The 55,286-nt window shown below is 67.4% G+C and carries 52 protein-coding genes and 1 tRNA gene (1 of these 53 running past the window's edge); 21 read left to right on the plus strand and 32 right to left on the minus strand.

The window, feature by feature from the left end; translation table 11 throughout:
- Position 1: 1 nt before the first annotated feature.
- Positions 2-733 carry an SDR family oxidoreductase gene (locus EJP67_RS26045; RefSeq protein WP_126024649.1) on the minus strand — a complete coding sequence of 244 codons (732 nt, stop codon included), beginning with the start codon at positions 731-733 and terminating at the stop codon, positions 2-4.
- A gap of 36 nt (positions 734-769) precedes the next feature.
- Positions 770-1,255 (minus strand): VOC family protein, encoded by a 486-nt coding sequence (locus EJP67_RS26050; RefSeq protein WP_126024650.1) that lies wholly within the window; start codon positions 1,253-1,255, stop codon positions 770-772.
- A gap of 115 nt (positions 1,256-1,370) precedes the next feature.
- Here EJP67_RS26050 and gcvA point away from each other — a divergent pair, with 115 nt between their 5' ends.
- Positions 1,371-2,270: a transcriptional regulator GcvA gene (gene gcvA / locus EJP67_RS26055; protein ID WP_126024651.1), complete on the plus strand. Its 900-nt coding sequence runs from the start codon at positions 1,371-1,373 to the stop codon at positions 2,268-2,270.
- A 187-nt stretch (positions 2,271-2,457) separates the two neighbouring features.
- Positions 2,458-2,988 (plus strand): hypothetical protein, encoded by a 531-nt coding sequence (locus tag EJP67_RS26060; protein WP_126024652.1) that lies wholly within the window; start codon positions 2,458-2,460, stop codon positions 2,986-2,988.
- A 39-nt stretch (positions 2,989-3,027) separates the two neighbouring features.
- Here the strand turns inward: EJP67_RS26060 and EJP67_RS26065 are convergent, their stop codons facing one another.
- Positions 3,028-4,590 carry a hybrid sensor histidine kinase/response regulator gene (locus tag EJP67_RS26065; RefSeq protein WP_240650788.1) on the minus strand — a complete coding sequence of 521 codons (1,563 nt, stop codon included), beginning with the start codon at positions 4,588-4,590 and terminating at the stop codon, positions 3,028-3,030.
- A complete protein-coding gene (locus EJP67_RS26070) occupies positions 4,587-6,068 on the minus strand; it encodes an ATPase domain-containing protein (RefSeq protein WP_126024653.1) in 1,482 nt (493 codons plus the stop codon). The genes EJP67_RS26065 and EJP67_RS26070 overlap by 4 nt, the downstream gene beginning before the upstream one ends.
- Before the next feature lie 270 nt (positions 6,069-6,338).
- Here EJP67_RS26070 and EJP67_RS26075 point away from each other — a divergent pair, with 270 nt between their 5' ends.
- A complete protein-coding gene (locus EJP67_RS26075) occupies positions 6,339-6,518 on the plus strand; it encodes a DUF3606 domain-containing protein (protein ID WP_126024654.1) in 180 nt (59 codons plus the stop codon).
- Positions 6,519-6,561: 43 nt separating this feature from the next.
- On the opposite strand, the gene ureG is transcribed toward EJP67_RS26075, so the two are convergent.
- From ureG to EJP67_RS26110, 7 genes are all read right to left on the minus strand, one after another.
- Positions 6,562-7,215: an urease accessory protein UreG gene (gene ureG, locus EJP67_RS26080; RefSeq protein ID WP_126024655.1), complete on the minus strand. Its 654-nt coding sequence runs from the start codon at positions 7,213-7,215 to the stop codon at positions 6,562-6,564.
- A gap of 16 nt (positions 7,216-7,231) precedes the next feature.
- Entirely contained in the window at positions 7,232-7,954 is a 723-nt protein-coding gene (locus tag EJP67_RS26085; protein WP_206169562.1) for an urease accessory protein UreF, read from the minus strand.
- Positions 7,905-8,522: an urease accessory protein UreE gene (gene ureE / locus EJP67_RS26090; protein ID WP_126024656.1), complete on the minus strand. Its 618-nt coding sequence runs from the start codon at positions 8,520-8,522 to the stop codon at positions 7,905-7,907. Before ureE ends, EJP67_RS26085 begins: the two co-directional genes overlap by 50 nt.
- 100 nt (positions 8,523-8,622) lie before the next feature.
- Positions 8,623-10,341, minus strand: a complete 1,719-nt coding sequence (ureC, locus tag EJP67_RS26095; protein WP_126024657.1) for an urease subunit alpha — start codon at positions 10,339-10,341, stop codon at positions 8,623-8,625.
- On the minus strand, positions 10,341-10,646 hold the full coding sequence (locus tag EJP67_RS26100; RefSeq protein WP_126024658.1) for an urease subunit beta: 306 nt from the start codon (positions 10,644-10,646) through the stop codon (positions 10,341-10,343). Before EJP67_RS26100 ends, ureC begins: the two co-directional genes overlap by 1 nt.
- A 10-nt stretch (positions 10,647-10,656) precedes the next feature.
- Entirely contained in the window at positions 10,657-11,256 is a 600-nt protein-coding gene (locus EJP67_RS26105; RefSeq protein WP_126024659.1) for a HupE/UreJ family protein, read from the minus strand.
- A 38-nt stretch (positions 11,257-11,294) separates the two neighbouring features.
- Positions 11,295-11,597: an urease subunit gamma gene (locus tag EJP67_RS26110; protein ID WP_042578881.1), complete on the minus strand. Its 303-nt coding sequence runs from the start codon at positions 11,595-11,597 to the stop codon at positions 11,295-11,297.
- Between the two features lie 104 nt (positions 11,598-11,701).
- Here EJP67_RS26110 and EJP67_RS26115 point away from each other — a divergent pair, with 104 nt between their 5' ends.
- The 3 genes from EJP67_RS26115 (at position 11,702) to EJP67_RS26125 (ending at position 17,101) form a co-directional block, all read left to right on the plus strand.
- Positions 11,702-15,268 carry a hybrid sensor histidine kinase/response regulator gene (locus tag EJP67_RS26115; RefSeq protein ID WP_126024660.1) on the plus strand — a complete coding sequence of 1,189 codons (3,567 nt, stop codon included), beginning with the start codon at positions 11,702-11,704 and terminating at the stop codon, positions 15,266-15,268.
- Between the two features lie 20 nt (positions 15,269-15,288).
- Positions 15,289-16,296 (plus strand): response regulator transcription factor, encoded by a 1,008-nt coding sequence (locus tag EJP67_RS26120; RefSeq protein WP_126024792.1) that lies wholly within the window; start codon positions 15,289-15,291, stop codon positions 16,294-16,296.
- An 82-nt stretch (positions 16,297-16,378) separates the two neighbouring features.
- Positions 16,379-17,101 carry a hypothetical protein gene (locus tag EJP67_RS26125; protein WP_240650789.1) on the plus strand — a complete coding sequence of 241 codons (723 nt, stop codon included), beginning with the start codon at positions 16,379-16,381 and terminating at the stop codon, positions 17,099-17,101.
- Positions 17,102-17,108: 7 nt separating this feature from the next.
- On the opposite strand, the gene EJP67_RS26130 is transcribed toward EJP67_RS26125, so the two are convergent.
- Positions 17,109-18,029 (minus strand): LysR substrate-binding domain-containing protein, encoded by a 921-nt coding sequence (locus EJP67_RS26130; protein ID WP_126024661.1) that lies wholly within the window; start codon positions 18,027-18,029, stop codon positions 17,109-17,111.
- Positions 18,030-18,169: 140 nt separating this feature from the next.
- On the opposite strand from EJP67_RS26130, the gene EJP67_RS26135 reads away from it, so the two are divergent.
- Both EJP67_RS26135 and EJP67_RS26140 read left to right on the plus strand, forming a co-directional pair.
- Positions 18,170-19,360 carry a threonine synthase gene (locus EJP67_RS26135; RefSeq protein ID WP_126024794.1) on the plus strand — a complete coding sequence of 397 codons (1,191 nt, stop codon included), beginning with the start codon at positions 18,170-18,172 and terminating at the stop codon, positions 19,358-19,360.
- A 17-nt stretch (positions 19,361-19,377) separates the two neighbouring features.
- Positions 19,378-20,370, plus strand: coding sequence for a tripartite tricarboxylate transporter substrate-binding protein (locus tag EJP67_RS26140; RefSeq protein ID WP_126024662.1), 993 nt, complete (start codon positions 19,378-19,380; stop codon positions 20,368-20,370).
- Between the two features lie 12 nt (positions 20,371-20,382).
- On the opposite strand, the gene EJP67_RS26145 is transcribed toward EJP67_RS26140, so the two are convergent.
- Positions 20,383-21,012, minus strand: coding sequence for a helix-turn-helix transcriptional regulator (locus EJP67_RS26145; protein ID WP_126024663.1), 630 nt, complete (start codon positions 21,010-21,012; stop codon positions 20,383-20,385).
- Positions 21,013-21,118: 106 nt separating this feature from the next.
- Here EJP67_RS26145 and EJP67_RS26150 point away from each other — a divergent pair, with 106 nt between their 5' ends.
- Entirely contained in the window at positions 21,119-22,264 is a 1,146-nt protein-coding gene (locus tag EJP67_RS26150) for a threonine synthase (protein ID WP_126024664.1), read from the plus strand.
- 121 nt (positions 22,265-22,385) lie between these two features.
- On the opposite strand, the gene EJP67_RS26155 is transcribed toward EJP67_RS26150, so the two are convergent.
- From EJP67_RS26155 to EJP67_RS26165, 3 genes are all read right to left on the minus strand, one after another.
- Positions 22,386-24,380 (minus strand): YadA family autotransporter adhesin, encoded by a 1,995-nt coding sequence (locus tag EJP67_RS26155; protein ID WP_126024665.1) that lies wholly within the window; start codon positions 24,378-24,380, stop codon positions 22,386-22,388.
- A 607-nt stretch (positions 24,381-24,987) separates the two neighbouring features.
- The gene (locus EJP67_RS26160) at positions 24,988-25,974 is read right to left on the minus strand and encodes an ornithine cyclodeaminase family protein (RefSeq protein WP_126024666.1); all 987 of its coding nucleotides are present in this window, start codon (positions 25,972-25,974) and stop codon (positions 24,988-24,990) included.
- A 57-nt stretch (positions 25,975-26,031) separates the two neighbouring features.
- Positions 26,032-26,340, minus strand: a complete 309-nt coding sequence (locus tag EJP67_RS26165) for a hypothetical protein (RefSeq protein WP_126024667.1) — start codon at positions 26,338-26,340, stop codon at positions 26,032-26,034.
- Between the two features lie 173 nt (positions 26,341-26,513).
- Between EJP67_RS26165 and secA the strand changes: the two genes are divergently transcribed.
- The 6 genes from secA to EJP67_RS26195 all read left to right on the plus strand — a co-directional run bounded on the left by secA (position 26,514) and on the right by EJP67_RS26195 (position 36,022).
- Positions 26,514-29,300 (plus strand): preprotein translocase subunit SecA, encoded by a 2,787-nt coding sequence (gene secA / locus EJP67_RS26170; protein ID WP_126024668.1) that lies wholly within the window; start codon positions 26,514-26,516, stop codon positions 29,298-29,300.
- A 165-nt stretch (positions 29,301-29,465) separates the two neighbouring features.
- Positions 29,466-30,695 carry a bifunctional glutamate N-acetyltransferase/amino-acid acetyltransferase ArgJ gene (argJ, locus tag EJP67_RS26175; RefSeq protein WP_126024669.1) on the plus strand — a complete coding sequence of 410 codons (1,230 nt, stop codon included), beginning with the start codon at positions 29,466-29,468 and terminating at the stop codon, positions 30,693-30,695.
- A complete protein-coding gene (locus tag EJP67_RS26180) occupies positions 30,692-31,567 on the plus strand; it encodes an ATP-binding protein (RefSeq protein WP_126024670.1) in 876 nt (291 codons plus the stop codon). The genes argJ and EJP67_RS26180 overlap by 4 nt, the downstream gene beginning before the upstream one ends.
- Positions 31,564-32,025 (plus strand): NUDIX domain-containing protein, encoded by a 462-nt coding sequence (locus EJP67_RS26185; RefSeq protein ID WP_126024671.1) that lies wholly within the window; start codon positions 31,564-31,566, stop codon positions 32,023-32,025. Before EJP67_RS26180 ends, EJP67_RS26185 begins: the two co-directional genes overlap by 4 nt.
- 7 nt (positions 32,026-32,032) lie before the next feature.
- Positions 32,033-34,000 carry an acyltransferase family protein gene (locus EJP67_RS26190; protein ID WP_126024795.1) on the plus strand — a complete coding sequence of 656 codons (1,968 nt, stop codon included), beginning with the start codon at positions 32,033-32,035 and terminating at the stop codon, positions 33,998-34,000.
- A 51-nt stretch (positions 34,001-34,051) separates the two neighbouring features.
- A complete protein-coding gene (locus EJP67_RS26195; RefSeq protein WP_126024672.1) occupies positions 34,052-36,022 on the plus strand; it encodes an acyltransferase family protein in 1,971 nt (656 codons plus the stop codon).
- Between the two features lie 18 nt (positions 36,023-36,040).
- Here the strand turns inward: EJP67_RS26195 and EJP67_RS26200 are convergent, their stop codons facing one another.
- The 10 genes from EJP67_RS26200 to EJP67_RS26245 all read right to left on the minus strand — a co-directional run bounded on the left by EJP67_RS26200 (position 36,041) and on the right by EJP67_RS26245 (position 45,448).
- A complete protein-coding gene (locus EJP67_RS26200) occupies positions 36,041-36,253 on the minus strand; it encodes a DNA gyrase inhibitor YacG (RefSeq protein WP_126024673.1) in 213 nt (70 codons plus the stop codon).
- Positions 36,250-37,005 (minus strand): cell division protein ZapD, encoded by a 756-nt coding sequence (gene zapD, locus EJP67_RS26205; RefSeq protein ID WP_126024674.1) that lies wholly within the window; start codon positions 37,003-37,005, stop codon positions 36,250-36,252. Before zapD ends, EJP67_RS26200 begins: the two co-directional genes overlap by 4 nt.
- A 30-nt stretch (positions 37,006-37,035) precedes the next feature.
- Positions 37,036-38,070, minus strand: a complete 1,035-nt coding sequence (locus tag EJP67_RS26210) for a hypothetical protein (RefSeq protein ID WP_126024675.1) — start codon at positions 38,068-38,070, stop codon at positions 37,036-37,038.
- A gap of 4 nt (positions 38,071-38,074) precedes the next feature.
- Positions 38,075-39,568 carry an MBOAT family O-acyltransferase gene (locus EJP67_RS26215; protein ID WP_126024676.1) on the minus strand — a complete coding sequence of 498 codons (1,494 nt, stop codon included), beginning with the start codon at positions 39,566-39,568 and terminating at the stop codon, positions 38,075-38,077.
- Between the two features lie 69 nt (positions 39,569-39,637).
- The gene (gene coaE / locus EJP67_RS26220) at positions 39,638-40,249 is read right to left on the minus strand and encodes a dephospho-CoA kinase (RefSeq protein ID WP_165909708.1); all 612 of its coding nucleotides are present in this window, start codon (positions 40,247-40,249) and stop codon (positions 39,638-39,640) included.
- A 7-nt stretch (positions 40,250-40,256) separates the two neighbouring features.
- Positions 40,257-41,222 carry a prepilin peptidase gene (locus tag EJP67_RS26225; RefSeq protein WP_126024677.1) on the minus strand — a complete coding sequence of 322 codons (966 nt, stop codon included), beginning with the start codon at positions 41,220-41,222 and terminating at the stop codon, positions 40,257-40,259.
- Positions 41,222-42,451, minus strand: a complete 1,230-nt coding sequence (locus EJP67_RS26230; RefSeq protein ID WP_126024678.1) for a type II secretion system F family protein — start codon at positions 42,449-42,451, stop codon at positions 41,222-41,224. The genes EJP67_RS26225 and EJP67_RS26230 overlap by 1 nt, the downstream gene beginning before the upstream one ends.
- 26 nt (positions 42,452-42,477) lie before the next feature.
- Positions 42,478-44,211, minus strand: a complete 1,734-nt coding sequence (pilB, locus tag EJP67_RS26235; RefSeq protein ID WP_126024679.1) for a type IV-A pilus assembly ATPase PilB — start codon at positions 44,209-44,211, stop codon at positions 42,478-42,480.
- 116 nt (positions 44,212-44,327) lie between these two features.
- Positions 44,328-44,404 (minus strand) — tRNA-Pro (locus EJP67_RS26240).
- 51 nt (positions 44,405-44,455) lie between these two features.
- Positions 44,456-45,448 (minus strand): polyprenyl synthetase family protein, encoded by a 993-nt coding sequence (locus tag EJP67_RS26245; protein WP_126024680.1) that lies wholly within the window; start codon positions 45,446-45,448, stop codon positions 44,456-44,458.
- 196 nt (positions 45,449-45,644) lie between these two features.
- Here EJP67_RS26245 and rplU point away from each other — a divergent pair, with 196 nt between their 5' ends.
- The 4 genes from rplU to proB all read left to right on the plus strand — a co-directional run bounded on the left by rplU (position 45,645) and on the right by proB (position 48,619).
- Positions 45,645-45,956: a 50S ribosomal protein L21 gene (gene rplU / locus EJP67_RS26250; RefSeq protein ID WP_019656543.1), complete on the plus strand. Its 312-nt coding sequence runs from the start codon at positions 45,645-45,647 to the stop codon at positions 45,954-45,956.
- Between the two features lie 21 nt (positions 45,957-45,977).
- The gene (rpmA, locus tag EJP67_RS26255; protein WP_093057448.1) at positions 45,978-46,238 is read left to right on the plus strand and encodes a 50S ribosomal protein L27; all 261 of its coding nucleotides are present in this window, start codon (positions 45,978-45,980) and stop codon (positions 46,236-46,238) included.
- 72 nt (positions 46,239-46,310) lie between these two features.
- Positions 46,311-47,387: an Obg family GTPase CgtA gene (cgtA, locus tag EJP67_RS26260; RefSeq protein WP_126024681.1), complete on the plus strand. Its 1,077-nt coding sequence runs from the start codon at positions 46,311-46,313 to the stop codon at positions 47,385-47,387.
- A gap of 89 nt (positions 47,388-47,476) precedes the next feature.
- Positions 47,477-48,619, plus strand: coding sequence for a glutamate 5-kinase (gene proB / locus EJP67_RS26265; RefSeq protein WP_126024682.1), 1,143 nt, complete (start codon positions 47,477-47,479; stop codon positions 48,617-48,619).
- A 65-nt stretch (positions 48,620-48,684) separates the two neighbouring features.
- On the opposite strand, the gene EJP67_RS26270 is transcribed toward proB, so the two are convergent.
- Positions 48,685-49,281 (minus strand): CNP1-like family protein, encoded by a 597-nt coding sequence (locus EJP67_RS26270; protein WP_206169563.1) that lies wholly within the window; start codon positions 49,279-49,281, stop codon positions 48,685-48,687.
- Positions 49,226-49,897: an RNA pyrophosphohydrolase gene (locus EJP67_RS26275; RefSeq protein ID WP_126024797.1), complete on the minus strand. Its 672-nt coding sequence runs from the start codon at positions 49,895-49,897 to the stop codon at positions 49,226-49,228. The genes EJP67_RS26270 and EJP67_RS26275 overlap by 56 nt, the downstream gene beginning before the upstream one ends.
- Positions 49,898-50,035: 138 nt before the next feature.
- Between EJP67_RS26275 and EJP67_RS26280 the strand changes: the two genes are divergently transcribed.
- Together EJP67_RS26280 and EJP67_RS26285 are read left to right on the plus strand one after the other, a co-directional pair.
- A complete protein-coding gene (locus EJP67_RS26280; RefSeq protein WP_126024683.1) occupies positions 50,036-51,781 on the plus strand; it encodes a proline--tRNA ligase in 1,746 nt (581 codons plus the stop codon).
- Complete coding sequence (locus tag EJP67_RS26285) at positions 51,778-52,458, plus strand: lytic transglycosylase domain-containing protein (protein WP_126024684.1); 681 nt, start codon at positions 51,778-51,780, stop codon at positions 52,456-52,458. The genes EJP67_RS26280 and EJP67_RS26285 overlap by 4 nt, the downstream gene beginning before the upstream one ends.
- Positions 52,459-52,492: 34 nt before the next feature.
- Here EJP67_RS26285 and paeA read toward each other — a convergent pair whose 3' ends face one another.
- The 4 genes in view from paeA to prmC are tightly spaced (at most 54 nt apart) and all read right to left on the minus strand, a layout consistent with a single transcriptional unit that may run on beyond the window.
- Positions 52,493-53,803, minus strand: a complete 1,311-nt coding sequence (gene paeA, locus EJP67_RS26290; protein ID WP_126024685.1) for a polyamine export protein PaeA — start codon at positions 53,801-53,803, stop codon at positions 52,493-52,495.
- Between the two features lie 54 nt (positions 53,804-53,857).
- A complete protein-coding gene (locus EJP67_RS26295; RefSeq protein ID WP_126024686.1) occupies positions 53,858-54,376 on the minus strand; it encodes a cupin domain-containing protein in 519 nt (172 codons plus the stop codon).
- A gap of 17 nt (positions 54,377-54,393) precedes the next feature.
- Complete coding sequence (grxD, locus tag EJP67_RS26300) at positions 54,394-54,723, minus strand: Grx4 family monothiol glutaredoxin (RefSeq protein WP_126024687.1); 330 nt, start codon at positions 54,721-54,723, stop codon at positions 54,394-54,396.
- Between the two features lie 29 nt (positions 54,724-54,752).
- Positions 54,753-55,286, minus strand: partial view of a peptide chain release factor N(5)-glutamine methyltransferase gene (gene prmC / locus EJP67_RS26305; protein ID WP_126024688.1) — the 3' portion only. It continues 321 nt past the right edge of the window; only the last 534 of its 855 coding nucleotides appear in the window; its start codon lies off the right edge, out of view; it ends in the stop codon at positions 54,753-54,755.

The raw sequence follows: 55,286 nt of genomic DNA on the forward strand, positions 1-55,286 counted from the left end.
GCTAGATCAGCCGCTGCCCGCCGTCGCTGTGGATCGTCTCGCCCGTGGCGAAATCGTTCTCCATGAGGTAGAGGTAGGCGCGCGCGAGGTCCGCCGGTGTCGCAAGCCTTCCGGCCGGCAGGCGTGCGGCCATCTCGGCATGGAAGCCCGTCTTGGCTGCTCCCACCATCTCGTCCCACATCGGCGTATCGATCCATCCCGGCGAGACGATGTTCACCCGCGTCGGGGCCAGTTCGAGCGCGAGGGCGCGTGCGAAGTAGCTGAAAGATCCCGCGATCGCCGAGACCACGGCGCCGCCGGGGACCGGCGGACGGTCCTTGTTGATGCCCGAGGTGAAGATCATGGAACCTCCGGGCCTCAGGGTCCGGCCTGCATGCTTCGCGAGCACGACCGCCCCGCCGAGCTTGCTCGCCAAGAAACCGTGGACCGCCTCGATGTCGATGCGGCCGATGGGATCGGCCGGCGGCGGCGTCCCGGCGGTCGAGACGAGATGATCGAACGGGCCTATCTCATCGAACATGCGGGCGACCCCGGCCTCGTCCGCCATGTCGACGGCGAGGCTTCTCACGCACGGGCCGCCACCGAGGCGCTGCCCGGCCGCCCGCAGCTTGTCGATGGACCGGCCAACCACCACCGCGTGGGCGCCCTTGTCGAGGACCGCCGCCGCAACCCCCAGGCCGATGCCGGAACTGCCCCCGACAACGACCACCGTCTGACCCTTGAGTGCCGACATGAAGTGCTCCTGTTCTTCGAGAATCGAATGGATGGCTCAGGCGTTGCCCGCGTAGGCCGCTTCCAGATCCGCGATGACGATGCGGCCCATGCCGTACATCGCCTGCCGCACTCGGTCCGCCTTGTCGCGGTCCGGATCGGCCATCAGGCGCAGCGTGATCTCGGGGATGACCTGCCAGTGGACGCCGTACCTGTCCTGCAGCCAGCCGCAGGCTTTCTGCGCGCCGCCGCCCGCGCTCAGCGCGTTCCAGTAGTAATCCGTCTCGTCCTGGTCCTTGGTCTCGATGTACAGCGAAAGCCGCTCGTTGAAGGGAGCGCGCGGCCCGGCATTGAGGGCCGTGAACCGCAGTCCTTCCAGTTCGAAGTCGAAGGTGGCGATAGGGACCGTCCTGTGCGTGCCGGAAACCCAGTCTGTCAGCGCCACGGTGTCGAGCGCCTTCGCGTTCCTGAACACCGAGACATAGAAATCCCGGGCTTCCCTTGCCTGCGTATCGAACCAGAGGAATGGATGAATGGTGGCCATGGCGCTCCTTTGAGGTTTGTTCACAAAATGTGAAGCAATTCTGGTCACGCGGCTCTGGACAGACAAACCATGATTTGGCAATGATCTGTGATCAGAACTCACGAATGATCGACCCATGTCACGTCGCCTGCCTCCACTGAGCCCTCTGCCGTGCTTCGATGCGGCGGCCAGGCACCTGAGCTTTTCCAAGGCGGCCGAAGAGCTCAGCATCACGCCGGGTGCGGTGAGCCGGGCGATCAAGAACCTCGAGGATCAGCTCGACCTGCGGCTGTTCGAGCGCGAAACGCGCTCGGTGCGCCTGACGGCCGTCGGTGAGTCCTATGCGCAGGCGGTCCGGGCGGCGCTCGACCAGCTGGCGGCGGCCACCGCCGTCGCCACGGCCAGGCGTTCGGACCTGACGCTCAATGTGAGTACCTCGGATGGCTTCGCTGGCAAGTGGCTCGTGCCGCGCCTGTACCGGTTTCGCAAGGCGCAGGGCGACATCGACGTGCGGGTCTCCACCACGGGAACGCTGACCAGCTTCCTGGGCGATGGCATCGACATCGCCATCCGCTATGGCGGCGGAAAGTACCCGGGGCTGAGTTCGGAGTTCCTGGCCGACGAGGAGGTGTTTCCGGTGTGCAGTCCCCGGCTGCTCAAAGGCGCGCAGCCGCTGCGCACGCCCGAGGACCTTGGCAGGCACACACTGATCCGCGACAGCTACCCGATCGACTGGAAGGCCTGGCTGTCCAGCGCCGGCGTCGAGGGTGTCGACGCGCAGCGCGGGCTGGCTTTCGACTCCTACACCTTCGCCATCGAAGCGGCGGTGCAGGGAGAGGGCGTGGCGCTCGGGCGGACCATGCTGGTGGCGGACGATCTCGCTGCGGGCAGGCTGGTGCGTCCTTTCAGGCACGCGTTGAAAGCCTATGCCAGCTTCTATCTCGTCTATCCCCCGGAAGCGATCCGTCAGCGCAAGATCAAGGCGTTCCGGGATTGGCTCTTCGGGGAAATCGCGCCGCAGCGAGGCAGAGCCTGACCGTCGGCTGCCCGACAGCTTCTCACTCCGCCTTCGCGGCGGCTCCGGTTGGCTTCGCGCCTTCGAAGCCACCAGCGCGGTTCTGACGGCGGCGGAAAGCCGATGACGGCGGACATGCTGGCGCAGAGCCGATGGAACTCGGCGCGATACTTGCGGTCCCACGCTGCCGCCGCCTTCCTTCCCTCCGATGCCCGACGTGCGTTTCCCTTCCTTCTCGATCCTTCTTCGTGCGTTCACCCTGAGCGCGACCCTTCTCGCTGCAGGCGCCCTGCACGCGCAGGCCCTGCCGCCCGGCGTGCGGCTGGGCATGTCGGCCGAGGAACTGCAGGCCGCGCTGCCCGCCGCCGAGCGCGTGCCGAGGCCGCAGCGCCTGGGCGGCGGCCTCGTCGGCTCGTGGCGCGCGGCGCCTGTGGAGATGGCCGGCCTGCTGTTCGAGCCGACCTTCTTCTTCGCGGCCTCGGAGCTGCGGCGTGTCGAGTACGTGGCCTCGGTCCAGTCCACGCCCGACGGCGGCTCGGCGGCCTTCGCGGCGCTGGTGCAGTGGGGCCGGGGCGTTTTCGGCAACGAGCTGGCGTCGCGCGACCCCGGCAGCGCGTACGCCGCATGGGCGAGCAACGACACCGACATCTACGTGCAGCAGCAGGCCGGCGATCCGCGCAGGGCGAGCGTGCGGCTGGTCTACAAGGCGCGGCAGCTGCGCGACGGCAGCGAGCTCTGAGCGCGGCTTTCGCGCGGCTTCGCCTGTGCCGCTGTTTCGTCAGCTGCGCCGGCGCTGCCCCAGGTCGCGCAGCGCGGCCGAGAGCGCATCCTCGTTCACAGGCTTCAGCAGATGATGATCGAAGCCGGCCTGCGCGATGCGGGCCCGGTCGCCGGGCTGGCCCCAGCCGGTGAGCGCGATCAGCCCCATGTGCCGGTGACGCGGGTGCGCCAGTTCGCAACCGTCCATGCCCGGCATGCCGATGTCCAGGATGCCGAGCGTCGGGCCGAAGTCTTCCGCCGCGCGCAGCGCCTCCATGCCGCCGAAGGCGATGGCCGTCTGGGCGCCCAGCAGGTCCAGCAGCGCCGCGAGCGATTCCGCCGCGTCGCGGTTGTCGTCGACCACCAGGATGCGTTGCCGCGCGGCGGCGGCCTCCGCGTCAACGCCGGGCCGCGTACCGGCCTTCACGCCTCGGCCTAGCAGCGGCAGCGACACGACGAACTCGCTGCCGTGGCCGATGCCTGCGCTCCTCGCGTCGACCGAGCCGCCGTGCAGCTCCACCAGGCTCTTCACCAGCGTGAGGCCGATTCCGAGCCCGCCCTGCGCGGCGCGCGCCGTGTCGCTCACCTGCACGAACATGTCGAAGATCGCGTCGAGCATGGCTGAGGGAATGCCCGTGCCGCTGTCCTTCACGCGCACCACGGCATCGCCGTGGTCCCCCTGCTCGAGGAACACCTCGACGGTTCCGCCCTCGGGCGTGTACTTGGCGGCGTTGTTCAGCAGGTTGGCGAACACCTGCGTGAGCCGCACGCTGTCGCCTTCGACCGCCAGCGAGGCATCGGGCATGTTCAGCGCGAGGGTGTGCTTGCGGGCTTCCATCAACGGCCGGCTCAGCTCCACAGCGTCGCGGATCACCTGCGCCAGCGTCAGCTCGGCGAGCTGCAGCTCGATCTTGCCGCGGGTGATGCGCGAGACCTCCATCAGGTCGTTCACCAGGCGCACCATGTGCTCCACCTGGCGGCCCATGAGCTCGTAGTAGGGCAGTGCCGCCTCGGGCGTGGGGGCCTTGCGCTTGAGGATGGCCAGCGCGGTGCTCAATGGCGCGAGCGGGTTGCGCAGCTCGTGCGCCAGGGTGGCGAGGAACTCGGTCTTGCGCTTGTCGGCTTCGCCCAGGTCGTCGAGGATCCGGCGCAGTTCGTACTGCCGGAGGCGCGCGCGCAGTGCGCTGCGCAAGGCGCTCACCAGCGAGGCCACGCGCATGGGCCGCTCCAGCACGGTGACGTTGGCCATGCCGTCCATGGCGACGCCGATTGCACGCGAGTCGGCCCCCTGCCGGGCAAGGATCAGCACAGGCAGGTCGGACCATGGCGGCTGTGCCGAGACCGCAGCGGCCAGTTCCGCCGCGCCGGTGCCCGAGAGCATTTCCTCCGACACCAGCAGCGCGCCCGCGCCATGCGGAATTTCCTGCAGCAGGTCGCGCAGCGAGGGGCACGCAAGCGATTCGATGCCGGCGTGCTTCAGCACGGCGGTGGTCATTTCCGCATCCTTCGACGTGGCTGTGCGCAGCAGCACGCGCAGTTGCGTGTGCGGGGGAGAGGCGTCGGGGGCGTCGGTGTTCGTCACGGTGGAACGGCCGACACGCCGTCGATCGGTACGGGCACCCCCGTCAGGATGCCCCTGAAGCGGCGCAACGGCTCGCCCACGTTGAGCCCGTTGTGGTCCATCGAGAAGGCGCGGATCGAACGCTCGTGCACGCCACCGCGCTTCTTGAGCACCGAGATCGCCTGGTGCACCTCGCCATCGGATTCGAAGTAGCGCAGCAGCACGACCGCGTCGGCGAGGTAGCTGGCGTCCACCGGTGTCTGCATCTGCATGCCGACGAGCCCGTGCTGGGCGCCCACCAGCAGCGTCGCCACGCCGGACTGGCCGAGGTAGGTGAGCAGCTCATGCAGGTGCACGATCAGGAAGCGCTCGTCGGGCATCGCGTTGAGGTAGCCGTTGAGGCTGTCGATCACCACCACCGCCGCCGAATGCCGCGTGACCGCGAGCCTGATCTCGTGCACCAGCTCGCCGGGCGAGAGTTCGGCCGGGTCGATCTGCTTGATGCGGATCAGGCCCGATGCAAGGTGCGGCTCGATCTCCATGCCCAGCCCCATGCACCGCGTGCGCAGCGTATTGATGCTTTCGTCGAAGATGAAGAGCGCGGAGCTCTCGCCCCGCTGGGCTGCCGCGATGGCGAACTGCACCGCCAGCGACGACTTGCCGGTGCCCGGAGCGCCGACGAAGAGCGTGCTCGTGCCTTTCTCGAGGCCGCCGCCGAGCAGTGCGTCGAGCTTGTCGATGCCGCTGGGCAGCTTGGTCAGCGTCATTTCGCGCGAATGCTCGGCCGCCACCAGCCGCGGAAATACATGCAGGCCGCCGCGCTCGATCTTGTAGTCGTGGTAGCCGCCGCGGAACGACTGGCCGCGGTACTTCACAACCAGCAGGCGGCGGCGAGCCGCGCCGTAGTCGGAATTGGACTGCTCCAGCCGCAGCACCGCGTGCGCGATGCTCTGCACCTGCAGGTCGTGCTCGGTGGCCGTCATGTCGTCGAGAAGCACCACGGTGCACTGGCGTCCCGCGAAGAACTGCTTGAGCGCCAGGATCTGGCGCCGGTAGCGCAGCGAGTTGCCCGAGAGCAGGCGCAGTTCGGAGAGCGAATCGAACACCACGCGCGAAGGCTTGAGGGTTTCCACGTCGCCGAGGATGCGCAGCGTGGTCTCGCTGAGCTCCATCTCGGACGGGTGAAACATGGTGTATTGCTCTTCGGGCTGCAGCGCATCCTGGGTGGGCAGCATCTCGCGGATGTGGATCGCCGAGAGATCCCATCCGTGCGAGGCGGCCACGCCGCGCAGTTCGGTTTCGGTTTCCGACAGCGTGACGTAGAGCACCGACTCGCCCGCGCTCACGCCCTCCAGCAGGAACTGCAGGGCAATGGTGGTCTTGCCCGCGCCGGGCATGCCTTCCAGCAGGTAGAGGCGGTTGGGTTCCAGGCCTCCTCCCAGCACATCGTTCAGGCCTGGTACGCCGGTGCTGAGGGGGCCGCTGGCGTTCGGCTCCATCGTCGTTCTCCATGAAACATGCGGACACTCATTCCATCATGGAGCGTTTGAAAATGCATGCGCGCCGCGCCAGCCGGGAGGCCAAGCCCATGTCGGCGGCGATCCCTTTGCACATTGCGGTAGGGGTGGTGCGAGGCAGAGGCGTTGTCCTGCACGCCGTGTCGGAACTGTCCGGTTGGCGCGCGGTGCGCGGCAAAGAGACTGCGGCGTCTGCTTCCTTCTTTCTTTCGTTCAACCCCAGACATTTCACTCATTGCCCAGGAGACGACGATGCCCGATGACAGCGAGATCCGCATTCCGCAAGACGACGAACGCATCGACGTCACCGACCTGAAGGAGGTCGACTACTGGACCCGCTGGTTCGGCGTGAGCGAGGCCAGGCTGCGCACCGCCGTGGCATCGGCCGGCACGCACAGGGACGACCTGCGGATCTATCTCGGGCTGCCCTGACCGCTGCCGAAGCGGCGGGCGCCATGCCTCGGGCCCTTGGACCTCAGGCTGCTGCGGCCAGCATGCCCTTCTGCTCGATGAACGCGACCACTTCGGCTACGCCCGAGAGCGTCTTGAGGTTCGTCATCACGTAGGGCCGCTGGCGGCGCATGCGCTGCGTGTCCTGCTCCATCACGTCGAGATTGGCGCCCACGTAGGGCGCGAGGTCGGTCTTGTTGATCACGAAGAGGTCGCTCTTGGTGATGCCGGGGCCGCCCTTGCGCGGGATCTTCTCGCCGGCCGCCACGTCGATCACGTAGATGGTGAGGTCCGACAGCTCGGGGCTGAAGGTGGCCGCGAGGTTGTCGCCGCCCGATTCGACGAACACCACGTCGGCGTCCGGAAAGTCTTCCAGCATGCGGTCGATGGCCTCGAGGTTGATCGAGGCGTCTTCGCGGATTGCCGTGTGCGGGCAGCCGCCCGTCTCCACGCCCATGATGCGCTCGGCCGGCAGCGCGCCGGCCACCGTCAGCAGGCGCTGGTCTTCCTTGGTGTAGATGTCGTTGGTGATCGCGATCAGGTCGTACTTGTCGCGCATCGCCTTGCAGAGCATCTCGAGCAGGGTGGTCTTGCCGGAGCCGACCGGGCCGCCGATGCCCACGCGCAGGGGCGGAAGTCTCTTGGTGCGGTTGGGAATGTGGTGCAGGGCGGAGGTCATGAGGATGGTGCTCGGTTCAGCTTCGGAAGAGGCGGGAATATTGTGTTTCGTGGCGAGCCGACAGCACCGCCAGCAGGGGCGCGAAGGCCTGGCGCTCGTTGTCGCCCAAGGCCATCGCGCGGGTCACGGCATCGGGAATCTCCTGCGCCAGCCGGCCCAGGATGCGCTGGCCCGCGCTCTGGCCCAGCGGCACGGCCTTGACCGCGGCGGCGACCATGTTCTCGGCCCAGCCGAAGGCGAAGGCCAGGCAGCCGTCGTGCGCCGTGGCGCCCGCGCGGCTGGCGGCGAAGGCGAATGCGACGGGGTAGCTCGCACCCAGCTCGGCGAAGACTTCCGCCGTATCGGCGTGGTGCAGCTTCAGCCATTCGACGAAGGAGCGGCCCATCTGCTCGGTCTGCAGCAGGAACTCGGCCGACTCGCGGGTGGCCATCACCCAATCGTTGAGCGCACGGATGCGCGGCATGTCGCCGGCGCTCCAGGCCGCGATGGCCTGCGCGCAGACGGCGAGGTCGCCGCGCGCGAAGCTCAGGTGCAGCTGGTCGGAGATCCACTCGGCCGCGCGCGGTTCGGTGTCGATGCCGGCCCATTCGACGGCGGCCTCGACGCCCTCGGAGTACGAGAAGCCGCCGACCGGCAGCGCGGGCGAGGCGAGCCAGATCAGCTGCAGGAGGCTTTGGGCGGACACGTCGTCAGTGGGAGTGACCGTGATGCCCGTGGCCGTGATCGTGGCCGTGGCCATCGTGGTCGTCCAGCAGCTCCGGCGCGAGCACCAGCGGCTTCGGGCCGCTGCCGTGGGCATGCGGGTGACCGTGATCGTGCGAATGCCCGTGGTCGTGGCTGTGCGAATGCTCGTGCGATCCATACGCACCGCCCTCGGGCTCGAAGGCTTCTTCCACCGCCACGACGATCAGGTGCATTGAGCGAAGCATGTCGGCCAGCACGTGGTCGGGCTCGATCTTCAGGTGGTCGGGCTTCAGCTCGATGGGCACGTGCCGGTTGCCCAGGTGGTAGGCCGCGCGCGTCAGGTCGAAGGGCGTGCCGTGGGCGGTGCAGTGCGTGATGCGAAGCACCGGCTGCGGCGCCGCGATCACGCGCACCAGCGAGCCGTCCTCGGCCACCAGCACGTCGCCGCCACGCACGAGCGTGCCGCGCGGCAGGAACACGCCGATCTGGCGGCCCTGCGAGTCGGTGGCGTCGAAGCGGCTCTTCTGGCGCACGTCCCAGTCGAGTTCGATGGTGGCTGCACGCTTGAGCAGCACGGGCGCGAGGCCGCGGCCCTGGGGCATGAGTTTGTTGGCGGTGAGCATGATGCGAAAAAGGCGAAGAGGGCGTCCGCTGGGCGCCCGTTGGCTGGATGAATACCTTCGAGGATACGCAGCCTGTCAAGCAGCCGCGTTCCCCAGGGCTTCAGAACAGGAAATACCGCTGTGCCATCGGCAGCAGCTTCGCCGGCTCGCAGGTCAGCAGGTTGCCGTCGGCGCGCACCGCGTAGGTCTGCGCGTCGATCTCCATCTTCGGCGTGTAGCCGTTGTGGACCAGGTCCTTCTTGCGCACGTTGCGGATGTTCTTCACCGCGCTCAGCTGCTTCTTCAGGCCGTAGCGCTCGCCGATGCCAGCGGCCAGGCCGGCCTGCGAGACGAAGGTGAGCGAACTCCTCGCGAGCGATCCGCCGTAGGCGCCGAACATCTGGCGGTAGTGCACCGGCTGCGGCGTGGGGATCGATGCGTTGGGGTCGCCCATGGCCGCCAGCGCGATGCTGCCGCCCTTGATGATGGTGAAGGGCTTCACGCCGAAGAAGGCCGGCTTCCAGATCACGATGTCGGCCCACTTGCCGACTTCGAGCGAGCCCACCTCGTGCGCGATGCCGTGCGCGATGGCCGGGTTGATCGTGTACTTGGCGACGTAGCGCTTCGCGCGGAAGTTGTCGTTGCGGCTGCTGTCCTCGGGCAGGGTGCCGCGCTGCAGCTTCATCTTGTGCGCGGTCTGCCAGGTGCGGATGACCACCTCGCCGACGCGGCCCATGGCCTGGCTGTCGGAACTGAACATGCTGATCGCGCCCAGGTCGTGCAGCACGTCCTCGGCGGCGATGGTTTCCTTGCGGATGCGCGACTCGGCGAAGGCCAGGTCCTCGGCGATGCCGGCATCGAGGTGGTGGCACACCATGAGCATGTCAACGTGCTCGTCGAGCGTGTTCACGGTGTAGGGCATCGTGGGGTTGGTCGAAGACGGCAGGAAGTTGCCCTCGCCCACCACGCGCAGGATGTCGGGCGCATGGCCGCCGCCCGCGCCTTCGGTGTGGAAGGCGCAGATGCCGCGCCCGCCCACGGCGGCGATGGTGTTCTCGACGAAGCCCGATTCGTTGAGCGTGTCGCTGTGGATGGCCACCTGCGTGTCGGTGGCGTCGGCCACGTCCATGCAGTTGCTGATGGCCGCGGGCGTGGTGCCCCAGTCTTCGTGCAGCTTCAGGCCGATGACGCCGGCCTCGATTTGCTCGTGCAGCGCGTGCGGCAGGCTGGCATTGCCCTTGCCCAGGAAGCCCAGGTTCATCGGGAAGGCGTCGGCCGCCTGCAGCATGCGCTCGATGTGCCAGGGGCCGGGCGTGGAGGTGGTGGCGAAGGTGCCGGTGGCGGGGCCGGTGCCGCCGCCGAGCATGGTGGTCACGCCGGAGGAGAGCGCCTCCTCGATCTGCTGCGGGCAGATGAAGTGGATGTGGCTGTCGATGCCGCCGGCGGTGACGATGTTGCCCTCGCAGCTGATGATCTCGGTGCCCGGTCCGATGACGATGTCCACGCCCGGTTGCACGTCGGGGTTGCCGGCCTTGCCGATGGCGGCGATGCGGCCGTCCTTCAGGCCGATGTCGGCCTTCACGATGCCCCAGTGGTCGAGGATGAGCGCGTTGGTGAGCACCGTGTCGACCGCGCCCTTTGCCCTGGTGCGCTGCGACTGCGCCATGCCGTCGCGGATCGTCTTGCCGCCGCCGAACTTCACCTCTTCGCCGTAGCCGCCGGCGCGCAGGGTGTAGTCGGCCTCGACCTCGATGACCAGCTCGGTGTCAGCGAGGCGGACGCGGTCGCCCACGGTGGGGCCGAAGATCTCGGCGTAGGCACGCCTTGAAATGGTCGCCATCAGAGTTTTCCTTGAACGAGGCCGCGAAAGCCGTAGACGATGCGATCGCCTGAGAAGTCGACCAGCTCGACCGTGCGCTGCTGGCCCGGCTCGAAGCGCACCGCGGCGCCCGAAGCAATGTTCAGCCGCATGCCGCGCGCGGCCTCGCGGTCGAAGCCGAGCGCGCCGTTGGTCTCGGCGAAGTGATAGTGCGAGCCGACCTGGATCGGCCGGTCGGCTGTGTTCTGCACCACCAGCGTGAGGGTGCGGCGGCCGGGGTTGAGCGTGTGCTCACCCTCGTCGGTGAAGAGTTCTCCGGGGATCATGCCGGCCGCCTCAGATGGCCTGCGCCAGCAGCGTTGCGCCCAGGCCGACGACGGCGGCGCCGGCCACGCGCGGCAGCCATGCGTTGGCGTTGCGCAGCGCCCAGCCGACTGCGATGCCGGCGGCGTGCAGCAGCACGGTCGCGCAGACCATGCCGGCCAGCGTGAGGGCGGCGCCTTGCTCGCTCGCCAGTTCGTAGCCGTGCGCCACGCCGTGGAAGACAGCGAACACGCCCACCACCACCATCGCCGCCACGGCCGGCAGGCGCACGCGCGTGACCACCAGCAGGCCCAGCACCAGCAGCGAGGCCGCGATCATCGGCTCGACCGCCGGCAGCTGCACGCCGGCCAGCCCCGCCAGCGCGCCCGCGAGCAGCATGCCGGCGAAGGCCAGCGGCGCCCAGAGCAGGTCGGGCCAGGCGCGGCGCGCGGCCAGCGCGCTCCACAGGCCGACCGCGATCATCGCCGCGAGGTGGTCGGCGCCGGTCAGCGGGTGCATGAAGCCGGTGACGAAGCCGTGGTGCATGCCGCCGTCGACGCCGGTGTGGGCGCTGGCGGCCAAGGGCAGCAGGAGGGCGATCAGGGCAAGGGTCTTGGAGGTGCTGTGGCGCATGGAAAAGTCCTTCTGTTCTTTCTCTTGTTCTTCGAATGTCAGACGATGGGCTGATGGACGGTGACCAGCTTGGTGCCGTCGGGGAAGGTCGCTTCGACCTGGATGTCGGGAATCATCTCGGCGATGCCGTCCATCACGTCGGCGCGGGTGAGCACGCTGCGCCCTTCGCTCATGAGTTCGGCGACGCTCTTGCCGTCGCGCGCGCCTTCCATGACGGCGGCGGAGATCAGGGCGACGGCTTCGGGGTAGTTGAGCTTGAGGCCGCGGGCCTTGCGGCGTTCGGCCAGGAGTGCCGCGGTGAAGATCAGCAGCTTGTCTTTTTCGCGCGGGGTCAGTTCCATGGGATCGGCATCGGGTGGCGGGAGGAGGCGGCCATTATGGGCAAGCCGGCTTGTTTGCAACAGTCGTGCCTTGTCCGCCAAAAGCCGTATGGATGGCACGGAAGATGCACCGAAACGGTGTGAACCCTGAAGCCGCCCCCATCAGCTCGGACGACGCCCCGCAGCGCATCGTCAAGGTGCGGCGCGACTACAACAGCTGGGTGGCCAGCGAGACGCTGGAGGACTACGCGCTGCGCTACACGCCGCAGCGCTTCCGCAAATGGTCCGAATGGCGGGTGGCCAACACGGCGTTCGGGGCGGCGTCGTTCCTGATCCTGGAGGCGGTGGGCGCCACGCTGCTGGTGCAGTACGGCTTCGCCAATGCCTTCTGGGCGATCCTGGCGACGGGGCTCATCATCTTCCTGGCGGGCGTGCCGATCAGCGTGTACGCGGCGCGCTACGGCGTGGACATGGACCTGCTCACGCGCGGCGCCGGCTTCGGCTACATCGGCTCCACGCTCACCTCGCTGATCTACGCGAGCTTCACCTTCATCTTCTTCGCGCTGGAGGCGGCGGTGATGGCCTATGCGCTGGAGCTGGCGCTGGGCATCCCTCCGGTCTGGGGCTACCTGGTGTGCGCGCTGGTGGTGATTCCGCTGGTCACGCACGGGGTGTCGGCCATCAGCCGGCTGCAGCTGTGGACCCAGCCGCTGTGGCTGCTGATGCTGGTGGTGCCCTTCGCGTATGTGCTTGTGCGCGATCCTGGTGCGTTCGCGGGCATCGTGCACTACAACGGCGTGCGCTCGGGCACAAAGGGCTTCGATCTGCACCTGTTTGGCGCAGCCCTCACGGTCGGTATCGCGCTCATCACCCAGATGGGTGAGCAGGCCGACTACCTGCGCTTCATGCCCGCGCGCACGGCGGCCACGGCGCGGCGCTGGTGGGCCGGGGTGCTGGCCGGCGGCCCGGGCTGGGTGGTGCTGGGTGTGCTCAAGATGCTGGGCGGCGCGCTGCTGGCCTACCTGGCGCTCACGCACATGGTGCCGGCCGACCGGGCGGTCGACCCCAACCAGATGTACCTGGCGGCCTACGAGTACGTGTTTCCGCACTACGGCTGGGCGGTGGCGGCCACGGCGCTGTTCGTGGTGATCTCGCAGCTCAAGATCAACGTGACCAACGCCTATGCGGGCTCGCTGGCCTGGAGCAACTTCTTCTCGCGCGTGGCGCACAGCCACCCGGGGCGGGTGGTGTGGGTGGTGTTCAACGCGCTCATCGCCTTCATGCTGATGGAGATGAACGTGTTCGAGGCGCTGGGCGACGTGTTGGGCCTGTTCGCCAACATCGCCATCGCCTGGATGATGGCGGTGGTGGCCGACCTGGTCATCAACAAGCCGCTGGGCCTGTCGCCGCCGGGCATCGAGTTCAAGCGCGCGCACCTGTGGGACATCAACCCGGTGGGCGTGGGCGCGATGGCGCTGGCCTCGGGGCTGTCGATCACCGCGCACCTGGGCGTGTTCGGGCCGCTGGCGCAGGCTTTTTCGGCGCTGATCGCGCTGGGCACCGCGCTGGTGGCCTCGCCGCTACTGGCCTGGGCGACCGGCGGCAAGTACTACCTGGCGCGTGGCGTGCCGTCATCCGGGGCCGGCGCGGTGCGCTGGGCCAGGGTCGAGCACGAGGGCAGCTACCAGCGCCTGAAGGTGCAGCACTGCGTGATCTGCGAGCGCGAGTACGAGGGGCCGGACATGGCTCACTGCCCCGCCTACCAGGGCCCGATCTGCTCGCTGTGTTGCACGCTGGACGCGCGCTGCGGCGACCTGTGCAAGCCGCACGCGAGCCTGTCGTCGCAGTGGTCGGCGGTGCTGCGCTGGCTGCTGCCGCGGCGCAGCTGGCGCTACCTCGACACGGGGCTGGGGCACTTCCTGCTGCTGATGCTGGTGATCGTGCCGCTGCTGGCGGTGGTGTTCGGCGTGCTCTACCAGCAGGAGCTGCGCGCTTTTGCCGAAGGCGCGCTGGAGCTGGCTTCCGAATCGGAAGTGACGGCCGCGCTGGCGGGGCTGCAGAAGCTGTCGCTGCGCTCGGGCTTCCTGAAGGCGTACATGGCATTGCTGGTCATCGCGGGCATCGTCGCGTGGTGGCTGGTGCTGGCGCACCAGAGCCGCAAGGTGGCGCAGGAGGAATCGAACCGCCAGACTCACCTGCTGATGCGCGAGATCGAACTGCATCGCGAGACCGACCGCGCGCTGCAGGCTGCCAAGCAGGCTGCCGACGAGGCGCGCGAGATCGCAGAGCAGGCCAAGCGGGCCGCCGACCAGGCCAACCAGGCCAAGAGCCGCTACATCAGCGCCATCAGCCACGAGCTGCGTACGCCGCTCAACAGCATCCTGGGCTACGCGCAGCTCATGGGTGAAGACCACTCGGTGCCGCCACACCGGCAACAGGCGGTGGCGGTCATCAAGCGCGGCGGGGAGCACCTGCTCTCGCTCATCGAGGGCACGCTGGCCATCGCGCACATCGAGGCCGGCAAGCTCACGCTGCACGCGCGGCCGATGCGCTTCGCCGACACGCTGCGCGAGCTGGCCGACATGTTCGAGCTGCAGGCGGCCGAGAAGGGCCTGCAGTTCCGCTTCGAGGCAGCGGGGCAGCTGCCCGAGGTGGTGCGCGCCGACGAGAAGCGCGTGTGCCAGATCCTCATCAACCTGCTGGGCAACGCGATCAAGTTCACGGCCGCGGGGCAGGTCACGCTGCGGCTGGCCTATGCGCGCGAGTTCGCCTCCATCGAGATCGAGGACACGGGCCCGGGCATGCCGGCCGGGGACATCGAGCGCATCTTCGAACCCTTCGCGCGAGGCAACGCCACGGGCAGGGCCGCCGCGCCGGGGGCGGGGCTGGGGCTCACCATCGCCAAGATGCTCACCGACCTGATGGGCGGCGAGATGAAGGTGAGCAGCACGCCGGGCGTGGGGTCGCTGTTCTGCGTGCGCCTGTTCCTGCCGCGCGTGCATGACGCGGCGGCCGGCGCGGGACGCGCGCTGCCCGTTCCGCGCGCGCGGCGCGGCTACGAGGGGCCACGCCGGCGCCTGCTGGTGGTCGACAACGAAGAGGCCGACCGCGACCTGCTCGGCCATCTGCTCGCGCCGCTGGGTTTCGAGCTGCGCAGCGCGGCCAGCGGGCACGACGCGCTCGACCTGGTGGCGGCCGGATACCGGCCCGACGCGATGTTCGTCGACCTCGCGATGCCCGGCATCGACGGCTGGGAGACCATCCGCCGCGCGCGCAAGCTGGGCCTGACCGAGGCTGCCGTGGCCATCGTCTCGGCCAACGCCTTCGACAAGGGGCTGGACAACGACGTGGGCATCGCGCCGGAAGATTTCTTCGTCAAGCCCGTTCGCCACACCGAGCTGCTCGACTGGCTCGAACGCCGGCTCGGCCTGCGCTGGACCGAGACCGCCGCGAAGCCCGCCGCCGTCGCCGCGCCGCGCGCGATGTTGGCGCCTTCGCTGGCCCGCCTGCGCGCGCTGGAGGAGGCCGTCGGCCTGGGCTACTTCCGGGGCATCATGAACCAGCTCGACGACATCGACGCCGCGCAGCCCGAGTGCGCGGCATGGACCGAAGCGCAGCGCACGCTCGCCCGCCAGTTCCAGTTCGAAGTCATGAGCCGCGCGCTGGCCGAGGCCGTCGAAAGCGCAGCATGACCACGAAGCCATCCGCAGCCATGGAAACCTCATCGCTCGCCAGGACCCTGCGCGAACAGCAGGGCGCCAACAGCGACCTCGTGCTGATCGTCGACGACGTGCCCGACAACCTCGCGGTGCTGCACGATGCGCTCGACGAATCGGGCTACACCGTGCTCATCGCCACCAACGGCGAACAGGCCCTGCAGCGCGCGGTGCAGGCCAAGCCCGACATCGTGCTGCTCGACGCGATGATGCCGGGCATCGACGGCTTCGAGGTCGCGCGGCGGCTCAAGGCCGATGCCGCGACGGCGCACATTCCCATCGTGTTCATGACGGGGCTGACCGAGACGGAGCACCTGGTGGCCGCGCTGGAGGCGGGCGGCGTCGACTACGTCACCAAGCCCATCAAGCCGAAGGAAGTGCTGGCGCGCATGAACGTGCACCTGCAGGGCGCGCGCCGCGCGAGGCAGGACGCGCGGCAGGCCGGCCAGGCGCGCAACGCGCTCGACGCCTTCGGCTACGCCAGCATCACGGTGCGCCTGCCCGAAGGCAAGCTCATCTGGCAGACGGCGCTCGCGCGCGACCTGCTGCTGCGCTACTGCGACACGCGCGCGCCCGAGACGCCGCCGGCGGTGCTCGAATGGCTGCGCAGCCACACGCCCGATGCGCGCGAGCGCGGCATCGAGCCGCCGGCGCTGTCGATCGTGCAGGGGGCCGGCAGCCTCACGCTGCGGCTGCACCAGCAGACCGGCGGCGACGACGACGGCGACGAGTGGATGATCATCATGCGCGAGGTGTCCGACACCGCCGTCATCGAGGCCATGAGCCTGAGCCTCAAGCTCACGGCGCGCGAGGCCGAGGTGCTGTACTGGGTGGTCAAGGGCAAGACCAACAAGGACATCGGCGAGATCCTCGGCAGCAGCCCCGCCACGGCCAAGAAGCACCTGGAGCGGGTGTACGTGAAGCTGGGCGTGGAGACGCGCACCGCGGCGGCGGGCGTAGCCATCAAGCGCATTCGCGAGCTGCAGCCCCAGTTCGAGATCTGAAGGGTACTCACCGCGTGGTGCCGTGTCATGGCGCCTGCTTTCCGCGTCCCTAGAATGGTTCGAGGCCCCCGGGACGCGAGCGATGAAGAACACCAGCCACAGCAGAACAACGACCCGACCGCCATCGCGCGGCTGGATGCTCGCGGCCTCCTGTCTTGGAGCGGGGCTGCTCGCAGCTCCCGTTGCACAGGCGGCGGGGCATTTCGATGTGGACGACGCCAGCACGCTCGACCCGGGCCAGTGCCAGTACGAGACCTGGTGGGGCCGCACCGGCGTCGAGCCCGTCACGGGCTTCCACTTCGGGCCGGCCTGCCGCGTCGGGCCTGTGGAACTGGGCCTGAACCTCGACCGAACCTCGGTGGGCGGCGTCCATTCGGTCACCGGCGGGCCGCAGCTCAAGTGGAATTTCTACGGACAGGCGGCCGACGCACCTTTCAGCGCAGCCGTGTCGATGGGCGCTGTGTTCGACTTCAAGCGCGGCGGCCGCGCGGGCGGGCAGTTCGTCGTTCCCGTCACCTGGCGGCCGCTGGACAGCCTGCAGATCCACGCGAACGTCGGCGCCGACTGGGCGACCGGAACCGGGGCGCGCACGCCGCGCGGCGGCGTCGGCGTGGAGTGGGCTCTGAACGACACGGTGTCGCTCATCGCCGAGCGCAACCGCGCCTCGAACGCCTGGACATCGCGCGTGGGCGGGCGCTTCAGCATCACGCCGCTGATCAGCGTGGACGTGAGCGCATCGCGCACCGGGCCGCAGGGTGTGCGCGGCTTCGTGATCGGGCTGAACCACGAGTTCAGCTGGAAGTGAGCCGGCCCTAGCGCAGGTGGCGCTGGATGCGCTTCTCGTCTTCCGCCAGCTGCTGGCGCATGAGCGAAATGAAGTCGCGCGCGGTGGCCGAGAGCACCTTGCCCGCCGGCAGCGCCAGCAGGCAGGTGAAGTACACGTCGACCGAGAATTTGCGCACCACCAGCCCGCGCTCCGCGTAGTCGAGCGCGGTGATCGGGTTGACCAGCCCCACGCCCAGGCCGCGCAGCGCCATCTCGCACACGCTGGCCGCGTAGGGCGTCTGCACCAGCACGCGCAGCGCCACGCCGTGCGGCGCCAGCGCAGCCTCGAGCCGCTGGTGCGAGGGGTCTTCGGGGTTGAGCGAGAGAAACGGCGCCTCTGCGAGCTGCTCGGGCTTGATGGTCTTGAAGCGGGCCAGCGCGTGGTTGGGCGGCATCACCACCACGCCGGGAAAGCGCGAGAAGGTGGAGTGGTCGATGCCTTCGAGCGAGAGCTCGTCGGCCATCAGCCCGAAGTCGGAGATGCCCATGGCCACGCGGTCGCGCACGTCCTTCGAGCTCAGCACCTGCAGCGACACCTGCGGCCAGGGGCTCGCGCCGCGGTGCGCCTTCAGCCGCGCCAGCGCGCGCGGCATGAAGCCCAGGCCGTAGGCCGGAAAGCAGCTGAGCTCGAGCTGGCTCACGCCGAAGTCGCGCAGGCTGCGCACCCGGTGCTCGATGGCGTCCATGCCGATGAAGACCCGCTCCACCTCCACCCACAGCGCGCGCGCCTCGGGCGTGGGCACCAGCCGCCCGCCGATGCGCTGGAACAGCAGCATGCCGGCCTGGGTCTCCAGGCGCTTGAGCGACTGGCTGATGGCGGGCTGCGTCACGTGCAGCAGCGCGGCGGCCTTGCGCGTGGAACTGCTGCGCATGAGTGCCCGGAACGTTTCGATTTCGCCGAATCGCATCGATAAGTTCTGTTATCGGTTGAGTATCTGAGGCTGCGTAATTTTATTTCCGATTGCATAAGATTTAGTCACAACTTCATCAAGCGCAGACCCCCGTGACGACATCGCCCGTTCTGGATTTCAAGTTCGCCGCTCCCCCGATGGATCCGCTGAGCCATCCTTCGTCCCCGGGCCATCTCCCCGGGCTGGTCCGCGACCGCACGCCCAAGCCCGTGCGCAACCCGAACCTGCGCGGCCTGCAGTGCCTGCGCTGCGACGCGCTCTACCCGGTCACGCTGGCGCACGACGGCTGCCCGGCGTGCCGGCGCGAGGGCATCCACGTGGCGTTGCGCGCCAGCTACCTGCCTGACAGTGCCGAGCTGATGCCCATGCCCTACACCTCCAGCTTCGCGCTGGGCGAGGGGCAGACGCCGCTGCAGGACATGCCCGGGCTGGCGCAGCAGTTCGGCGTGTCGCGCCTGTCGATCAAGGACGAGTCGTGCAACCCCACCGGCTCGCACAAGGACCGCATGACCGCGGTCGGCGTGGCGCAGGCGCTCGACTTCGACGCCCACACGCTGGTGCTGGCCTCTTCCGGCAACGCGGCCGTCTCGGCGGCGCACTACGCATGGGCCGCGGGCCTGGGCTGCGAGGTCGCGACCTACGAGGGCATGCCGGCCACCTACGCGCGGCAGCTCGACGCGCTGGGCGCGCGGCGCTACGTGTTCTCCGACAACGCCGGCCGCTGGGCCTTCGTGCGCGAGCGCTCGCAGCACCCCGGCTATTTCGCGCTCACCAACTACCGCCTTCCCGCGCTGGGCAGCGCGCCGCTGGCGATCGAGGGCTACAAGCCGATCGCGCTGGAGTGCGTGAACGAGGGCGGCCTGCCCGACCACGTCGTGATCCCCACGGCGCGCGGCGACCTCGCGTGGGGCATCTACGCGGGCTTTCGCGACCTGCTGGCAGCCGGGCGCATCGCGCGCCTGCCGAAGCTCTGGCTGGTGGAGCCGTTCCCGCGCCTTGCCCGCGTGTTCGCGGGTGGCGCCATCAACGGCAGCTACCCGGGCCACACGGCGCAGTTCTCCACCGCGGGTGCCACCGTCACCTACCTGCAGTGGCAGGCAGCCACCGCCACCGGCGGCGGCGCCGTGGTGGTGAACGACGACGAAGCCCGAGCCGCACGCCGCGTGCTCACCGCGGCCGGCGTGAGCGCCGAACTGTGCGCCGCGGGCGGCCTTGCCGCGCTGCGCCAACTGCGAGAAAGCAACTCCATCGCTGCGGACGCGCACGTGGTGCTGATGCTGACGGCCAACGCGACCGGCGATCCGAGCTGGCCCGACCGCCCGGTTTAACTTTCCAGGAATCCAACATGCCGACGATGAATCGCCGGGCCTTCGCGGCCTCCGGCTCTGCAGCCCTGCTCGCCTCTTTTGTCAGCCCCGCGTGGGCTGCCTACCCCGACAAGCCGGTGAAGCTCGTCGTGCCGTGGGCGGCCGGCGGCAGCACCGACGCCATTGCCCGCGCCATGGCGCAGCGCATGAGCCAGACCATCGGCAGCCCGGTGATCGTGGACAACCGGCCCGGCGCCGCCGGCATGATCGGCACCGACGCCGTGGCCAAGGCCGCGCCCGACGGCTACACGCTTGCCATCGTCGAGCTCCCGCACGCCATCGCGCCAGCGGTGACGGCGAAGCTGCCCTACGACCTGCTGCGCGACTTCACGCCGGTGACCATGATCGGCACCTCGCCGCTGGTGTTCTTCGCGGGCATGGGCGACGACAGCAAGGACTTCAAGACCTTCCTGAAGACCGCTGCGGCTGCCGCCGCCAAGGGCTCGCCGCCTGCCATCGCGCACAGCGGCGCGGGCACGGTGAGCCACCTCGCGGGAGAGCTGCTCGCGAGCCGCACGAAGATCCCGTTCAACATGGTTCCGTATCGCGGTTCGGCGCCTGCGCTCACCGACGTGGCGGCGGGCACGGTGGCGGGGCATTTCGCGACGTTGGCCAGCGGCTCCAGCCTGCTGGGCGCCAACCGCATCCGGCCGCTGCTGGTGACGAGCACGCAGCGGGTGAACCTGCCCGGCCTGCAGAACGTGCCGGCGCTCGCCGAGAACGGCCTCAGGGGCCTGGAGATCGACCAGTGGTGGGCCCTGGTGGCGCCGGCCACCACGCCGCTGGACGTGATCGAGAAGCTGCGCCGCGAGGCCGTCGCCGCGCTGGAGCATCCGTCGGTGAAGGAGCGGCTGTCGGTGCTCGGCGTGCAGATGAAGGGATCGACGCCGGCCGAGCTGCGCGCCTTCCTGCGCTCGGAGGCGGAGCGCTGGCAGAAGGCCGCGCACGAGATCGGGCTGCAGCCGCAGTAAGCCCCGGCAGGGCTACTTCGCGTCGCTGTAGACGGTGGCGCGCGACACGCCCATGTGCGCCGCCGCGATCTCGGCGCCGCGGCGGACTTCGAGCATGCCGGCCTTCTTCAGCTCCTGCACCAGCTGCTTGCGGTCGGCCGGCTTCAGCGAGCGCGGCGTGGTCGCGCGCGCGGCGGCGAACTCGTCGATGCGCGCGTGGATGCGGTCCGAATGGCTGCCGCCGCCGGCTTCGAGGTGCTCGTGCACTTCCCTGTCGTCGATGCGCGTGAACTGCGAGATCGCGCCCTGGAAGCTCTGGAACAGCGTCAGGTCGACGTTCAGGCACAGCGCGGCTACGTACTCGCCGCTCTCGTCCTTGATGCCGATGGAGGTGCTCTTGACCTTGCGCCCGTCGGGAAAGGTGTTGGCGTAGTTCGCGATCACCGCCGGGAACTCCGGGTCGCGGATGCGCGCCAGGCCCAGTTCGGTGACCGAATCGCCGACGTCTCGGCCGCTCAGGCCGTTCTCGATCGCGTGGATCGCGTTCCTGGGGTTGCTCAGGTCGTGCACCACCACCTCGCAGAAGGGCGCGAAGGTCTGGCCCAGGCCCTCGGCGATGTTGCTGAGCATGTCGAGCAGCTGCTTGTTCGGCTTCTTCTTCATACCGGGGAATGTATCCAGCTCTGGACGAACAATCTGATTTATACAAAAAGTATAGTATTGGATGTATTATCCAGTTCTGTTCAGATTGTTGATGCAGGAGCCACGAATGACAGAACGCGCACGCTACGTCGATCCCCGCACCGGCCGGCGCCACGAGCTGTCCGAACGCCGCTGGCGCTCGGACGACGGCAACCCGATGCTGGTCACGCCGCTGCCGGGCATCGGGCGCGACGACATCGATTCGCGTACGCGCTCGCTGTGGCGTTACCGCGCGGCGCTGCCCGTGGCCATCGACAGGCCCGCGAGCATGGGCGAAGGCTGCACGCCGCTCGTGCAGAAGCGCTGGGGCGACTTCGAGCCGCACTTCAAGCTGGAGTGGTTCAACCCGACCTGCAGCTTCAAGGACCGTGGCGCGGCGGTGATGATGTCCTTCCTGCGCCAGATCGGCGTCGATGCGGTGCTGGAAGACAGCTCGGGCAACGGCGGCGCGGCCATCGCCGCCGCGGGCGCCGCGGCCGGCATGCGCGTGAAGGTGCTCGCGCCGAGCTACACGCCCGCGCCGAAGGTGGCGCAGATCCGCGCCTTCGGCGCCGAGGTGCAACTGGTGCCGGGGCCGCGCGAGGAGTCGGAACACGAGGCGGTGCGGCAGTCGGAATCGATCTTCTACGCGAGCCACAACTGGCATCCGTTCTTCCTGCAGGGCACGAAGACGCTGGCCTACGAGCTGTGGGAAGACCTGGGCTTCGTGGCGCCGGACAACGTCGTGATTCCGACCGGCGCGGGCAGCAACGTGCTCGGCTGCTGGATCGGCTTCAAGGAGCTGCTGGCGGCGGGGCAGATCAGGAGGCTGCCGCGCATCTTCGTTGCGCAGCCGCTGAACTGTTCGCCGATCGACGCGAGCTTCACCGCTGGCGTCGACACGCTCGTGGAGCGCGCCGTGCAGCCGACCATCGCCGAGGGCACGGCGATCAAGCGGCCGGTGCGGCTGGCGGAAATCATGCAGGCCCTGCGCGAGACGAACGGCAGGACCGTGGCGCTGACCGAGGAGCAGATCGCGGCGGCGGTGCGCCGGCTCGCGGCCTGCGGCCTTTACGCGGAGCCGACTTCCGCATCGGCCGCCGCGGCCATCGACGTGCTGGCGCAGCGCGGCGATATCAGGAGCACCGAGACGACCGTGGCGCTGCTGACTGGCACCGGGCTGAAGTCGACGCAGTTCATGACCGGGCTCTTCGCGGACGCGGCCGCCGCATAGCGGGCCTGCTCAACAAAAAATGGCCCCCACGCCGCGCGGCATGGGGGCCATCCTCTTGCTTGCCGATTCGTTGCCGGCTCGCTCCCTGATCGGCTCTATTTCCCCTGAGCCCTTATTTCCCTTATCTCCACTTCCAGCCCACGCCGGCGTTCACGCCCCATTCCTTGCCGTTGGTCGAAATGCCCGCGCCCCACGACATCCCTCCGTCGCCGGCAAGCGCCTTGAAGGTCAGCGCCACGGCGCTGTAGCCCTTGTAGCTGCCCACCCCGACGCCCACGGTCTTCTCGCCCGGGGCGAGTGTGGGCAGGTAGGTGCCCGACATGGCCATGGCCATCGCCGTGCCCGTGTAGGCGATGCGCGCCACGTCGGCGACCTGGCTGCGCACCTGGTTGAGCTGGTTCACGTTGACAGCATCCATGGGTTGCACGCCCGGCGCAACGTTGGAGATGCGCGTGCCTCCCGGCGCCTGGCCGTTGCCCAGCACGATCTGGCTGTAGTCGACGGAGCCATCGGCGCGGGTCGTGTATTGCGCACTGCTGGCCCGGGAGGCGGCTTCGGATGCCTTGAGCTGCGCCACGTTCGCCGCGTCGCTGTCCGCCGTGCCGGCCGCCACGCCGGTGATCTGGCGGAAGCGGCCGCTGGCTGCGTCGCCGACCGAAGCGGCTGCCTGTGTGCTGGCGGTGGCCTTGACGGCGGCCTGTTGCTGCGCCGATGTGTTGCGAGGCACGTATCCGGCCACGCCGGCAGCGGTGGCGGCCACCGAGCCGGCGCCCAGCGCCACGCCCTCGCTCTGCTGCACCACCGCGCCGAAGCCGATGGCGGTGCCCTTGGCGATCCGCGGCGACTGGCTCAGCGACGTTCCACCGGCATCGGCGTTGTCGCCGAGAGCGGTGCCGCCTCCGCCTGCGCGCGAACTCGCGCCGATGGCCTGCGAGCCCGTGGCCAGCGCGCCGGTGCCGATGGCGATCGCGTTCGCGCCTGTCGCGAGAGCGTAGGAGCCCACGGCCAACGCGTTGTTGGCTGCTGCCTTGGCGCCTGTGCCGGCCGCAAGGGAGCTGGAACCGCTGGCCTCCGATTGCGGGCCGATCGCAACGGAACTGTCGCCGCTGGCCATCGAGTCGCCCGCCGTCGACTTGGTGTGGAAGTACTTGGTACCCGTGTTGTAGATGGTGCTGACCGACGTGCTCAGGCTGCGAAGGTTGCCGTTGGCGGTGGACAGGCCGGTGGAGAGGCTTCCGATGCTTGCCGCGGTGGACGTGGACAGGCTGGCGAGGGCGCCATTGGCCGTATTGAGGCCGGTCGACAGGCTGCCGATGCCGGCGGCGGTGGAGGTGGACAGGCTGGCGATGGTTCCGTTGGCCGTGTCCAGGCTGGTGGACAGCGAAGCGGTGGCGGTCGAGAGCTGGCTGACGTTGACTGCGTCGGTCGCAGAGCCGCCGGCGGCGACATTGGTGAGCCTGCGCTCACTGCCGCCGCTGCCCACCGACACCTCGCCGGCCGGCGTCGCAGCTGTGACCGCGGTTCCCGCGGCCGGTGTGTAGGCGGGCGCACCCTGCAGGTTTGCCAGCGAGTCGGCGGTGGTGCTGCCGGCGCCGATGGCGGCGGAGTTGTCGTACTTCGCGGAGGCGCCGCTGCCAAGGGCCACGGCACCCTGGCCGGCTGCACTGGACGCCGCGCCGATCGCGGCCGAGTTCAGCCCCTGTGCCTGTGCGTCGTAGCCGAAGGCGGCGCTCCCGGTTCCCGAGGCGTTGCTCGAGAGCCCGGCCGCGGTGGCCCATTTGCCGGCGGTGCTGGAGAACCCGATGGCGGTGGCCCCGTCGCCCGTGCCCTGCGAGTAGCTGCCGTACACCGTCACGCCGTCCAGGTTGTTGCCGCTCGAGTTGCAGCCGGTGATGTTGGACCAGGGACCGGTCCCGTCGACCGGCATGCTGTTCGTTCCGGTGACGGTCACTCGGCCGATGGTTGCCGTGCTCGAGCTGTTGCAGTTGGCCGGAGCGTAGGTCGATGCACTTGCTGTGAGCGGCGAGAGCTGGAGCCCGCTCGCGAGAACTGCGGTCACGGCTGACAGCCTGAAGCCGATGTGGCCGCGGCGGGTGTTTCTGTAGGAATTGCTCATGGATTTTTCTTTGAAATCGATCTTCTGAAAAAGAAATGCGGATTCGATGCGCGTGACGAGACGGCCTGATTCCCTTGCCGGGATCGGGCGTCGTTCGGTTCGCGGGGGCGAAAGATGGATTTCCCAACTTCGGGAAATCGGCCTTGCCAATGGCTGCGCGCGGGCGCGGTTCAGGCAGGCAAGTGGCGGTGCGCGAGCTAGCCGCAGGGCTCGGGTGAAATCATTCCAACCTCTCTGTGTTTATTCGACGATGAAAGTCGCGCAGAGGTGCGTTGCAAGCTCCGCCAAGACTTCGAGGTTGCGGAATGTATCGACTGGAAATTGGCTCGGACAATGACCATTGATGTCAATTAATGGCATTCCTCCGGGATTGAATTATTTCCGGATTGCGACTTTTGTTTTTTGGGCGAGAAGAAGTCCGCGATTTCGATTTTTCTCTTCAGAAGAATCTCACGGCCAAAACAGTCATGCGGCGCATTGATGACGAAAAATGCCGGTAGGGAGTCGGCGCCCAAGGGCCGAAATGTTCCTCCGTCCGCAACAAAAAATCACGCTTTTCAGATGGGAGGCAAGCGGCGTGGCATTGCGCCCTGCCTTTCGAGCAGCGCTACCAGGGCCAGGCGATGCGCGTGCCTGTTCGGGTCTCGGCAGCGCGCGCATGAAGAAGGCGTGCGACGGTGAGGTCCTGCAGCGCGAGGCCCGTCATGTCGAAGACGGTGATGTCTTTCGGGGCGCGCCCGAAGGCGGCCTTGCCGCTGAGCAGGTCGCCCAACTCCATGCATTCGGTGTCGGGCGCCCATTGCGTTTCGCCGATCTGCCGGACCTGCGTGCGGTCGTCGACGAACAGGCGCGCGCGTGCCAGCAGGCCTTCCGGCAGCTCCCGCTTGCCGCGGGTGTCGGCGCCTACGCAGTTCAGGTGCGTGCCGGGCTGCACGGCATCGAGATCGAACAGCGCGCCGCCGCCCGGCGTGGCGGTGATCACGATGTCGCTGCCGGCCACGGCGGCGTTGCGGTTCGTGGCTGGTGCAATGTCGCAGCGGCCGGCGAAGTGCGCTTCGAAGGCGGCATTGCGCTCGCCGCTCGCAGTTATATAGAGAGCCTCGCGCAGCGAGGGGATGAGCCGAAGCGCGAAGTCGAGCTGGATCCGCGCTTGTACGCCGGTGCCGAAGATGCACAGCCGCTCACTGTCGGGCCGTGCGAGCAGCTGCAGGCCCAGCCCGCCGGCCGCGCCGGTGCGCGCGGTGGTCACCGTGTTGCCGTCGATGACGCACAGCGGCCGCCCTGTCGCCGGGTCGATCAGCATGATGGTGGCCTGATGGGGCTCGCCGCCGCGCTGCCGGTTGGCCGGCCAGAAGCCGGCGGCCTTGAAGCCGAGCAGCCCCTGGGCCTGCACGTCGCCGGACTTGATGCCGAACACGCCGCCGGTGCCGAGAGGTTCGCGCACCACCGGGAACACGCGGCCCTCGCGTTCGCTGTGCAACATGAAGGCTTCGCGCACGGCCCCGAGCACTTCATCGGGGGAGAGGAGGGCGTCGACCTGGTTCTTGTCGAGAAGCAGGAGTTGGGCGTCGGCGGCCGCGGCGAAGAATGTCATCTGGAAATATTATCTATTTCCAGACAAAAAATCAAAACGACCGGCAGGCCGAGGCGGTCAGCGCCCCGTGTGCACCTTGATCCGTATCGTCGCCACGTCCCAGCCCCGGTTCTTGAGCCGGGTCACGAGCATCGGCGAGAGCTGGCGCAGCTTGGCTGCCGCGGCGCTGCCCTTGACCAGCAGACACCAGACGTCGCCCTCGGCCGGACCGGCCTGCACGGCCGCGCGCATGGCCGGCGGGATCAGCCCTTCCACCGCCTTGAGCCGCTCCGTGGTGTCGCGCGCGCGCGCCATTAGGCTGCCCAGCGTCGGGGCGCCTTCCGCAGCCTGCTGCAGCGAAATGGCGGGGGGAAGTCGGCGATACATCGGTAATCCAGGGGTTAGAAACAAGACAGCTAAAATGCCCGGTTTGCCGGCGATTGCGCCGGAAAAAGGCTGCTTGCTTTCATGGAAAGCGCGCCCAACTGCTTTCACCATATCTTAGGGAATCCGGTCGAAGTGCCTGCCGTATCTCATCAGGCGCCCGCCCATCTCCACCCATGGCAACCAACTTCCTGACCCAGATTTTCGGCAGTCGCAACGACCGGCTGCTCAAGCAGTATCGCAAGACGGTGGAACGCATCAATGCGCTCGAACCCGAGTTCGAGAAGCTCAGCGACGACGCACTGCGCGCCAAGACCCAGGAATTCAAGGACCGCATCGCCAAGGGCGAAACCCTCGACGCCCTGCTGCCCGAAGCCTTTGCCACGGTGCGCGAGGGTTCCAAGCGCGTCATGAAGATGCGCCACTTCGACGTCCAGCTGCTCGGCGGCATGGCGCTGCACAACGGCAAGATCTCCGAAATGCGCACCGGCGAAGGCAAGACGCTGACCGCCACGCTGCCGGTGTACCTGAACGCGCTGTCCGGCAAGGGCGTGCACGTGGTCACGGTGAACGACTACCTCGCCAACCGCGACGCGACCTGGATGGGCCGCCTCTACAACTTCCTCGGCCTGACGGTGGGCATCAACCTGCCGCAGATGCCGCGCGAGGAGAAGCAGCAGGCCTACCGCAGCGACATCACCTACGGCACGAACAACGAGTACGGCTTCGACTACCTGCGCGACAACATGGTCTACGAGCCCGGCGACCGGGTCCAGCGCGGGCTGAACTACGCGATCGTCGACGAGGTGGACTCCATCCTGATCGACGAGGCCCGCACGCCGCTGATCATCAGCGGCCAGGCCGAAGATCACACCGACCTGTATCTGGCCATCAACAAGGTGGTGCCGCTGCTCAAGAAGCAGGAAGGCGAAGCCGACCCGCGCACCGGCGAGGGCGTCACGGTGCCCGGCGACTTCACGGTCGACGAGAAGACGCACCAGGTGTTCCTCACCGAGGACGGCCACGAGAACGCCGAGCGCCTGCTGAGCGAATTCAAGCTGCTGCCCGAGGGCGCGTCGCTCTACGACCCGGCCAACATCACGCTGATGCACCACCTGAACGCGGCGCTGCGCGCCCGTCACCTCTACCACCGCGACCAGCACTACGTGGTGCAGCAGGGCGAAGTGGTGATCGTCGACGAGTTCACCGGCCGCCTGATGAGCGGGCGCCGCTGGAGCGACGGCCTGCACCAGGCCGTGGAAGCCAAGGAAGGCGTGGAGATCCAGGCCGAGAACCAGACGCTGGCCTCCATCACCTTCCAGAACTACTTCCGCCTGTATTCCAAGCTCGCCGGCATGACCGGCACGGCCGACACCGAGGCCTACGAGTTCCAGGAGATCTACGGCCTCGAGACCGTCATCATCCCGCCGAACCGCACGAGCAAGCGCGAGGACCAGCTCGACCGCGTCTACAAGACCACGCGCGAGAAGTACGAGGCGGCCATCCAGGACATCCGCGAGTGCTACGAGCGCGGCCAGCCGGTGCTGGTGGGCACCTCGTCCATCGAGAACTCCGAGATCATCGACGGCCTGCTCACCCAGGCGGGCCTGCCGCACCAGGTGCTCAACGCCAAGCAGCATGCGCGCGAGGCCGACATCGTGGCGCAGGCCGGCCGCACGAAGATGATCACCATCGCGACCAACATGGCAGGCCGCGGCACCGACATCGTGCTTGGCGGCAACATCGAGAAGATGATCGAGGCCATCGAGAACGACGAAGGCCGCGACGAGGCTGCCAGGCAGGCCGACATCGCCCACATCCGCGCCGAGTGGACCAAGGACCACGAGTTCGTGAAGTCGCTCGGGGGCCTGCGCATCATCGCCACCGAACGCCACGAGTCGCGCCGCATCGACAACCAGCTGCGCGGCCGCTCGGGCCGCCAGGGCGACCCCGGCTCCTCGCGCTTCTACCTGAGCCTGGACGATCCGCTGATGCGCATCTTCGCGGGCGACCGCGTGAAGGCGATCATGGACCGCCTGAAGATGCCCGACGGCGAGGCCATCGAGGCCGGCATCGTCACGCGCAGTATCGAGAGCGCGCAGCGCAAGGTCGAGGCGCGCAACTTCGACATCCGCAAGCAGCTGCTCGAGTACGACGACGTGTCGAACGACCAGCGCAAGGTGATCTACCAGCAGCGCAACGACATCCTCGACGCGGCCGACCTGACGGCGCAGATCGCGGCGCTGCGCGAAGGCTGCTTCACCGACCTCGTGCGCCAGTACGTGCCGGCCGAGTCGGTGGAAGAGCAATGGGACCTGGACGGCCTGGAGAAGAGCCTCTTCAACGAGTGGGGCATCGACATGCCGCTCAAGAAGGAAGTCGAGGCTTCCGAGGCCATCGCCGACGAGGACATCGTCGAGAAGGTGCTCAAGAACGCCAACGAGACCTTCGACGCCAAGGTCGCGCTGATCGGCCAGGAGAACTTCACCCAGTTCGAGCGCATGGTGCTGCTGCAGAGCATCGACACCCACTGGCGCGAACACCTGGCCTCGCTCGACTACCTGCGCCAGGGCATCCACCTGCGCGGCTACGCGCAGAAGCAGCCCAAGCAGGAATACAAGCGCGAAGCCTTCGAGCTCTTCGGCCAGTTGCTCGATTCGGTCAAGAACGAGGTCACGCGCCAGCTCATGACGGTGCGCGTGCAGTCGAGCGAGCAACTCGAACAGGCCGCCGAAGCGATGGAAAGCCGCGGCGAGAACGTCTCGAACATCACCTACTCGGCACCGACCGAGACGGGCGAAGTCGAGGTGCGCGTCGACGAGGAAAACCAGCGCCGCATCGCGGCCGCCGGGCTGGGCGCGCTCGGCGCGGAGGCTGCCGCCTTCGCCCGCGTCGGCCGCAACGACCCGTGCCCCTGCGGCAGCGGCAAGAAGTACAAGCAGTGCCACGGCAAGCTGACCTGAAGTAGACATGCTCCCCAGGCTTGCCGCACTTCGTGTGGCCGCCAACCCCCTCGCCGGGGGCGATACCGGCGGCCCGGCAAGGCCGGTTCCGCGGTATCCCTGGCGACGAAAAGTGCGTCTTGTCGGTGCCGATGAAAAATTGATACGCAAGAAGGAATAAGTGCCATGCCCGTGAACCTGTCTGCCCCTGATCCTGCCGCCTTGTTCGCGGTGCCCGGCGTTCGCATCGGCGTGGCCGAGGCGGGCGTGCGCAAGGCCAATCGCAAGGACCTGACGGTCGTGCTGATCGACGAAGGCTCGGCCGTCGGCGGCGTGTTCACGCAGAACCGCTTCTGCGCGGCGCCGGTGCAGGTCTGCCGCGAGCACCTGGCTGCTAACCACGGCATCCGGGCGATGGTCATCAACACCGGCAATGCCAATGCGGGCACCGGCGAAGACGGGCTGATGCGCACGCGCTCCACCTGCATCGCGCTGGCGCGCAAGCTGGAGATCTCGCCCGAGCAGATCCTGCCGTTCTCCACCGGCGTGATCATGGAGCCGCTGCCCGTCGACCGCATCGAGGCCGGCCTTCCCGCCGCCCTGGCCGATGCCAAGGCGGACAACTGGGCGCGCGCGGCCGAGGGCATCATGACCACCGACACGATCCCCAAGGCGTTCAGCCAGCAGGTTCAGGTCGGCGGCGCCACCGTCACCATCACCGGCATCAGCAAGGGCGCCGGCATGATCCGCCCGAACATGGCGACCATGCTGGGCTTCCTGGCGACCGACGCGAAAATCGACCCCTCGCTGATCCAGCCGCTGGCCAGGCAGCTGGCCGATGCCTCGTTCAACCGCGTGACCATCGACGGCGACACCTCGACGAACGACTCGTTCGTGGTCATCGCCACGCAGAAGGCCGCGCACGCGACCATCACCTCGCTCGACTCGGCCGAGGGCAAGGCGCTGGTGGCTGCGATGCAGAACGTGGCGCGCCAGCTGGCGCAGGCCATCGTGCGCGACGGCGAGGGGGCGACCAAGTTCATCACCGTCCAGGTCGAAGGCGGCCGCGACGCTGCCGAGTGCAAGCAGGTGGCGTACGCCGTGGCGCACTCGCCGCTGGTCAAGACGGCCTTCTACGCCAGCGACCCGAACCTGGGCCGCATCCTGGCGGCCGTGGGCTATGCGGGCATCGCCGACCTCGACCAGACCGGCATCGACCTGTTCCTCGACGACGTGCATGTGGCGGTCAAGGGCGGGCGCAATCCGTCGTACCGCGAGGAAGACGGCCAGCGCGTGATGAAGCGCAGCGAGATCACCGTGCGCATCGGCCTGGGCCGCGGCAATGCCAGCGAGACGGTGTGGACCTGCGACTTCAGCCACGAATACGTGACGATCAACGCCGATTACCGGTCATGAATGAGCAGTTCCAGAGGCTGATCGAGCGAGCCGAACAGCTCATCGGGCGCATCGAATCGATCCTTCCGCAGCCGCTGGCCGAGCCGGCCGACTGGAACGCGTCCATCGCCTGGCGCTACCGCCGCCGCAGCTCGGGCCACGGCGTGCTGGAGCCGGTGAAGCACGTGGCGGCGATGTCGCTCGATTCGCTGAAGGAAATCGACGTCCAGAAGGAAAAGATCGCGCGCAACACGCAGCAGTTCGTCGAAGGCAAGCCAGCCAACAACGTGCTGCTGACGGGCGCTCGCGGCACGGGCAAGTCGTCGCTCATTCGCGCCTGCCTGCAGACCTACGCGCCGCAAGGGCTGCGCCTGATCGAGGTGGACAAGGCCGAGCTCACCGACCTGCCCGACATCGTCGAGGTGGTGTCGCAGCGGCCCGAGAAGTTCATCGTGTTCAGCGACGACCTGAGCTTCGACGAGGGCGAGCCGGGCTACAAGGCGCTGAAGTCGATCCTCGACGGCTCGATCGCGGCGTCGACGCCCAACGTGCTGATCTACGCCACCAGCAACCGGCGCCACCTGTTGCCCGAGTACATGAAGGACAACCTCTCGTACACCCACACCGAGGACGGCGAAGTCCATCCCGGCGAGGTGATCGAGGAAAAGATCTCGCTGTCGGAGCGCTTCGGCCTCTGGGTGAGCTTCTATCCCTTCAGCCAGAACGAATACCTGACGATCGTGGGCCAGTGGCTCTCGTCGTTCGGCGTGGACGAGGCCGCCATCGCGGCGGCGCGTCCCGAGGCGCTCGTTTGGGCGCTGGAGCGCGGCTCGCGCAGCGGCCGCGTGGCCTACCAGTTCGCGCGCGACTACGCAGGGCGGAGCAAGGCGTGAGCGAACAGACCCGCAAGCACACGGAAGTCGCGGTCGGCGTGCTGATCCGCATGTCCGACGGCGCGCTGCTGCTTTCGACGCGGCCCGAGGGCAAGGCCTACGCGGGCTTCTGGGAGTTTCCCGGCGGCAAGATCGAGGCGGGCGAGACGGTCGAACAGGCGCTGCGGCGCGAGCTTCAGGAAGAGCTCGGCATCACCATCGACGGCGCTGAGGTCTGGAAGGTGACCGAGCACGACTACCCGCACGCGCTGGTGCGCCTGCACTGGTGCAAGGTCACGGCCTGGAGCGGCGAATTCGAGATGCGCGAAGGCCAGCGCATGGCCTGGCAGCAGCTGCCGCTGGACGTGGCGCCGGTGCTGCCGGGCGCGTTCCCGGTGCTGCAGTGGCTGTCGCAAGAGCGCGGCCTGCCGTTCGTGGCGCCGCCGGTGGTCGCGCCTGCCGACGCGCCGGCCAGCTGATCGCTTGATGCATCCCAAGTACCGTCCGGACATCGACGGCCTGCGGGCAATCGCCGTGGGCTCGGTACTGGTCTACCACGCGTTCCCGACGGCGCTGATGGGCGGTTTCGTCGGCGTCGACATCTTCTTCGTGATCTCGGGCTTCCTGATCACGACCATCATTCTCCAGAGCCTCGCGGCGGGCGACTTCAGCTACCGCGACTTCTATGCGCGGCGCATCCGGCGGATCTTCCCGGCGCTGATCGTGGTGCTGTTCGCCACGCTCTGCGCGGGCTGGTACCTGCTGCTGTCCGACGAGTTCGCCGAGCTCGGCAAGCAGACCGTGGGCGGCGCGGCCTTCGTCGCCAACTTCGTGTTCTGGGGCGAGTCGGGCTACTTCGACACGGCCGCCGAGACCAAGCCGCTGCTGCACCTGTGGTCGCTGGGCATCGAGGAGCAGTTCTACATCTTCTGGCCGCTGCTGCTGGGGCTCGCCTGGCGCAAGGGCTGGCCGATCGTGCGCGTGGTGCTGGCGGTGGCGGCGGTCTCGTTCGTCGTGAACGTGGCCACGGTGCATCCGCTGCCGGCGGCGTCGTTCTACTCGCCGGCTTCCCGTTTCTGGGAGCTGATGGTGGGCGGCATCCTGGCCTGCATGCGGCTGAAGCCGCCGGCGCCGAGCGCCTGGCGCAGCCATTTGCAGTCGGTGGTGGGCGTGGGGCTGATCGTGCTCGGGCTGGTGATGATCCGCAGCAACAAGGCCTTCCCGGGCTGGTGGGCGCTGCTGCCCACGCTGGGCGCCGTCAGCTGCATCGCCGCGGGGCCGAACGGCGTGCTCAACAAGTACCTGCTGTCGAACCGGGTGATGGTGTGGATCGGGCTCATCAGCTATCCGCTGTACCTGTGGCACTGGCCGCTGCTGGCCTTCGTGCGCATCGTGGAGGCCGATCCGCTGCATCCATCGCCGGTCTACCGCGCGGGCGCGATGGTGGCCGCCGTACTGCTGGCATGGGCCACGTACCGCTTCGTCGAACGCTACACGAGAAGCCGTCCCGGCACGGGGATCCTCAAGGCGCTGGGCGGCGGCATGGTGCTGATCGCCGCACTGGGCACCGCGATCTTCTTCGGCGTGCCCGGCCCCCGCAACGACAGCGACCGGCTGCAGGTCGTCGCCAACGCCACGCTGGACGCCGACTACTACGCCGGCTTCAAGCTCGACCAGATCGGCGAGCAGCTGGTCTACAAGACCGGAAACGGCCCCAAGCGCGTGCTCTTCGTGGGCGACAGCCACGTGCAGCAGTACGCGCCGCGCATCATGGAGCTGTCGCGCACGCTGTCGATGCCCGACAAGTCGGCCTGGTTCGTGACCCAGGGCGCATGCCCGGCGGTTCCGGGCGTGCAGGTCGACAAGAACATCGGATGCGCCGAGCGCCGCGACGCGATGCTGGCCTATGCGATGGGCCCGGAGGTCGACTCGGTGGTCATCGGTGGCTGCTGGAACTGCTACTTCGTCGGCCACGGGGCGCTGGAGTACTACTTCCGCGGCCCCGACAACAAGGTCCATCCGTTCCAGGGCGGCGACGGCATCGAGCGTTCGCTGGCCTCGCTGGAAGCCACGCTGCGCGAGCTGGCGCGGCACAAGAAGGTCTTCCTGCTGCTCGACAACCCCGGCGGCCCCGAGTTCACGCCCAAGCGCCTGATCGAAGGCAGCCGCCTCACGCACATGGAGGCGATGACCTCCTCGCCGACGGTGCCGCTGCCGGCCGACCAGAAGGCGCTCAACGACAGGCTGCGCGCCATCGCCGAGGCGAGCGGCGCGCAGCCCATCGATGCGATGGCTGCGCTGTGCAAGGACGGCGCCCATTGCCTGGTCACGCTGCCCGACGGCGCGCCCGCGTACAAGGACGCCGACCACCTGCGTCCGCGCTACACGCGCGAAGAGGCGAGCTACTTCGACCGGACCGTGCGCAGCGCCCCGGCGCAGCAGCCGTCGCGCTGAGCGGCCTTTCGCCAGCCGACCGACCGACAGATCGAAGAAGAGCAAGCGCCCATGCATCCCAAGTACCGCCCGGACATCGACGGCCTGCGCGCCATCGCAGTCGGCTCGGTGCTGGCGTACCACGCCTTCCCGAGCCTGCTGCCGGGCGGCTTCATCGGGGTCGACATCTTCTTCGTGATCTCGGGCTTCCTGATCACGACCATCCTTTTGCAGAGCCTGGCGGCAGGCGACTTCAGCTACCGCGACTTCTACGCGCGGCGCATCCGGCGGATCTTCCCGGCGCTGGTGCTGGTGCTGCTCGCGACGCTGGCCTTCGGCTGGTATGTGCTGCTGCCGGGCGAGTTCTCGCAGCTGGGCAAGCAGACCACGGGCGGCGCCGCCTTCTTCGCCAACCTCGTCTTCCTGGGCGAGGCCGGCTATTTCGACGCCTCGGCAGAGACCAAGCCGCTGCTGCACCTGTGGTCGCTGGGCATCGAGGAGCAGTTCTACATCTTCTGGCCGCTGATGCTGGGGCTGGCATGGCGCAGGCGCTGGCCGATGCTGCGCGTGGTGCTGGCGGTGGCCGTGATCTCGTTCCTCGTCAACGTGCTGACGGTGCAGGCGCACCGCGCGGCGGCTTTCTATTCGCCGCTGTCGCGCGCGTGGGAACTGATGGCGGGCGGGTTGCTGGCGGTCATGCAGCTGCAGTCAGTTGCACAAGGCGCCGCGAGCACCCGTGCGTGGAAGAAGCACCTGCAGTCGATCGTCGGCATCGCGCTGATCGTGCTCGGCCTCTTCATGACGCGCAGCACCAAGGCGTTTCCGGGCTGGTGGGCGCTGCTGCCGGTGCTGGGCGCGGCGAGCTGCATCGCGGCAGGGCCGGGCGGTGTGCTCAACCGGTATCTGCTGTCGAACCGGGTGATGGTGTGGATCGGCCTCATCAGCTACCCGCTGTACCTCTGGCACTGGCCGCTGCTGTCCTACGCGCGCATCGTGACCGGCGGCGAGCCGCCGCTGCAGCTGCGCATCGTGCTGGTGGCGGCGTCGGTCGTGCTGGCGTGGGCCACGTATCGCTTCCTGGAGCGCTTCGTCAAGCTGCACCTCTCGCAGGCCGTCCTGCGCGGGCTGGCGGGTGCGGGCGCGGCGCTGGCGCTGGCCGGTGTTCTTGTTTTCCTGGGCACGCCGATGCCTCGCCACGACAGCCCGGCCCTGCAGGCGGTGGCCGACGCGACCCGCGAGGACAACTACTACGACGGCTTCGAGGAGGCCGCGCTGGGCAACCAGTTCGTTTACCGCGCCGGCAACGGCAAGCACGACGTGCTGCTGATCGGCGACAGCCACGTCGAGCAGTACGCGCCGCGCGCGCTCGAGCTGGTGCGCACGCAGCCCGACAAGGCACGCACCATCTACTTCGCGACCAAGGGCTCGTGCCCGCCGGTGCCGGGCCTGTTCAGCGGCCCCGACACCGGCTGCGACGAGCGGCGCACCGCAGTGCTCGACCTGGCGCTCAAGCCCGAGATCGACTCGGTCGTGCTGGGTGCGTGCTGGAGCTGCTACTTCACCGGTGCCGGCCCGACGGTGAACTACTTCGTCGACGACCGGAAGGCCGTGCATCCGTTCATCGGCGGCGACGGCATCGATCAGTCGCTCAAGTCGCTGGGCGAGGTGCTGAAGCGGCTGTCGGCGCACAAGCCGGTCTACCTGGTGCTGGGCAATCCGGTGGGCATGGATTTCGATCCGCTGCGGCAGATCGAGGGCAGCCGCCTGGGGCGCATGACGGCGGAGTCGGGTCAGCTCAAGGCGCCGATGCCGCAGGACCAGGCGCAGTTCAACGCGCGGCTGAAGCAGGTGGCGCAGGCCAATGGCGCCAAGGTCATCGAGCCTTTCGCCAGCCTGTGCGCGGATGGCGAGTGCATCCGCAGCATGCCGGACGACGGTTCGCCAGCCTACAAGGACATCGGCCATCTTCGGCCGCGCTATGCGCGAAGCTTCGCGACGTACATCGATCCGGCGCTGCTGGATGAAGGCGCCGTCGGCAAGTAGGCGGCTTTTCCTGCCGACCTACTGGATCTTGGGATCGCCGAAAGGCTCATCGTCCGGCGGCGCTTCGGCGGGCATGCGGAATTCCTCGCTGGCCCAGGCGCCTAGGTCGATGCCTTTGCAGCGCGCGCTGCAGAAGGGCCGGTAGGCGTTGCTCGGCGCATAGACGCTCTCGCCGCCGCAGGTGGGGCAGCGCACGATGCGCTCGCCCTTGCTGTTCACCCCGGTCGTCATGCGCAAAGGGTGAGCTCGAACGGGGCGTCTTCCGAGCTCTGGTGCAGGCGGTCGTCCTTGTCGTGGCGCATCAGGCGCACCGAGACCATGAGGCGGTTGCCGCTGATTTCGGGGATCAGGCCCAGCTTGGGGTCGATGCGCAGGCGCAGCAGCTGGAAGCTGCGGCCCTGGGGCAGGTTCTGCTGGAACTGGCCGTTGACCGCGATCACCTTGTAGGGCACGTCGGCGTCGCGCAGCAGCTTGAGCAGCAGGTAGATCGACGAGGCCAGGGGCGACAGCGTGTTCGACCAGCGCTCGAGGTCGGCGCGGCGGCTGGTGGCCGGGCGGTGCTGCCAGGCGTAGTAGGCGGGCAGGTCGAATTCGCAGGTGCCGCCCGGAATGCCGGCGCGGCTGCGGATGCTCATGAGCCACTCGTTCTCGGTCAGCGCCTGGCCCGCCTTGCCGGCCACGCCGTTGAGGGTGGCGAAATTGCCTTCGAGCTGGCCGATGACCTGGTCGAGCACGGTCTCGGCGATGGCCGGATTGCCCCGGTAGCTGTTGAAGACGTTCTTGTGCTTGTCCAGGTCGCGCAGCACGTCGGCCTTGAGATCGGCGCGCGCGGCGACGTCCATGATCTCGAAGATCGTGACCAGGGCGTAGTGGTGGGACAGCGGGGATTCGGCCGGCACCAGCTCGCCGAGGCGGCGAAACAGGTGCTCTAGCCGCAGGTACGTGCGGATGCGCTCGTTGAAGGGGTACTCGTAGAGGATCACGCGTATCGGTTTTTCACGTCGGGTTCGGGCTCATTGCGTCTTGGCGGCCGGTGGCGGGAACACCTCGCGCACAGCCTCCAGCATACGCTGCCCGAAAAGAATGTAACCCCGGGTCGACACGTGGGTCTCGTTGGCAGGGAAAAGATCCTTCATCTTGAAGCGGTTCTGCTCGGCCAGCGCGAACAGGTCCGGTCCGATATTTTGCGGGTTGAACGCGGCCCGGAACGCATCGGCATGGTTTTGTTGCAAATACACGCTGGTCTTGTTCGGCACGACCATCCACACCACCTTGTAGGGCGCTGCAGTGCTCTCGAAGCGCTTCATGAAGCTCGCGGACTCGGCTGTCAGCGCCGGATTGACGCGGTCCTCGGCGGTCATCAGGAGCTTGTTGCAGGCGCGATGGCTGAACTGCTTGCAGCCCTCGGGCACCACGCGGGCGTCGATCAGCGGGCCCCAGCGATCGGGCGTGTTGGTCCAGCTGTCGGAGGCCAGGATCTCCTTGGTGTTTTGGTATGTCAACCAGCCGCTGAGCAACTGGGCATCCCAGTTGAGCTGGAAGCCAGGGGCCGGCCTGGACGGGTTCTCGAAGGGAGGTGGCGTCGGCTTGAAGCTGTGCTTCATGGTCTTGCACGACTTGGACTTCTCGATGCGGTCGTACAGCAGCCGTTCGATGCTCTCGACGATCACGACCTTGCCCTTGAAACCCGACTTCTGGAGCCAGCCCGAGAAGTCGTCGCAGAGCACGCCGCCCAGGTTGTCCCAGTGCGTGGTCGTGACCTTGTAGCCCGCGCCCACCAGTTTCGACTGCCATGCGTAGCGCACCGAGAAGCTGTCGCCGATCACCAGGATGTCGGATTCGTTGATGGGCCAGGTCTTGACGTCGGCGTCCGGGATGGGCGGCGGCGGCTCGTGCCAGCCGAATTCGCGCTCGGAGATGCGCCCGATGCGGGTCAGGTCGCCGTAGGGGATGGGCGTGAAGAGGCTGACCAGCAGCAGGGCGCAGCACACCAGGTAGCCCGCGGCGAAGATGCGAAGCCAGGTCCTGGCAGATTTCGTGTCTTCCATGTCGTCAGAACTGGAAATAGAGGAAGGGGCTGTAGCTGCCGAACTTCGACACGCACAGGCCAAAGAGGTAGACGCAGCCCAGGCCGGTGGCCCAGGTCGCCAGGCGCTGCAGGCGCGGGCGCCCGGCCAGGCCGGCGACGGCGGGAATCCAGCGGTCGAGCGTGATGGTGGGCGGCAGCGCCAGGCAGATCACGAGGCCGACCAGGATCGTCTGGAAGAATTCCGGCTTGCGGAACGGCACGCGGAACTCGCTGAAGGCCGACACGGGCGCGCCGTGCATGCCCAGCATGCCCTTGTAGATCTCGATGGCGGCCGACATGCTGTCGGCGCGGAAGACCACCCAGGCGATCATCACGCACAGGAAGGTGAGGAACCAGCCGGCCACGCGGCCATACCAGGTGGTTTCGGTCTTGCCGCGACGCACCTTGGCGTTCCAGAAGTGGTTGACCATCAGGTAGAAGCCGTGCAGCGCGCCCCAGAGCACGAAGGTCCAGGCGGCGCCGTGCCACAGGCCGCCCAGCAGCATCGTCAGGAACAGGTTGATGTAGCGCCGCGTCGGACCCTTTCGGTTGCCGCCCAGCGGCACGTAGAGGTAGTCGCGCAGGAAGGTCGACAGCGAGATGTGCCAGCGGCGCCAGAACTCGATCATGTTGGTCGACTTGTACGGCGACCTGAAGTTGAGCGGCAGTTGCACGCCCACGCACAGCGAGAGGCCCACGGCCATGTCGGAATAGCCCGAGAAGTCGAAGTAGATCTGCAGCGTGTACGCCAGCACCCCGAACCAGGCCGTGTACAGCGAGGGCAGCACGCCTTCGTGCACGCCCTTGAACATCATGTCGGCGTACTGGCCCAGCGGGTCGGCGATGAGCATCTTCTTGGCCAGGCCGAAGACGAAGATGCCCAGGCCCAGCGCGATGTTGTTGGCGTTGATCCTGTAGGTGGCCGGGCTGTTGAACTGCGGCATCATCTGCGCGTGATGCAGCACGGGGCCCGCGATCAGGTGCGGGAAGTAGGTCACGAACAGCACGTAATGGATGAAGCTGCGCTCGTGCACCTTGCCCTGCCAGCAGTCGACCAGGAAGGCGATCTGGGTGAAGGTGTAGAACGAGATGCCGATCGGCAGGACGATGTGGACCAGGTCGATCTGCGGAAGCCCTGCGGCGGCGAGGCCGGCATCGACGTTCTCGAGGAAGAAGTTGGCGTACTTGAAGACCGCCAGCACCCCCAGGTTGACCACCAGCGCGATGATCAGCAGCGTCTTGCGGTACTTGTCCTCCCGGCTGGGGGAGGGCGTGAGCCGCAGCCCGAACCAGTAGTTGACGCAGATCGACCCCAGCAGGAGCGGCAGCGCCTTGACGCTCCACCACCCGTAGAAGAAGAGGGAAGCCAGTGCCAGGAACCCCGCCGCCGACCGGGGGCTGCGCGCACCGATCAGGAAGAAGCCGATCAGGACCAGCGGGAAGAAAACGAAGATGAAGGGGTACGAATTGAAAAGCATCGTGAGGGGCGCTTGGGCATGCGCCGTTTGACGTGACCGTCTTTTTGCCGTCGCGGCGTCAACCCCAAATTATCGCGTGCTTGACTTAGCCCACCGTTCCCAGAAACCCCGGACCTGCTGAGCGAGTTCCTCCAGGGTCAGGGACTCGTTGTAAATGACGGCGTCCGCGGCGGCCCGCCGGGCCCGGCGCGAAGCCTGCTGGGCGATCACCGCCCTGACCGCTTCGGGCGCCCAGCCCGAGCGTGCGACGACGCGTTTCAGCTGCGTTTCCTCGGTGGCGTCGACCACCAGCACCCGGTCGACGATCGCGCGCCAGCGGCCGGATTCGACCAGCAGGGGAACGTCGAACACGACGACGGCGTCCTTGCCGGCTGCCGCGGCCTGGCGCTGGGTTTCGGCGCCGATCAGGGGGTGAAGAATGGATTCGAGCCGGGCCTTGGCGCCGGCGTCCGCGAACACGATCTGGCGCATCGCGGCACGGTCCAGGCCGCCAGCCGGGTCGATGACGCCGGGGCCGAAGGCGGCTTCCAGGGCCGGCATCGCGATGCCGCCCGGCAGCGCGATGGATCGAGCGATGGCGTCGGTGTCCACCAGAACCGCCCCCTGGGCCACCAGGAGGCCCGCGACCGTGCTCTTGCCGCTGCCGATGCCGCCCGTCAGGCCGATGCGCCGCACTGCCATGCGGAGGTCAGCGCATCAGCGCGTCCAGAGGAAAGGCGAACGGAATCCACTGCCTCACGACTTCGGGGCCCGCCACGAGGCAGACGAGGCCCGCGCCGGCCAGGAAGGGGCCGAAGGCGATGGGAATGTCCTTGTGCGCCAGCTTGCCGGCGATGCGCAAAGAGATGCCGATCACCGCGCCCACCAGCGAAGAGACGAGGATGATCGCGATGAGGTAGTCCGCTCCGAGCCATGCACCCAGCGCGGCCAGCAGTTTGAAGTCTCCATAGCCCATGCCTTCCTTGCCCGTGACCAGGCGAAAGGCATGGTACACAAGCCAGAGGCTCAGGTAGCCGAACACCGCACCCCAGACGGCCGAGCTCAGCGAAACGCCGGTCCAGCCCATGGCCGCGCCGATCAGGCCGAGCCAGAGCAGCGGGTAGTTGAGCGAGTCGGGCAGGAACTGGGTGTCGAAGTCGATCAGGAACTGGCAGATCAGGAAGGCCCCGAATGCCGCCCAAAGCGCCCCGGCCGGCGTGATGCCGAAACGCCAGGCGCACAGGGCGAACAGGCCACCGGTGATCAGCTCGACCAGCGGGTAGCGAAGGCTGATCGGGGTCTTGCACGACGAGCAACGTCCGCGCAGCGCGGCATAGCTCAGCACGGGGATGTTCTCGTACCAGCGGATCTCGTGGCCGCAGGCGCCGCAGCGCGACGCGGGGCGCATCAGGTCGAAGGGGGGCTGCTTCTCGACGACTTCGGCCGCCTTGTCGGCGGAGGCCTCCAGCCCGGCGGGCGCCGCGACCTTCGGCCCGAAGGCCAGCGACCACAGCGAGGGCGCATCCTTCGACGACATGAGATTGGCGACGGCGTCGGCAAGCCATTCGCGATACATCATCACCGGCACGCGGTAGATGACGACGTTCATGAAGCTGCCGATCAATAGCCCCAGGACACCGGCGAAGACGGTGTCGAATTCCCGCGAAACCAGCATCAAACGACCTGGCCGAGCTTGAAGATGGGCAGGTACATCGAAACCACGATGCCGCCGATGATGGTGCCGAGGAACACGATGATGATCGGCTCCATCAGGCTGGAGAGGCCCGCGACCATGTCGTCCACCTCGGACTCGTAGAAGTCGGCGGCCTTGCCCAGCATGTGGTCGATGGAGCCGGATTCCTCACCGATGGCGGTCATCTGGATCACCATGGACGGGAACAGGTTGACGTTGGTCATGGCGGCCGTGAGGCTGGTGCCGGTGGAGACTTCCTGCTGGATCTTCGCGGTGGCGTCGCCGTAGACGGTGTTGCCGGAGGCGCCGCCCACGGAGTCGAGCGCTTCGACCAGCGGGACGCCGGCGGCGAACATGGTGGCCAGAGTGCGGGTCCAGCGGGCGACGCAGGACTTTTCGATCAGTACGCCGAAAACCGGAATTCTCAGCAGAAGGCGGTCCATGGTCCTTTGTACGCGCTCATTGCGCTTCCAGGCCTGCAGGAAGAAATAGAGCCCGCCGCCAATGCCGCCGAAGATCAGCCACCAGTAAGACACGAAGAACTCGCTGATGCCGATCACGATCAGGGTCGGTGCCGGCAGGTCGGCTCCGAACGACGTGAACACCGATTTGAATGCCGGGATCACGAAGATCATGATGATGGCGATCACCACGAAGGCCACAACAATCACTGAGATCGGATACATCAAGGCCGACTTGATCTTGGATTTGATCGCCTCGGTCTTTTCCATGTAGGTCGCCAGCCGGTCCAGCAACTCTTCGAGAATACCGGCCGCTTCGCCTGCCTCCACCAAGTTGCAATAGAGATTGTCGAAGTACTTCGGAAACTTGCGGAAGGCGGACGAGAGCGAACTGCCGGTTTCCACGTCGCTGCGGATGTCGTTGAGCAGCTTGGCCACACTCGGGTTCGCATTGCCGCGCCCGACGATATCGAAGGACTGCATCAGCGGCACGCCGGCCTTCATCATGGTCGCCAGCTGGCGCGTGAAGATCGCGATGTCCTTCGGCTTGATCGCCTTGCCCGAGCGCATGCGGCGCTTCTTGATCTTGGAGGCGAGCACGCCCTGGCGGCGCAGCGCGGCCTGCACCTGGTTTTCGCCGGCAGCACGAAGTTCGCCGCGTACCAGCTTGCCGTTGCGGTCCTTGCCTTCCCATTCGAAGACAAATTCCTTGTGTGTGGGCTGGGTGCGGGAGGATGCCACTGTAGCCATTCGATCTCCGGTATTCGGTGTGTTCGTTATTCGTTGGTGCAGGCCACCACTTCTTCGAGCGAAGTGAGGCCCTGCATGACCTTGCGCAGGCCCGACTGGCGCAGCGAACGCACGCCCTCGGCTTCCGACTGCGCGGCGATGTCGAGCGCGCTGCCGTCGCGCAGGATGATTTCCTGGATGGCTTCCGAGATCGGCATCACCTGGTAGATGCCCACGCGGCCCTTGTAGCCGCTGCTGCAGGCGGAGCAGCCGACGGGGCGGTACGGTTTCCAGGAGCCGTCCAGCTCTTCTTCCTTGAAACCTGCCTCGAGCAGCGTTTCGCGCGGGATGTCGGCCGGCAGCTTGCAGACGGTGCACAGGCGCCGCGCGAGGCGCTGGGCCGTGATCAGGATCACGCTCGACGCGATGTTGAACGGTGCGATGCCCATGTTGCGCATCCGCGTGAGCGTGGTCGGCGCATCGTTGGTGTGCAGCGTGGAGAGCACCAGGTGGCCGGTCTGGGCTGCCTTGATCGAGATGTCGGCGGTTTCGAGGTCGCGGATTTCGCCGACCATGATGATGTCGGGATCCTGGCGCAGGAAGGCGCGCAGCGCGGCTGCGAAGGTCAGGCCCGCGCGTTCGTTGACATTGACCTGGTTGACGCCGGGCAGGTTGATTTCCGACGGGTCTTCCGCCGTCGCGATGTTCACGCCCGGCTGGTTCAGGAGGTTCAGGCAGGTGTAGAGCGACACCGTCTTGCCCGAGCCGGTGGGGCCGGTGACGAGCACCATCCCGTACGGGCGGCCGATGGCATGCAGCAGCCGCGCCTTTTCGTCAGCGTCGTAACCCAGGGCGTCGATGCCCAGGCGCGCGCTGCTCGGGTCGAGGATACGAACCACGATCTTCTCGCCGAAGAGCGTGGGCAGCGTGCTCACGCGGAAGTCGATCACGCGGTCGGGACCGATCTTGAGCTTCATGCGGCCGTCCTGCGGCACGCGCTTCTCGGAGATGTCGAGCCGGGAAATGACCTTGATGCGCGAGGCCAGCTTGTCCTTGATGACCGTGGGCGGGCTGGCGACTTCGCGCAACTCGCCGTCGACCCGGAAGCGGACGCGGTAGTTGTGCTCGTAGGGCTCGAAGTGGATATCGGATGCCCGCATGCTGACGGCGTCGAGCAGCATCTTGTGAAGGAAGCGCACGACCGGCGCGTCTTCGACTTCGGCGATGGCCTGGTCATTGCCCTCGTTCGCGGTCTCGGCCGCGACGTCGTCGAACTCGAACTCGCTGCCGACGATGCTGTTGATGGTCTCGGCCGCGCTGACGGCGGCGGCTTCGATCATCCGCGACAGCTTGTCGTATTCGGCGATGACCCAGTCGACGCCCATCTGGGAGGCGAACTTGATCTTTTCCGCGGCCTGCTGATCGGAAGGATCGGCTGTCGCAACAATCAGACGGTTGTTGCGCTTGCTGAGCACGACGATGCGGTACGCATGGCACAGCTTCTGGTCGAGCAGGTCCTTGGGCAGGCGCTGGGGATCGATGGCATCGAGATCGAGCAGCGGTGCGCCGAACGCGGTGGAAAGGGTGTGGGCGAGGTCCGCGGCGGAAACGGCGCCGGAGCCGGTCAGTTCGGCAATGAAGCTCGTGCGAGCGCTGATGGACTTCTGATAGATGTCCTCGGCTGCCCTGGCAGGCAGCTTGCCGGCCGAAACTAGGGCGCGCGCAAGCCCGGGTAGGGCAATTTGCGAAGGTTCTTTAACAGGAAGTTCGGCTGCAGCCATTCAGCGAGTGAAAAAGATGTGAAAATTTGCTTCACGATCATCGCTGAACAGTCCTGTGCTGTAAATCGCTACACAGCAACAGGCTGGCCATTTGTCCATTAATGCCAGCCAAAGGCTGGTCGGGGTGAGAGGATTCGAACCTCCGGCCTCTACGTCCCGAACGTAGCGCTCTACCAGGCTAAGCTACACCCCGATGGTTGCAAGAAAGAAGAAGTCGTCCTAGATGCCAACTCAGGAGAGGTGTTCAGGCACGTCGCTCAAGCAACTGAGCCGCTAATTGTAGCAAACCTGAAGCGTGCAAATTGGCCGGGAAATCTTTTAATGCATGAATCGCACGTTGCGCCTCGGCTGCTGCCGCTGCGCGCGAGGCATCCAGGGCCCCGGTTTCCTGAACGATCTCGATGACCTTGCCCAACTGGGTGGTGTCGCCGGCCTCGATGGCGGCGCGCACGAGCGCGCTCTGTGCCGGAGTGCCTCGCTGCATGGCGAAGATGAGCGGCAGAGTGGTCTTGCCTTCGCGCAGGTCGTCGCCGACATTCTTGCCGGTTTCGTTGGCGTCGCCCGTGTAGTCCAGGACGTCATCGATCACCTGGAAGGCGGTGCCCAGGGCCTGGCCGTAGGTTGCGCAGGCCTCTTCCATTTCTGGGGTGGCATTCGCCAGCACGGCCGCGAGGCGGGTGCTCGCCTCGAAGAGCTTCGCCGTCTTCGAGCGGATCACGCGCAGATAGGCCGCTTCGTCCAGCGACGCATCGTGCATGTTCATCAGCTGAAGCACCTCGCCCTCGGCGATGATGTTGGTGGCTTCGGCCAGGATCTGCATCACGCGCATGTTGTTGGCGTCCAACATCATCTGGAACGCGCGCGAATAGAGGAAGTCACCGACCAGCACGCTGGCCGGGTTGCCGAACGATTCGTTGGCCGTTGCGCGTCCGCGCCGCAGGGTCGACTCGTCGACCACGTCGTCGTGCAGCAGGGTTGCCGTATGAATGAACTCCACAACGGCCGCCAGATTGAATCGCTGGTCCCCGGTGTAGCCTAGCGCGCCCGACATCAGCAGCAGGAGCGCCGGTCGCAGGCGCTTGCCGCCAGCGGAAATGATGTACCGGGAAACCTGGCTGACCAGCGGCACGCCGGTGTCGAGGCGGCGGGCGATCACGCGGTCGACTTCGACCATGTCGCCGGCAATCAGGTCCAGCACGGTGGCGGTGGGGGAGGTGTCGGCGGCTGGAACTGGCAAAGCGAAGGCGCGGGGCGCTGCTGAGTGTTGTATGTGGGGGACCCAGGCAGGTGCAGGGCCGGAAGGCGCAAATTATATGGAGCCGAAGCGGCTTGCCGATGGGGCTCCGGCCCAAGAGTAGCTAGTGGGCGCAAACCGCGCTATAATCTTGGGCTCTGCGGAATTCGCCGTGGAGACTCATTTCTAAGAGGTTTACATGTACGCGGTCATAAAAACCGGTGGCAAGCAGTATCGCGTTGCTTCCGGCGAGAAAATCAAAGTAGAACAGATTGCTGCGGACGTAGGCCAGGAAATCGTGATCGACCAGGTTCTGGCAGTCGGCAACGGCGCTGAGATCAAGGTTGGCACGCCCCTGGTGTCCGGTGCAACGGTGACGGTCACGGTACTGTCGCACGGCAAGCACGACAAGGTTCGCATCTTCAAGATGCGCCGTCGCAAGCACTATCAGAAACGTCAAGGCCATCGCCAGCAGTTCACCGAACTGCAAATCGGCGCGATCGCCGCTTAACACGGCACAGGAGCAGATTCCATGGCACAGAAAAAAGGCGGCGGCTCAACGCGAAACGGGCGCGATTCCAAGCCCAAGATGCTCGGCGTGAAGGCTTTCGGCGGCGAACTGATCAGCGCAGGCTCGATCATCGTGCGCCAGCGTGGTACCCAGTTCCACCCCGGCGTGAACGTCGGCGTGGGCAAGGACCACACGCTGTTCGCCCTGGTCGACGGCCACGTGTCGTTCGGTACCAAGGGTGCGCTGAACAAGCACACGGTCAACGTGACTCCCGCGGCTTAAGCCCCGAGTCAGCCCCGACCATCCCGAGGCCCCGCATTGCCGGGGCCTCTTCATTTGTAAACTAGACATCCCATGAAGTTCGTCGACGAAGCCTTCATCGACATCGCCGCGGGCGATGGCGGGAACGGCTGCGTGTCGTTCCGTCATGAGAAGTACAAGGAATTCGGCGGCCCCAACGGCGGAGACGGCGGCCGCGGCGGCCACGTGTACGCGGTGGCCGATTCCAACCTCAACACCCTGGTCGACTTCCGCTATTCGCGCCGCCACGAGGCCAAGCGCGGCGAGCACGGCATGGGCTCCGACATGTTCGGCGCCGCCGGCGACGACATCACGCTCAAGATGCCGGTCGGAACGATCATTTCCGACGCCGAGACCGGCGAAGTGCTGTTCGAACTGCTGAAAGATGGAGAGGTCATCACCATCGCCAAGGGCGGCGACGGCGGCTTCGGCAACATGCGCTTCAAGAGCGCGATCAACCGTGCCCCGCGCCAGAAAACCCCCGGCTGGCCTGGCGAGAAGCGCAGCCTCAAGCTCGAACTCAAGGTGTTGGCCGATGTGGGCCTGCTCGGCATGCCGAATGCGGGCAAGTCGACGCTGATCAGCGCCATCTCGAACGCCCGCCCGCGCATCGCGGACTACCCCTTCACCACGCTGCACCCGAACCTGGGCGTGGTGCGCGTCGGTCCCGAGCAGAGCTTCGTCGTGGCGGACCTGCCTGGCCTGATCGAAGGCGCATCCGAAGGCGCCGGCCTCGGTCATCTCTTCCTGCGGCACCTGCAGCGCACGCGCCTGCTGCTGCATGTGGTCGACATGGCCCCGTTCGACGACAGCGTTGACCCCGTGGCGCAGGCCAAGGCCATCGTGGGCGAACTCAAGAAATACGACGCCGACCTGTACGAAAAGCCGCGCTGGCTCGTGCTGAACAAGCTGGACATGGTGCCCGCCGACGAGCGCGCCGCGCGCATCAAGGACTTCGTGAAGCGCCTGCGCTTCAAGGGTCCGGTGTTCGAAATCTCGGCGCTCACGCGCGAAGGCTGCGAGCACCTGGTGCAGGCCATCTACCAGCAGGTCAAGGCCGAGCAGGTGGCCGAGCACCAGACGGTCGAGGTCGATCCGCGCTTCGTGCCCCTGCCTCCCGAAGGCTCCTGAGCGGCACCTGCCGCAGCAGCATTGACGGCCGGCCCGAGACGGGCCGAAGACAGCAACCCGAGCAGCATCCAAAGACCGTAACACGCCAAATGACCTCGTCGAACTCCGGATCCACTGCCTTGCGGGATGCCCGCCGAATCGTCGTCAAGGTGGGCTCCAGCCTCGTGACCAACGAGGGGCGCGGTCTCGACGAGGCCGCCATCGGCGAGTGGTGCCGGCAACTGGCCGCGCTGGTGCGCGACGGGCGCGAGGTGGTGATGGTGTCGAGCGGCGCGATCGCAGAAGGCATGAAGCGCCTTGGCTGGCGCACCCGGCCGCATGAGATCAACGAGCTCCAGGCCGCTGCCGCGGTCGGCCAGATGGGCCTGGCCCAGATGTACGAGACCAAGCTGCGCGAGAACGAGATCGGCAGCGCCCAGGTGCTGCTGACGCACGCCGACCTGGCCGACCGCGAGCGCTATCTGAATGCCCGATCGACGCTGGTCACGCTGCTCAAGCTGGGCGTGGTGCCGGTCATCAACGAGAACGACACGGTCGTCAACGACGAGATCAAGTTCGGCGACAACGACACGCTCGGCGCCCTCGTGGCCAACCTGGTCGAGGCCGATGCGCTGGTCATCCTCACCGACCAGAAGGGCCTGTACACGGCCGACCCGCGCAAGGACCCGGACGCGAAGTTCGTGCACGAGGCCGCCGCCGGCGACCCGGCGCTCGAGGCGATGGCCGGCGGCGCGGGTTCGAGCATCGGCAAGGGCGGCATGATCACCAAGATCCTCGCGGCCAAGCGCGCGGCCGGCTCGGGCGCCTCCACGGTCATTGCCTGGGGCCGCGAGGCCGACGCGCTGCTGCGGCTGGCGAAGGGCGAATCCATCGGCACGCTGCTGGTGGCGCAGACCGCCAAGCACCAGGCCCGCAAGCGCTGGATGGCCGACCATTTGCAGCTGCGCGGCTCCGTCGTGGTCGACGCGGGCGCGGCCGCGAAGGTGCGGGCCGAGGGCAAGAGCCTGCTGCCGATCGGCATGACCGGGGTCTCGGGCGAGTTCTCGCGCGGCGACGTGATCGCGGTGCGCGACGCCGACGGTGTCGAGCTGGCCCGCGGCCTTGCCAACTACTCGAGCGTGGAGGCGCGCCTGCTGTGCCGCAAGCCCTCGTCGGAGTTCGAACGCCTGCTGGGCTATGTGGCGGAGCCGGAGATGGTTCACCGCGACAACATGGTGTTGATGCCGGGCTGAGATGCCTCTGGAAACAAGAAACGGGGCCCGCGGGCCCCGTTTCTGCATCTTTCAGCGCGGATCGCCTATTGCACTTCCCGTACCGGATTGCGGATGTTCTGGACCATGTCGCCCACCGACGGCCGCGGGGCGTTGCCGCGGCACAGGGCCTGCGTGGCCAGCTTGCGCGTGTAGCTGGAGTTCATGTCGCCGAGCTTCTTCCACTCGGGCTTCGCGACGTCCTGCCAGCTGCCGTTGTTGTAGCGCGCGTAGCTCTTCATTTCGGCCGTGGAGCAGCGGATGCCCTCGTAGAAGGCGTTGGTCGCGCCGCCGCTGCGGTTCTGGGCCACCACCACATAGCGGACGATGCCGTCGCCCGTGATCGTGATCGTCTGCGGGTCGACGCCGAACTTCAGGCTCATGTAGGGCGGCATTTCGATCGGCAGCAGGCGGCTTTCGCTGAAGGCCGGCGGGGGCGGGGTGGCCGTTTCTTCCCACTCCTTGTCCGTCTCGTACCGCTTGGGCGGGGGCGGCAGGCCGGCCTGTGCCCAGTCGGGGTTGTCGGTGTCGTGGGGGCCCGAGGCGCATCCGGCGAGGATGCCGAAGCAGGCCAGCAGGAGGACGCGCTCAGCGCTGCGTCGGAAGGGGCGGGGGTGCCTTGTTGTCTTGGACAGGAGGTTCATTGCTCGCGGAAGGAATGTCGGGATGCGGATCGAAGCTGCCGCCGGGCGGCAGATCGAGTCCGGGCGGCGCCCCGGCGTCCGGCGAGTGGCGCTCGAATTCTCGGGCGCGCACGTTGCTGCGCAGGAAGCGGTTGCGGAAATCCTGCCTGGGCAGGTAGCGAGCGAGCTCGGTGAGCGCCATCTCGTAGACGCCGCGCTTGAACTCGACGACCACGTCGAGCGGCACCCAGTAGTCATGCCAGCGCCAGGCGTCGAATTCGGGATGGTCGGTTGCACGCAGGTTGAGATCCCAATCGTGGCCGATGAGTTGCAGCAAGTACCAGATTTGTTTCTGGCCCTTGTAGTGGCCCCGTGCGTCACGGCGAATGAACCGATCCGGCACCTCGTAGCGCAACCAGTCGCGGGTACGGGCCACGATGCGCACATGCTCCGGGTGGAGTCCCACTTCCTCGTGCAGTTCCCGGTACATGGCCTGCTCGGGACTTTCGCCGCGGTCGATGCCGCCCTGCGGAAACTGCCAGGAGTGCGTGCGTATGCGTTTGCCCCAGAAAACCTGGTTTCTCTGGTTGAGCAGGATGATGCCGACGTTGGGCCTGAAGCCGTCCCGGTCGAGCATAATCAAACCCCAATTTTTGAACTGAGTCGATTATGCATGCCGGGTTGCCCTCGGCAAGCTGCCGATGCCAGGCTCTCAGGGTCTCTCCGGGGGAGCAGTTCCCCACTTCCGAACCTCGAATCCAGCGCCACCATTCCGATGAAAGCTTCCCGTTTTTTCGTCTCCACCCTCAAGGAAGCGCCCGCTGACGCCGAAGTGGCGAGCCACCGTCTCATGATGCGGGCCGGCATGATCAAGAAGCTCGGCACGGGCATCTACACCTACATGCCCATGGGCCTGCGCGTGATCCGCAAGGTGGAAGCCATCGTCCGCGAGGAGATGAACCGCGCCGGTGCCGTCGAGATGACCATGCCCGTGGTGCAGCCCGCCGAGCTCTGGCAGGAGACCGGCCGCTTCGACAAGATGGGCCCCGAGCTGCTGCGCATCAAGGACCGCCACGACCGCGACTTCGTGATCCAGCCGACCAGCGAAGAGGTGGTGACCGACATCGCCCGCCAGGAGATCCGCAGCTACAAGCAGCTGCCGAAGAACTTCTACCAGATCCAGACCAAATTCCGCGACGAGCGCCGTCCGCGCTTCGGCCTGATGCGCGGGCGCGAGTTCATCATGAAGGACGCCTACAGCTTCGACCGCGACCTCGACGCCGCCAAGGCGAGCTACCAGGTCATGGCGCAGGCCTACCGCAACATCTTCGACCGTTTCGGCCTGCGCTACCGCGCCGTCGCGGCCGACAGCGGCGCCATCGGCGGCGACCTGAGCGAGGAATTCCAGGTGATCGCCGCCACCGGCGAGGACGCCATCGTCTACTGCCCCGACAGCGATTACGCCGCCAACATGGAAAAGGCCGAGGCGCTGGCCCCGGCTGGCCCGCGCCCGGCGCCCGCCAAGGCGCTCGAGAAGACCCCGACCCCCGGCAAGAGCACCTGCGCCGACGTGGCCGAGCTGCTCGGCGTGCCGCTTTCCACCACCATCAAGTCGCTGGTGCTGGCCACCGACGTCCTCGACGAGGCCGGCGACATCAAGGGCTCGCAGGTCTGGCTGCTGCTGCTGCGCGGCGACCACGACATGAACGAGATCAAGGTCGGCAAGCTGCCCGGCCTGAACCAGGGCTTCCGCTTCGCGACCCTGGCCGAGATCGAAGACCACTTCGGCTGCAAGCCCGGCTACCTGGGCCCGCTGAACCTCAAGAAGCCCGTGAAGCTCGTGGCCGACCGCGAAGCCGCCGTCCTGGCCGACTGGATCACGGGTGCCAACGAAGTCGATTTCCACATGACCGGCGTCAACTGGGGCCGCGACCTGCCCGAGCCCGACCTCGTCGCCGACATCCGCAACGTGGTCGCGGGCGACGCCTCGCCCGACGGCAAGGGCGTGCTGGCCATCGAGCGCGGCATCGAGGTGGGCCATGTGTTCGTGCTCGGCACCAAGTACAGCAAGGACATGAACGCCACCTACCTCGACGAAGGCGGCAAGCCGCAGTTCCTCGAGATGGGCTGCTACGGCATCGGCATCACCCGCCTGCCGGCCGCCGCCATCGAACAGAACCACGACGAGCGCGGGATCATCTGGCCTGACGCCATCGCGCCGTTCACCGTGGTCGTCTGCCCGATCGGCATGGACCGCAGCCCCGAGGTCAAGGCGGCGGCCGAGGCGCTCTACGAGGAGCTGCTCGCCAAGGGCGTGGACGTGCTGCTCGACGACCGTGGCGAACGCCCCGGCGCGATGTTCGCCGACTGGGAGCTGATCGGCGTGCCGCACCGCGTGGTCATCTCGGACCGCGGTCTCAAGGAAGGCCAGCTCGAATACCAGAACCGCCGCGACACGGCGGCTACCAAGGTGCCCGCGGTCGGCATCGCCGACTTCATCGCCGGCAAGCTCGCCCAATGAGCCTGGAGGGCGGCCTCTCGCGACGCCAGTGCCTGGGCGGCGCCGTGACCGCAGGCGCCCTCACCGTGCTGTCGTTGCCGCGGGCTGCCATGGCCGGCGCGCAGATCGAGGAGCCGCTGATCGACTCGGTGCGCACCGCGCTGAGTTCGGCCATCCACAACAAGGCGCCGCCGGTGCCGCAGTTCGCGAGCACCGAGGCCCGGCTGGCCTACCTGCGCTGGCTCGGAGAGATGAGCGAGCGGCTCAAGAAGAAGATCGCCGATGCGCCCTCGCGCATCGAGTTCCTGCAGACCGTCTGGTACGAAGCCAAGCGCTCGGGGCTGGAGGTGAGCCTGGTGCTGGGGCTGGTCCAGGTCGAGAGCAATTTCCGCAAGTTCGCGGTGTCGAGCGCGGGGGCGCGCGGCTACATGCAGGTCATGCCGTTCTGGACGCGCGTGATCGGCGACAGCGATCCGGCCAAGCTCTTCCACATGCAGACCAACCTGCGCTTCGGTTGCGTCATTCTTCGCCACTACCTCGACCGGGAGAACGGCGACCTGTTCATGACGCTGGGCCGCTACAACGGCAGCCGCGGCAAGTCGCCGTATCCGAACGCCGTGTTCGCCAACCAGCGGTTCTGGGTGTTCAACGACAGGGAACGCGAGAAGGAAAAGGACAAGGACCGCTCGGCGGCCTGACGCCTTCCGACTGGCGCCTTCCTCTTCCGTCTGCTCAGTTCGCAGGTGCCTTCGCGGTGCCCGAGCCCTTGGTGACCATCACCTGGTCGATGCGGTAGCTGTCGACGTCCATCACCTCGAAGGTGTAGCCGCCCCAGCTCACGTTGTCCGTGCGCTTCGGAACGCGGCGCAGCATCACCATCAGGAAGCCGGCCAGCGTCTCGTACTCCTCGGCATGCGGCATCTCGTCGATCTGCAGCGCGCGCTGCACGTCCTGGATGGGCGTCACGCCATCGATCAGCCACGAGTTCTCGTCGCGCTGCACGATCTGCTCCTCGTCGGGCGTGGACACCAGGTCGCCCATCACCGTGCTCATCACGTCGTTGAGCGTGATCACGCCCACCACCAGGCTGTATTCGTTGACGATGATCGCGAAGTCCTCGTGCGCCTGCTGGAACTGCTCCAGCACCTCGGTGAGCGAGAGCCGGTCGGGAATGACGAGCGCCTTGTGCAGCGGCAGTCCCTGGTCGAAAGCCAGCGGCTGGCCGCTGAGCACGCGCTGGAACATGTCCTTGGCGTCCACGTAGCCCAGCACGTGGTCGATGTCGCCGTCGCACACCGGGTACGCCGAGAAGGGCTCGGCGATGATGCGCGCGCGCAGCACTGTCTCGGGGTCGTCGTGCAGGAACCAGGTGATGTTGTCGCGCACGGTCATCACGCTGCTGACCAGGCGGGTGTCGAGCTCGAACACGTTGGCGATCACCTGCTGCTCGCGCGCCGCGAGCACGCCCGCCTGCGCGCCGGCCTCGGTCATCGCGAGGATGTCGGCCGAGGTGATCTTGTCGTCGCGTGCCATCGGCATGCCCAGCAGCTTGAACAGCAGGTCGGTGCAGCGCGTGAAGAACCACACCAGCGGCTTGAAGGTGGTGATCAGCAGCAGCATCGGCCCGACCATGCGCACCGCCAGCCGCTCGGGGTTGCTCATGCCCAGCCGCTTGGGGAACAGGTCGGCGAACACCAGGAACACCGCGATGATGATCACGAAGGAGCACAGGAAGGCCGCGCTGGCCGAAGCCTCGGGGCTGAGCCACTTCTCGAAGAGGACCGCGAAGTACGGGCTCAGCGAGCCTTCGCCCACCACGCCGCCGAGGATGGCCACCGCGTTGAGCCCGATCTGCACCACCGTGAAGTAGTGGCCCGGCTGCTCCTGTACCCGCAATACCTTCTCGGCCCGGGGGTCGCCCTCGTCGGCCATCTGGCGCAGACGCAGCCGGCGCGATGCGGCCAGGGTGATTTCGGCGAGGGAGAAGAAGGCGCTCAGCGCAATCAGCAGCGCGATGATGAGCAGGCTTTGGGTGAGGGTCATGGTGGCACGTCGAAGACGGCCAACATGGTGCCATGACTCGGCACCGGAAATCGCTCAGACGCCGCCGTGAGGGTGGGTCGGGTCGACCCACAGCACCGATTCGGGCTTCTCCACGGGCTCGATGTCGAGGTTCACCGCCACCGCTTCGCCGTCGCTGCGGCACAGCACGCATTCGAGCGTCTCGGTCGCGCTGGCGTTGATTTCCTGGTGCGGCACGTACGGCGGCACGTAGATGAAGTCGCCCGGCCCGGCCTCGGCCGTGAATTCCAGCTTCTCGCCCCAGCGCATGCGGGCCCGGCCGCGCACCACGTAGATCACCGATTCGAGATGCCCGTGGTGATGGGCGCCGGTCCTGGCGTCGGCATGGATGGTCACCGTGCCGGCCCAGAGCTTCTGCGCGCCCACGCGGGCGAAGTTGATGGCCGCTGCCCGGTTCATGCCGGGCGTCTGGGCGGTGTTCGTGTCGAGCCGGTCGGCCGGGATCACGCGCACGCCGTCGTGCTTCCAGGCCGGCGCGGCATCGTTGCCGCCGTCATCGTGGGAATGGCCGTGGTCCGCGTGATCGTGGCTCATGACCGTTCCCCGGGGGCTCAGGAGGCTGCGGCCCCGTTCACCACCTGCTGCAGCTCGCCCGACTCGTACATCTCCATCATGATGTCCGAGCCGCCGATGAACTCGCCCTTCACGTACAGCTGCGGGATCGTGGGCCAGTTGCTGTACTCCTTGATGCCCTGGCGGATGCTGTCGTCGTCGAGGACGTTGACGGTCTTGAGCGTCCTGGTGTCGACGCCGACCGCCTTCAGGATCTGGATCGCGCGGCCCGAGAAGCCGCACATCGGAAAGCTGGCGTTGCCCTTCATGAAGAGCACGAGGTCGTTGGTCTTGACGAGATCGTCGATGCGTTGCTGGGCGTCGGACATGGGAACTCCTGAAAAATAGGCTGGGGGGATTATTTCACCGTGCGCCAGATTCCGCCCGAGCAGCGCTGGATGCCGGCGAGGTCGTCGCGGCTTTGCACTTCGGCGAAACCGCGCGCCGCAAGCAGTTCGCGCACGGCCGGGGCCTGGTCGTGGCCGTGTTCGAGCAGCAGCCAGCCGCCCTCGGCGAGGTGGGCGGGGGCGTCCTGCACGATGCGGCGGATGTCGTCGAGGCCGTCCGTGCCCGAAACCAGCGCCGAAGAGGGCTCGTGGCGCAGGGCGGGCAGGTGCGGGTCGCCGGCGGCGATGTACGGCGGATTGCTGGCGATGACCGTGTAGCCGGCGTCGGCGCCGTCCAGCCAGTCGGCCTGGGCGAAGCGCACGGGCAGGCCCAGCCGCGAGGCGTTGGCCTGGGCGACGGCCAGCGCATCGGCGCTGGCATCGACCGCATCGACCTGCGCGTCGGGCCGGGCATGCTGCAGCGCCAGCGCGATCGCTCCACTGCCGGTGCCGAGATCGAGCACACGCGGCGCGGCGTGGCTTTCGAGGCACTGCAGTGCCCATTC

It is taken from the genome of Variovorax guangxiensis (genome assembly GCF_003952165.1).
Lineage (GTDB): Bacteria > Pseudomonadota > Gammaproteobacteria > Burkholderiales > Burkholderiaceae_C > Variovorax > Variovorax guangxiensis.

What these genes read in the sequence shown, in the direction of transcription:
- EJP67_RS26145 (WP_126024663.1), bottom strand. Translation starts at nt 21,012, where the DNA reads ATGAAGAAGAAGCCGAACAAGCAGCTGCTCGACATGCTCAGCAACATC.
- EJP67_RS26075 (WP_126024654.1), top strand. Translation starts at nt 6,339, where the DNA reads ATGCCCGATGACAGCGAGATCCGCATTCCGCAAGACGACGAACGCATC.
- EJP67_RS26120 (WP_126024792.1), top strand. Translation starts at nt 15,289, where the DNA reads ATGGAAACCTCATCGCTCGCCAGGACCCTGCGCGAACAGCAGGGCGCC.
- EJP67_RS26200 (WP_126024673.1), bottom strand. Translation starts at nt 36,253, where the DNA reads ATGACGACCGGGGTGAACAGCAAGGGCGAGCGCATCGTGCGCTGCCCC.
- EJP67_RS26130 (WP_126024661.1), bottom strand. Translation starts at nt 18,029, where the DNA reads ATGCGATTCGGCGAAATCGAAACGTTCCGGGCACTCATGCGCAGCAGT.
- EJP67_RS26280 (WP_126024683.1), top strand. Translation starts at nt 50,036, where the DNA reads ATGAAAGCTTCCCGTTTTTTCGTCTCCACCCTCAAGGAAGCGCCCGCT.
- EJP67_RS26225 (WP_126024677.1), bottom strand. Translation starts at nt 41,222, where the DNA reads ATGCTGGTTTCGCGGGAATTCGACACCGTCTTCGCCGGTGTCCTGGGG.
- gcvA (WP_126024651.1), top strand. Translation starts at nt 1,371, where the DNA reads ATGTCACGTCGCCTGCCTCCACTGAGCCCTCTGCCGTGCTTCGATGCG.
- EJP67_RS26060 (WP_126024652.1), top strand. Translation starts at nt 2,458, where the DNA reads ATGCCCGACGTGCGTTTCCCTTCCTTCTCGATCCTTCTTCGTGCGTTC.
- EJP67_RS26110 (WP_042578881.1), bottom strand. Translation starts at nt 11,597, where the DNA reads ATGGAACTGACCCCGCGCGAAAAAGACAAGCTGCTGATCTTCACCGCG.
- EJP67_RS26150 (WP_126024664.1), top strand. Translation starts at nt 21,119, where the DNA reads ATGACAGAACGCGCACGCTACGTCGATCCCCGCACCGGCCGGCGCCAC.
- paeA (WP_126024685.1), bottom strand. Translation starts at nt 53,803, where the DNA reads ATGACCCTCACCCAAAGCCTGCTCATCATCGCGCTGCTGATTGCGCTG.
- EJP67_RS26045 (WP_126024649.1), bottom strand. Translation starts at nt 733, where the DNA reads ATGTCGGCACTCAAGGGTCAGACGGTGGTCGTTGTCGGGGGCAGTTCC.
- EJP67_RS26115 (WP_126024660.1), top strand. Translation starts at nt 11,702, where the DNA reads ATGCACCGAAACGGTGTGAACCCTGAAGCCGCCCCCATCAGCTCGGAC.
- EJP67_RS26100 (WP_126024658.1), bottom strand. Translation starts at nt 10,646, where the DNA reads ATGATCCCCGGAGAACTCTTCACCGACGAGGGTGAGCACACGCTCAAC.
- ureC (WP_126024657.1), bottom strand. Translation starts at nt 10,341, where the DNA reads ATGGCGACCATTTCAAGGCGTGCCTACGCCGAGATCTTCGGCCCCACC.
- secA (WP_126024668.1), top strand. Translation starts at nt 26,514, where the DNA reads ATGGCAACCAACTTCCTGACCCAGATTTTCGGCAGTCGCAACGACCGG.
- EJP67_RS26050 (WP_126024650.1), bottom strand. Translation starts at nt 1,255, where the DNA reads ATGGCCACCATTCATCCATTCCTCTGGTTCGATACGCAGGCAAGGGAA.
- EJP67_RS26135 (WP_126024794.1), top strand. Translation starts at nt 18,170, where the DNA reads ATGGATCCGCTGAGCCATCCTTCGTCCCCGGGCCATCTCCCCGGGCTG.
- coaE (WP_165909708.1), bottom strand. Translation starts at nt 40,249, where the DNA reads ATGGCAGTGCGGCGCATCGGCCTGACGGGCGGCATCGGCAGCGGCAAG.
- EJP67_RS26195 (WP_126024672.1), top strand. Translation starts at nt 34,052, where the DNA reads ATGCATCCCAAGTACCGCCCGGACATCGACGGCCTGCGCGCCATCGCA.
- EJP67_RS26295 (WP_126024686.1), bottom strand. Translation starts at nt 54,376, where the DNA reads ATGAGCCACGATCACGCGGACCACGGCCATTCCCACGATGACGGCGGC.
- cgtA (WP_126024681.1), top strand. Translation starts at nt 46,311, where the DNA reads ATGAAGTTCGTCGACGAAGCCTTCATCGACATCGCCGCGGGCGATGGC.
- pilB (WP_126024679.1), bottom strand. Translation starts at nt 44,211, where the DNA reads ATGGCTGCAGCCGAACTTCCTGTTAAAGAACCTTCGCAAATTGCCCTA.
- EJP67_RS26230 (WP_126024678.1), bottom strand. Translation starts at nt 42,451, where the DNA reads ATGGCTACAGTGGCATCCTCCCGCACCCAGCCCACACACAAGGAATTT.
- EJP67_RS26285 (WP_126024684.1), top strand. Translation starts at nt 51,778, where the DNA reads ATGAGCCTGGAGGGCGGCCTCTCGCGACGCCAGTGCCTGGGCGGCGCC.
- ureE (WP_126024656.1), bottom strand. Translation starts at nt 8,522, where the DNA reads ATGCTCACCGCCAACAAACTCATGCCCCAGGGCCGCGGCCTCGCGCCC.
- EJP67_RS26270 (WP_206169563.1), bottom strand. Translation starts at nt 49,281, where the DNA reads ATGAACCTCCTGTCCAAGACAACAAGGCACCCCCGCCCCTTCCGACGC.
- ureG (WP_126024655.1), bottom strand. Translation starts at nt 7,215, where the DNA reads ATGACCTCCGCCCTGCACCACATTCCCAACCGCACCAAGAGACTTCCG.
- EJP67_RS26105 (WP_126024659.1), bottom strand. Translation starts at nt 11,256, where the DNA reads ATGCGCCACAGCACCTCCAAGACCCTTGCCCTGATCGCCCTCCTGCTG.
- rpmA (WP_093057448.1), top strand. Translation starts at nt 45,978, where the DNA reads ATGGCACAGAAAAAAGGCGGCGGCTCAACGCGAAACGGGCGCGATTCC.
- EJP67_RS26275 (WP_126024797.1), bottom strand. Translation starts at nt 49,897, where the DNA reads ATGCTCGACCGGGACGGCTTCAGGCCCAACGTCGGCATCATCCTGCTC.
- EJP67_RS26125 (WP_240650789.1), top strand. Translation starts at nt 16,379, where the DNA reads ATGAAGAACACCAGCCACAGCAGAACAACGACCCGACCGCCATCGCGC.
- EJP67_RS26190 (WP_126024795.1), top strand. Translation starts at nt 32,033, where the DNA reads ATGCATCCCAAGTACCGTCCGGACATCGACGGCCTGCGGGCAATCGCC.
- EJP67_RS26085 (WP_206169562.1), bottom strand. Translation starts at nt 7,954, where the DNA reads ATGGCCACGGCCACGATCACGGCCACGGGCATCACGGTCACTCCCACT.
- EJP67_RS26215 (WP_126024676.1), bottom strand. Translation starts at nt 39,568, where the DNA reads ATGCTTTTCAATTCGTACCCCTTCATCTTCGTTTTCTTCCCGCTGGTC.
- rplU (WP_019656543.1), top strand. Translation starts at nt 45,645, where the DNA reads ATGTACGCGGTCATAAAAACCGGTGGCAAGCAGTATCGCGTTGCTTCC.
- argJ (WP_126024669.1), top strand. Translation starts at nt 29,466, where the DNA reads ATGCCCGTGAACCTGTCTGCCCCTGATCCTGCCGCCTTGTTCGCGGTG.
- grxD (WP_126024687.1), bottom strand. Translation starts at nt 54,723, where the DNA reads ATGTCCGACGCCCAGCAACGCATCGACGATCTCGTCAAGACCAACGAC.
- EJP67_RS26180 (WP_126024670.1), top strand. Translation starts at nt 30,692, where the DNA reads ATGAATGAGCAGTTCCAGAGGCTGATCGAGCGAGCCGAACAGCTCATC.
- EJP67_RS26160 (WP_126024666.1), bottom strand. Translation starts at nt 25,974, where the DNA reads ATGACATTCTTCGCCGCGGCCGCCGACGCCCAACTCCTGCTTCTCGAC.
- EJP67_RS26155 (WP_126024665.1), bottom strand. Translation starts at nt 24,380, where the DNA reads ATGAGCAATTCCTACAGAAACACCCGCCGCGGCCACATCGGCTTCAGG.
- proB (WP_126024682.1), top strand. Translation starts at nt 47,477, where the DNA reads ATGACCTCGTCGAACTCCGGATCCACTGCCTTGCGGGATGCCCGCCGA.
- EJP67_RS26210 (WP_126024675.1), bottom strand. Translation starts at nt 38,070, where the DNA reads ATGGAAGACACGAAATCTGCCAGGACCTGGCTTCGCATCTTCGCCGCG.
- EJP67_RS26165 (WP_126024667.1), bottom strand. Translation starts at nt 26,340, where the DNA reads ATGTATCGCCGACTTCCCCCCGCCATTTCGCTGCAGCAGGCTGCGGAA.
- EJP67_RS26140 (WP_126024662.1), top strand. Translation starts at nt 19,378, where the DNA reads ATGCCGACGATGAATCGCCGGGCCTTCGCGGCCTCCGGCTCTGCAGCC.
- EJP67_RS26070 (WP_126024653.1), bottom strand. Translation starts at nt 6,068, where the DNA reads ATGGAGCCGAACGCCAGCGGCCCCCTCAGCACCGGCGTACCAGGCCTG.